General features: G+C 73.4%; 37 protein-coding genes and 3 pseudogenes (2 of these 40 cut by a window edge). 22 read left to right on the forward strand and 18 right to left on the reverse strand.

Features of this window, described 5'->3' with window-relative positions; translation table 11 throughout:
- The 8 genes in view from AB0D49_RS26325 to AB0D49_RS26360 are tightly spaced (at most 26 nt apart) and all read left to right on the forward strand, a layout consistent with a single transcriptional unit that may run on beyond the window.
- Positions 1–556, forward strand: the 3' portion of a protein-coding gene (locus AB0D49_RS26325) for a non-ribosomal peptide synthetase (RefSeq protein WP_362761683.1). The gene continues 1,262 nt to the left of window position 1, outside the view; only the last 556 of its 1,818 coding nucleotides appear in the window; its start codon lies off the left edge, out of view; its stop codon occupies positions 554–556.
- A 4-nt stretch (positions 557–560) separates the two neighbouring features.
- Positions 561–1,490: a chlorinating enzyme gene (locus AB0D49_RS26330; RefSeq protein ID WP_362761685.1), complete on the forward strand. Its 930-nt coding sequence runs from the start codon at positions 561–563 to the stop codon at positions 1,488–1,490.
- Between the two features lie 2 nt (positions 1,491–1,492).
- A complete protein-coding gene (locus AB0D49_RS26335; protein ID WP_362761687.1) occupies positions 1,493–2,683 on the forward strand; it encodes an alpha/beta hydrolase in 1,191 nt (396 codons plus the stop codon).
- On the forward strand, positions 2,680–4,083 hold the full coding sequence (locus AB0D49_RS26340) for an FkbM family methyltransferase (RefSeq protein ID WP_362761689.1): 1,404 nt from the start codon (positions 2,680–2,682) through the stop codon (positions 4,081–4,083). The genes AB0D49_RS26335 and AB0D49_RS26340 overlap by 4 nt, the downstream gene beginning before the upstream one ends.
- Positions 4,080–5,789 (forward strand): AMP-binding protein, encoded by a 1,710-nt coding sequence (locus AB0D49_RS26345; RefSeq protein ID WP_362761691.1) that lies wholly within the window; start codon positions 4,080–4,082, stop codon positions 5,787–5,789. The genes AB0D49_RS26340 and AB0D49_RS26345 overlap by 4 nt, the downstream gene beginning before the upstream one ends.
- On the forward strand, positions 5,782–12,330 hold the full coding sequence (locus AB0D49_RS26350; protein ID WP_362761693.1) for an AMP-binding protein: 6,549 nt from the start codon (positions 5,782–5,784) through the stop codon (positions 12,328–12,330). Before AB0D49_RS26345 ends, AB0D49_RS26350 begins: the two co-directional genes overlap by 8 nt.
- 9 nt (positions 12,331–12,339) lie before the next feature.
- Positions 12,340–19,551, forward strand: a complete 7,212-nt coding sequence (locus AB0D49_RS26355) for an amino acid adenylation domain-containing protein (RefSeq protein ID WP_362761695.1) — start codon at positions 12,340–12,342, stop codon at positions 19,549–19,551.
- 26 nt (positions 19,552–19,577) lie between these two features.
- The gene (locus AB0D49_RS26360) at positions 19,578–20,687 is read left to right on the forward strand and encodes an alpha/beta fold hydrolase (RefSeq protein ID WP_362761696.1); all 1,110 of its coding nucleotides are present in this window, start codon (positions 19,578–19,580) and stop codon (positions 20,685–20,687) included.
- On the opposite strand, the gene AB0D49_RS26365 is transcribed toward AB0D49_RS26360, so the two are convergent.
- Positions 20,671–21,057, reverse strand: coding sequence for a hypothetical protein (locus tag AB0D49_RS26365; RefSeq protein WP_362761698.1), 387 nt, complete (start codon positions 21,055–21,057; stop codon positions 20,671–20,673). The genes AB0D49_RS26360 and AB0D49_RS26365 overlap by 17 nt on opposite strands.
- 34 nt (positions 21,058–21,091) lie before the next feature.
- Here AB0D49_RS26365 and AB0D49_RS26370 point away from each other — a divergent pair.
- Positions 21,092–21,312: pseudogene (locus AB0D49_RS26370) on the forward strand (site-specific integrase); the annotation flags it as partial.
- A gap of 79 nt (positions 21,313–21,391) precedes the next feature.
- Positions 21,392–21,727, forward strand: a complete 336-nt coding sequence (locus AB0D49_RS26375; RefSeq protein WP_362761700.1) for a helix-turn-helix transcriptional regulator — start codon at positions 21,392–21,394, stop codon at positions 21,725–21,727.
- Positions 21,728–21,917: 190 nt separating this feature from the next.
- Here the strand turns inward: AB0D49_RS26375 and AB0D49_RS26380 are convergent, their stop codons facing one another.
- From AB0D49_RS26380 to AB0D49_RS26405, 6 genes are all read right to left on the reverse strand, one after another.
- A complete protein-coding gene (locus AB0D49_RS26380) occupies positions 21,918–23,168 on the reverse strand; it encodes a DUF2716 domain-containing protein (RefSeq protein WP_362761702.1) in 1,251 nt (416 codons plus the stop codon).
- A 241-nt stretch (positions 23,169–23,409) separates the two neighbouring features.
- Positions 23,410–24,675 carry an alpha/beta hydrolase gene (locus AB0D49_RS26385; RefSeq protein ID WP_362761703.1) on the reverse strand — a complete coding sequence of 422 codons (1,266 nt, stop codon included), beginning with the start codon at positions 24,673–24,675 and terminating at the stop codon, positions 23,410–23,412.
- A 115-nt stretch (positions 24,676–24,790) separates the two neighbouring features.
- Positions 24,791–25,447: a response regulator transcription factor gene (locus AB0D49_RS26390; protein ID WP_362761705.1), complete on the reverse strand. Its 657-nt coding sequence runs from the start codon at positions 25,445–25,447 to the stop codon at positions 24,791–24,793.
- Positions 25,432–27,492, reverse strand: a complete 2,061-nt coding sequence (locus AB0D49_RS26395; RefSeq protein ID WP_362761707.1) for a histidine kinase — start codon at positions 27,490–27,492, stop codon at positions 25,432–25,434. The genes AB0D49_RS26390 and AB0D49_RS26395 overlap by 16 nt, the downstream gene beginning before the upstream one ends.
- A 51-nt stretch (positions 27,493–27,543) precedes the next feature.
- On the reverse strand, positions 27,544–28,728 hold the full coding sequence (locus AB0D49_RS26400) for an acyl-CoA dehydrogenase family protein (RefSeq protein WP_362761709.1): 1,185 nt from the start codon (positions 28,726–28,728) through the stop codon (positions 27,544–27,546).
- A gap of 194 nt (positions 28,729–28,922) precedes the next feature.
- Positions 28,923–31,172 carry a glycosyl hydrolase family 18 protein gene (locus tag AB0D49_RS26405; RefSeq protein ID WP_362761806.1) on the reverse strand — a complete coding sequence of 750 codons (2,250 nt, stop codon included), beginning with the start codon at positions 31,170–31,172 and terminating at the stop codon, positions 28,923–28,925.
- Positions 31,173–32,010: 838 nt separating this feature from the next.
- On the opposite strand from AB0D49_RS26405, the gene AB0D49_RS26410 reads away from it, so the two are divergent.
- Positions 32,011–33,570, forward strand: a complete 1,560-nt coding sequence (locus AB0D49_RS26410) for a PP2C family protein-serine/threonine phosphatase (RefSeq protein ID WP_362761711.1) — start codon at positions 32,011–32,013, stop codon at positions 33,568–33,570.
- 129 nt (positions 33,571–33,699) lie between these two features.
- A complete protein-coding gene (locus AB0D49_RS26415) occupies positions 33,700–35,046 on the forward strand; it encodes an ADP-ribosylglycohydrolase family protein (RefSeq protein WP_362761713.1) in 1,347 nt (448 codons plus the stop codon).
- 33 nt (positions 35,047–35,079) lie between these two features.
- Here the strand turns inward: AB0D49_RS26415 and AB0D49_RS26420 are convergent, their stop codons facing one another.
- Positions 35,080–36,039 (reverse strand): helix-turn-helix transcriptional regulator, encoded by a 960-nt coding sequence (locus AB0D49_RS26420; RefSeq protein ID WP_362761715.1) that lies wholly within the window; start codon positions 36,037–36,039, stop codon positions 35,080–35,082.
- 190 nt (positions 36,040–36,229) lie between these two features.
- Here AB0D49_RS26420 and AB0D49_RS26425 point away from each other — a divergent pair, with 190 nt between their 5' ends.
- The gene (locus tag AB0D49_RS26425; protein ID WP_362761717.1) at positions 36,230–37,780 is read left to right on the forward strand and encodes a GMC family oxidoreductase N-terminal domain-containing protein; all 1,551 of its coding nucleotides are present in this window, start codon (positions 36,230–36,232) and stop codon (positions 37,778–37,780) included.
- Between the two features lie 52 nt (positions 37,781–37,832).
- Here AB0D49_RS26425 and AB0D49_RS26430 read toward each other — a convergent pair whose 3' ends face one another.
- Positions 37,833–38,240, reverse strand: coding sequence for a helix-turn-helix domain-containing protein (locus AB0D49_RS26430; protein WP_362761719.1), 408 nt, complete (start codon positions 38,238–38,240; stop codon positions 37,833–37,835).
- 188 nt (positions 38,241–38,428) lie between these two features.
- On the opposite strand from AB0D49_RS26430, the gene AB0D49_RS26435 reads away from it, so the two are divergent.
- The 6 genes and pseudogenes from AB0D49_RS26435 to AB0D49_RS26460 form a co-directional block, all read left to right on the forward strand.
- A complete protein-coding gene (locus tag AB0D49_RS26435) occupies positions 38,429–39,049 on the forward strand; it encodes a malonic semialdehyde reductase (protein WP_362761721.1) in 621 nt (206 codons plus the stop codon).
- Between the two features lie 20 nt (positions 39,050–39,069).
- Positions 39,070–39,438: a carboxymuconolactone decarboxylase family protein gene (locus AB0D49_RS26440; RefSeq protein WP_362761723.1), complete on the forward strand. Its 369-nt coding sequence runs from the start codon at positions 39,070–39,072 to the stop codon at positions 39,436–39,438.
- A 41-nt stretch (positions 39,439–39,479) separates the two neighbouring features.
- The gene (locus AB0D49_RS26445) at positions 39,480–39,998 is read left to right on the forward strand and encodes a VOC family protein (protein WP_362761725.1); all 519 of its coding nucleotides are present in this window, start codon (positions 39,480–39,482) and stop codon (positions 39,996–39,998) included.
- 3 nt (positions 39,999–40,001) lie between these two features.
- Positions 40,002–41,723 (forward strand): FAD-dependent monooxygenase, encoded by a 1,722-nt coding sequence (locus tag AB0D49_RS26450; protein ID WP_362761727.1) that lies wholly within the window; start codon positions 40,002–40,004, stop codon positions 41,721–41,723.
- A 34-nt stretch (positions 41,724–41,757) separates the two neighbouring features.
- A complete protein-coding gene (locus AB0D49_RS26455) occupies positions 41,758–42,663 on the forward strand; it encodes a fumarylacetoacetate hydrolase family protein (protein ID WP_362761729.1) in 906 nt (301 codons plus the stop codon).
- Positions 42,664–42,706: 43 nt separating this feature from the next.
- Positions 42,707–42,910 (forward strand): annotated as a pseudogene (locus tag AB0D49_RS26460) (decarboxylase); the annotation flags it as partial.
- Between the two features lie 248 nt (positions 42,911–43,158).
- Here the strand turns inward: AB0D49_RS26460 and AB0D49_RS26465 are convergent.
- Positions 43,159–45,354: an acyltransferase family protein gene (locus AB0D49_RS26465; RefSeq protein WP_362761731.1), complete on the reverse strand. Its 2,196-nt coding sequence runs from the start codon at positions 45,352–45,354 to the stop codon at positions 43,159–43,161.
- A 345-nt stretch (positions 45,355–45,699) separates the two neighbouring features.
- On the opposite strand from AB0D49_RS26465, the gene AB0D49_RS26470 reads away from it, so the two are divergent.
- The 3 genes from AB0D49_RS26470 to AB0D49_RS26480 all read left to right on the forward strand — a co-directional run bounded on the left by AB0D49_RS26470 (position 45,700) and on the right by AB0D49_RS26480 (position 49,961).
- On the forward strand, positions 45,700–46,326 hold the full coding sequence (locus AB0D49_RS26470; protein ID WP_362761733.1) for a toll/interleukin-1 receptor domain-containing protein: 627 nt from the start codon (positions 45,700–45,702) through the stop codon (positions 46,324–46,326).
- Between the two features lie 207 nt (positions 46,327–46,533).
- The gene (locus tag AB0D49_RS26475) at positions 46,534–48,009 is read left to right on the forward strand and encodes a TIR domain-containing protein (RefSeq protein WP_362761808.1); all 1,476 of its coding nucleotides are present in this window, start codon (positions 46,534–46,536) and stop codon (positions 48,007–48,009) included.
- Positions 48,006–49,961, forward strand: coding sequence for an SPFH domain-containing protein (locus AB0D49_RS26480; RefSeq protein WP_362761735.1), 1,956 nt, complete (start codon positions 48,006–48,008; stop codon positions 49,959–49,961). The genes AB0D49_RS26475 and AB0D49_RS26480 overlap by 4 nt, the downstream gene beginning before the upstream one ends.
- Here the strand turns inward: AB0D49_RS26480 and AB0D49_RS26485 are convergent.
- From AB0D49_RS26485 to AB0D49_RS26520, 8 genes and pseudogenes are all read right to left on the reverse strand, one after another.
- Entirely contained in the window at positions 49,958–51,106 is a 1,149-nt protein-coding gene (locus tag AB0D49_RS26485) for an ROK family transcriptional regulator (RefSeq protein ID WP_362761810.1), read from the reverse strand. The two genes, AB0D49_RS26480 and AB0D49_RS26485, sit on opposite strands and share 4 nt — an antisense overlap.
- 193 nt (positions 51,107–51,299) lie before the next feature.
- Positions 51,300–51,636 (reverse strand): annotated as a pseudogene (locus AB0D49_RS26490) (alpha-mannosidase); the annotation flags it as partial.
- Positions 51,636–51,806: a hypothetical protein gene (locus tag AB0D49_RS26495; protein ID WP_362761737.1), complete on the reverse strand. Its 171-nt coding sequence runs from the start codon at positions 51,804–51,806 to the stop codon at positions 51,636–51,638. The pseudogene AB0D49_RS26490 and the gene AB0D49_RS26495, both read right to left, overlap by 1 nt.
- Positions 51,799–53,790, reverse strand: a complete 1,992-nt coding sequence (locus AB0D49_RS26500; protein ID WP_362761739.1) for a DUF2264 domain-containing protein — start codon at positions 53,788–53,790, stop codon at positions 51,799–51,801. The genes AB0D49_RS26495 and AB0D49_RS26500 overlap by 8 nt, the downstream gene beginning before the upstream one ends.
- Positions 53,791–54,006: 216 nt before the next feature.
- Entirely contained in the window at positions 54,007–55,020 is a 1,014-nt protein-coding gene (locus AB0D49_RS26505) for a hydroxyacid dehydrogenase (RefSeq protein WP_362761741.1), read from the reverse strand.
- A gap of 52 nt (positions 55,021–55,072) precedes the next feature.
- Positions 55,073–56,149, reverse strand: coding sequence for a Gfo/Idh/MocA family oxidoreductase (locus AB0D49_RS26510; protein WP_362761743.1), 1,077 nt, complete (start codon positions 56,147–56,149; stop codon positions 55,073–55,075).
- Positions 56,150–56,497: 348 nt separating this feature from the next.
- Complete coding sequence (locus AB0D49_RS26515) at positions 56,498–57,235, reverse strand: YoaK family protein (protein ID WP_362761745.1); 738 nt, start codon at positions 57,233–57,235, stop codon at positions 56,498–56,500.
- On the reverse strand, positions 57,216–57,671 hold the 3' portion of the coding sequence (locus AB0D49_RS26520) for a DoxX family protein (protein ID WP_362761747.1). It continues 69 nt past the right edge of the window; 456 of the gene's 525 nt are visible here — the last part of the coding sequence; its start codon lies beyond the right edge, outside the window; the stop codon is at positions 57,216–57,218. The genes AB0D49_RS26515 and AB0D49_RS26520 overlap by 20 nt, the downstream gene beginning before the upstream one ends.

Raw genomic sequence — 57,671 nt, forward strand, 5'->3', positions numbered from 1 at the left:
CCGCATCGACCCGCGCGAGATCGAGGCCGCCGCCGACGCCCACCCGGACCTGTCCGGCTCCGTCGTACTCAAGGTGACACCCGCCGACGGCGAGGCCCACCTCGTCCTGTTCGCCCTGTCCCCGCACACGTCCACACCCGAGCGGCGCGCGGCGGCGCTGGCCCTGGTCCGCGCGTCACTGCCCGCCTACGCCTGCCCCGCGCAGTGCGTGCTGCTCACCGAGCACCCGAGGAACCACCACGGCAAGGCCGACCACGAGGCACTGCGCGCCGCCTACCTCGCCGAGGAGCGGGCGCCGCGGCCGGAGCCGGGGGACGACGACCCTGTGGCGCGGGTGCGGGCCATCTGGGAACAGGTGCTGGGACGCCCGGTGACCGCGTCGCGCACGGACTTCTTCGAGGACGGCGGCACCTCGCTCGACCTCATCCGGATCATGCAGGAGACCAGGAAACAGCTCTCCGTGGAGGTCGACCTCGGCGCGTTCGCCGACGGGCTGTCCTTCGACCTCTACGCCGACCACGTCGGCGAACGGTTCGCGACCAGGAACGGGAGTTGACGTCATGAGGGAGTTCAGCCTCACCCCCGGCGAGCTGGCCGACTTCCAGCGCAACGGCTACGCGGGGCCCTTCACGCTCTACGAACCCGACGAGATGGCCGCGCACTGGCGCCGCCAGCGGCTGAAGCTGCTCGACCGCAGCGACGCCGTCTACCAGGACGGCGAGGCGATCTCGGAGGGGACCAACATCTCCAACTACGACCGCCACCTCGACAACGAGTTCCTGGCCGAGCACATCGCCCGCCCGGAGATCGTGCACCGGGTGGCCAGCATCCTCGGGGACGACGTCATCTGCTGGCGCTCCGAGTTCTTCCCCAAGCACCCCGGCGACGAGGGCACCGACTGGCACCAGGCGGACACCTTCGCCAACGCGGGCGGCGAGCCGCAGATCGTCTGGGACGAGGACCGGGAGTACGGCGGCACCATCACTGTGTGGACCGCCTTCACCGAGGCGAGCACCGAGACCGCCTGCCTCCAGTTCATCCCGGGCACCCACCGGCAGATGTTCTACGACGAGACCCTCGGTATGCACTACGACCCGGAGGCCAACAAGAACAAGAGCAAGAACGGAGTGGCGCGCGGCTTCTTCGGCTACGACTACCGCCAGCTCCAGATCGACCCGGACTGGTCGCCCGACGAGAGCAAGGCCGTGTCGATGGAGATGCGGCCGGGGCAGTTCATCGTGTTCTGGTCGACGCTGATGCACGCCTCGCACGGTCACGCCGGGAAGACCCAGCAGATGCGTATGGGCTTCGCGGGCCGCTACGTCCCCGCGTCGGTGCACGTCTACCCGGGGCTCGACGAGATCCACGAGTACGGGGGGCGGATCTCGCTGGAGAACTTCGGGTGCGTGCTGGTGTCGGGCGAGGACCGGTACCGCCGCAACCGGCTGCTGACCCACACCACGACCGGCGTTCCCTTCGGCAAGAGCTGACCGTGCGCGGACCGGGGGAGTGGGCGGACACGGCCGTCGAGGTGTTCGGCCAGATCAAACCGCTGGCCGACCGGCTGGCGCAGGACCGCTTCGAGGTGGTGGTGGCGGAGCACGAGCAGCACGGCGGAGCGGCCCAGCGCCTGCTGGACCGTCTGTCCCGCGAGACCGGTCTGCGGCAGACCGTCGACGTCCGCGCCACGCCGGACCAGACCCCCACCTCCTTCGGGCTGGCGGTGGAGCGGCGGCTGCGCGGGCTGCTGCGCGGCACCGGCCCGCTCCAGGACTGGGCACGGGACACCGGTGAGGCGGCGATCGGACAGGCCGCCGCCAGGGCACGGGCCCGCGCGCCCCGGACGGTTGCGGTGCGCACCCGCGACGGCCTGACGCTGGACGCGTTCAGCGGCGGCGACCCGGCGCGGCCCGCCGTCGTCCTCGTCCCGCCGTGCGGTATGCCCGTGCAGCTGTCGCTGGGCTGGCTGCGGGCGCTCGGCGCCGACCACCATGTGGTGACCTGGCAGTCGCGCGGCCTGTTCGCGCCGGACGGCCCCGGCGCCGACATGGCGGACGGTGTCGCCGACCAGGCCGACGACCTGCTCGACGTGATGGACGCCTTCGGACTGTCCGGCTGCCATGTGATGGGCCTGTGCGGCGGCGCCGTGATCGCGCTCGACGCGGCGCACCGGTACCCCGAGCGGTTCGGATCGCTGAGCCTGTGGCACGGCGACTACGACTTCGGCGCCGGCTCGACCAAGACCGACCACCAGAGGGACGTCCAGGCCCTCATGGAGCTGGGCGCGGGCAGCCTCGCCACGGCCACCGCCTACCAGAAGCTGATGCACCGCCCGGCGGCCCTGGCGAAGATCCCCGAACAGGCCGCCCCGCTCGTCCTCTACCCCTACGCGACCCCGGCCCTGTTCCACCACTACTGCCGGCTCAACCACGCGATCATGACGTACGACATCTCCCGGCTGCTCGGGGACATCGCGCACCCGGCGCTGGTGGTGACCAGCCGGACCGACACCACCGCGCACCCGGCGGGCTCCCACCGGGTCGCCCGCGAACTGGCCCGCGCCCATCTGGTCGAGGAGCCCACCGGCGACCACCTGTCCGTCTTCGACACCTCGACCCGACTGACCCGGCTGGCCGTCGACTTCATGGCGGCCCAGCACTCGACCACACCGGGACACCGATGACCGACACAGCTGCCCTCGACGTCGAACACCTCGCCCACGGCGTCGGCGCCCTCGCCGAGGAGTGCGTCGTCGTCCGGCACACGGCGGGCGCCCCGCACATCGCCGCCGTCCTCGCCGTACCCGGCGCCGCCGCCCCCGCCGTACGCCGGGCGACCGCCCTGTACGCGGAGGCGGACGACAGCGGACTCGCCCTGTTCGAACCCGACGACCATCTGATGCTGTTCCACCGCAACCGGCGCGAGGCGGACTTCCTCTACCGCGAGGTGTTCCGGGACAACGAGTATCTGCGCAACGGCATCACCCTGCCCGAGCGCCCGACCGTGGTCGACGTCGGTGCCAACGTCGGCGGCGCCTCGGTGCTGTTCGGGCTGGTGCGGCCCTGCGCCCGGCTGTTCGCGCTCGAAGCCGTCCCGCACCTGTGCCGGGCCGTCGAGCTGAACGCCCGGCTGCACGGCATCGACCTGGTCGTCGTCCCCGGCGCGGTGGGCGAGAGACGGCACCGGACCCGGTTCACGTACTACCCGAAGAACACCGCGATGTCCGGGCTGCTCGCCGATCCGACGGACCGGGACGTCCTCAAGACCTATCTGGCCGGGGAGGGCGACGAAGCGGTCACCGAAGGACTCGACACGGTGGTCGGTGAACTGCTGGCCGGTGAGTCCCTGGAGTGCGAGGTACGGACGCTGGGGGAGGCCCTCCAGGGCCACGGGATCGACCGGATCGACCTGCTGAAGATCGATGTCGAGAAGGCGGAGTGGCAGGTGCTGCGCGGGATCGACGACGGCCTCTGGCGCCGGATCGATCAGGTGGTCATGGAGGTCCATGACATCGACGGCCGGGTCGCCGCCTGTGTCTCCCTGCTGGAGGCCAAGGGCTTCGGCGTACTGGTCGACCGCAACCCGGACCTGCTGGACACCGACATGTACGGCGTCTACGCCCGCCGCGGCCCCCTCGCTCCGGACTCCACCGCCCCGCCCTGGCGCACCCCGCTGTCCACCCGCCGGGCCCTGGCCTCGGCCCTGCGCGCCGCACTGGGCGGCGAGTTCACCGATCTGCCCGTGGACCGCTTCCGGTTCCTGGCGGCGCTGCCGCGCGACGACCGGGGCACGCTCGACACGGCGGCGCTCCTCGCCCGGATCCCGACCGACCCTCCCGCCGGGCCCGACCCCCGGCCCGGGATCGAGGAACAACTCGCCGCGATCTGGCGCCAGGTGCTGAAGGTGGAGCACATCACGGCCTCCGACGACTTCTTCGACCTGGGCGGCACGTCCCTGAAGTCGGTGCGGATGGTGCTGGAGGTGGACGAGGTGTTCGGCGAGAACGTGCTGCCGCCCGACCAGTTGTTCACCGGCAGCCGGTTCCACGAGGTCGCGGCCGTCATCCGCAGGAACCTGGGATGAAGCGGCAGCTCTTCAAGGCGCTGGAGGCGCTGGCGGACAACCACGACAACGAGGTCGTCCACCGCGACGGCGGCCGGGTCCGCCGCACCTGGGCGGAGCTGGCCCACGACATCGACCAGGCCGTCGGCAGACTGGCGGCCCTGCGGCCGGAGGGGCTGGAGGGGCCGGAGGGGGCAGAAGGGCGGGGCGAGGGCCGGGTCTTCCAGGTGGGGTTGATCGGGCCGACGTCGTACGCGTGGATGGTGCTCGATCTGGCCTGCGTCAAGGCGGGCTTCCGGTCGATCGCGGTGCCCGAGTTCCTGACCGGCCGGGAGATCGCCGACCTGTTCCGGGAGGCCGGGGCCGATGTGGTGCTCGCCGACCGCTCGCTGGCCGGGCGGCTCACCGAGGTCGACGCGCCCGTCCGGTACTTCCGCTCGCGGCACGCGACCCGAAGCGCGACCCTGGCCGCCTCCCCGGCTGACGACGACTTCGACCGCGTCGACGCGGTGGCGTGGACCTGCACGGCCGACCGGATGCTGGACCACTACTCGACCGGCTACTCCTCCGGCACCTCCGGCACCGCCAAACGCATCGACCTCACCTTCCCCGCCGAGGAACCCGCACGCCCCGGACGGCACCTGCTCCGCCTCGCCGTCCAGTACTACCGCTACCGCACCAGCTTCTGGAGCCGCAAGGACAACCGGCTCCTCGTCTTCATGCCGTTCTCCCACCTCCAGCAGCGGGCCTTCGTCCGGCTGGCCCTGATGCGGCGGATCGACATCGTGCTCTCCGACCCGCTGCGCTGCGTGGCCGACCTGGTCGTGGAGAAACCCAACATCATGGTCAGCGTCCCCATGATCTACGAGGCGCTCGCGGCCCGGATCGAGCAGAAGCTCCAGCAGCTCGACGCCCGCCGCCAAGCCGTCCTCGGGCTCTACCTCCGGCTGCGGATCAACCGCCTCGGCAACCGCAACCCGGTCAAACGCCTCTGCGGCCGGTACCTTTTCCCCACCGTGCGCAAGATCTACGGCGGCCGTGCCGACTACTTCGTCACCGGCAGCGCCCCGATCGACCCGCGCACCCTCACCACCTTCCACCGCGTCGGCGTACGGATCTACGAGGGCTACGGCCAGAGCGAACTGCCCCGCATCATCTCCATGTCCTCGGAGCGGGACTTCCGGATCGGCAGCGTCGGCAAGCCCCGTATCCCCGTGCGGATCGCGGCGGACGGCGAGATCATGGTCCGGATCGACCGGGCCGAACTGGCGGACCCCTCCGTCGTCACCTACGACCAGGACGGCTACATCCACACCGGGGACCTCGGCCATCTGGACGCGGACGGCTTCCTGTTCCTGCACGGCCGCAAGGACGACGTCATCGTCCTCGACAACGGCAAGAAGGTGTTCCCCGCCCGCGTGGAGACCGTCTTCCACGAACTGAAGACCCGGCACGCGATCTGCGTCACCTCCTTCGACGGCAAGCGCCTCACCGCCATCGCCCACTGGCCGGACGAACCCGGCGGACCCGGCGGACGCGAGGCGCTGCGCGGCTACCTCACCGAGGGCAACACACATCTGGCCGACCACGAGAAGGTGACGCTGTTCGTGTCCGCCCCCGAGCCCTTCACCGTGGAGAACGGACTGCTCACCGGCACCAGGAAGCTGCGCCGCCCACGGATCAGGGCGGCGTACGGCGAGGCGGAGGCGGAGCGTGTCGATGGCTGAGCACACCGGCCCGGTACGGGACGGCCACAACTTCGGCGCCGTCCTGCGCCGACGCGCCACCAGCGCGCCCGAGGCACCCGCGTACACCTTCCTGCGCGACGGCCCCGACACCGCGCACACCCTCACGTACCAGGAGCTGTACGACTCCGTGTCCGTCCTGGCGGCCCGTCTCGCCGAGCTGCCCCGGGGCGCCCGCGCGCTGCTGCTCTACCCTCACGGACCGGAGTTCGTCCGCGCGTTCTGGGCCTGTCTGCTCGCCGGGGTCGTGCCCGTGCCCTGCTACCCGCCCCGCAACGCCCGCTCCGCGGACCGGCTCCTCGCCACGGCCCTGGACGCCCAGGCCGCCGTGGTGCTCACCGACCGGACGATCCTGCGCCGCGCGGGCGACGCGCTCACCGCCCTCGCGCCCTGTCTCGCCACCGACGACCTCACCGGCACCGGCACCTTCACTCCCGTGGCCGTGCACCCCGCCGACCCCGCGTTCCTCCAGTACACGTCCGGCTCGACCGGCGCCCCCAAGGGAGTCGTCGTCTCCCACGACAACCTGTACCGCAACCAGGAACTCATCCGGGCGGCGTTCGGCCAGGACAGCGGCTCGACCATCGTGTCCTGGCTGCCCTTCTACCACGACATGGGACTCATCGGTAACGTCCTGCACTCCGTCTACGTCGGCGCGCACGCCGTGTTCCTCTCCCCCCTCGAACTGCTGCGCCGACCCCTGTCCTGGCTGGAGGCGATCAGTCACTACCGGGCGACGGGCAGCGGCGGCCCCAACTTCGGCTATCAGCACTGCGCGGACCGGATCACCGACGAGGAGCTCGCCGGGCTCGACCTGAGCCACTGGCGGGTCGCCTACTGCGGCGCCGAACTCGTCCGCGCGTCGACACTGGAGTCGTTCGCCGACCGGTTCGCCAAGGCCGGATTCCACGCCGAGGCGTTCCGCCCCTGCTACGGCATGGCCGAGGCCACCCTGTTCGTGGCCGCCGCCGACGGCTGCGTCAGCAACGCCCCGGTCGCCACCTCGGTCGGCTCCCGTGTCGCCCCCGTGGTGTCGTGCGGCGTCCCCGGCGGTTTCCGCTGTCTGATCGTCGGCGAGGACGGCACCGAGCGCCCCGAGGGCGAGGTGGGGGAGGTGTGGCTGAGCGGCCCGAGCATCGCGGGCGGCTACTGGAACAACCCCACGGCCTCGGAAGCCTTCCAGGCCGTGACCCGCTCCGGCGAAGGCCCCTTCTACCGCACCGGCGACCTCGGCTTCCGCCACGACGGCGCGCTGCACCTCACGGGCCGCCTCAAGGAACTGATCATCATCCGGGGCCGCAACCACTACCCCTACGACCTCGAATGGGCCGTCGCCGAGGGCGCGCCGGGCGTGGTCAGGGACGGGTGTGTGGTGTTCTCCGTCGAGCGGGAGGGCGGCGAGGAGCTGATCGTGCAGTGCGAGTACCAGCGCACCTGCGAGCTGCCCCACGACGATGTGATCCGGTCGGTGCGTACCGTGCTGCTGGAGGAGTTCGGGCTCGCCCCGGCCGAGATCGTCCTGGTCGCGGACCGCCGTCTGCCGCGCACCAGCAGCGGCAAGCTCCAGCGCCGGCAGTGCAAGGCGGCCTTCCTGGCGGGCGGTTCCGACGCCCTCGCGCACTGGACGGCGGCCGGGGACGGCGGCGCGTCCACGGCGGGGGAGATCCCGTTCCCGGCGGTCACGGACGCCGAACGGCTGATCGCCGGAGTGGTCGAACAGCTCAGGGGGCCGATCCGGATCGGGCGCGACGACACGTTCTTCGGCGTCGGCTTCGACTCCCTGGGCGTGGCCGAACTCGCCGCCGCGGTGTCCGCCGCGTCCGGCCGGGCGGTCGGCGCCGAGCTGCTCTTCGAGCACCGGACGATCCCCGAACTCGCCGCCCGGCTGGACGCCCTGCCACCGGTGGACCGGCCCGAGGAGCGGCCCGACGGCGGCCTGCTGCCGTTCAGCTCCCTCCAGGAAGCGATCTGGGTCGACCACCACTCCCGGGAGCCGGACAGCCGCTACAACATCCCGGTCCGCATCGCCTTCCCGCCCCGGATACCCGGCGCACGCGTCGAAGCGGCCGTCACCGCCGGACTCGCCCGCGCGGAACTGCTGCACTGCCAGGTGGTCCGGCGGGACGACCACGTGGGCCTGCTCCCCGCCCCCGAGGAGGAGCGGGAGCACCGGCCCGGCGTGCTGGACCTGTCGGCGCTGCCCGCCGAGCAGGCCGCCGCGGAGCTGGACGCCACCGCCGGAGCGCTCGTACGGGAACCCTTCGATCTCGACGAACGCCCCCTGTACCGGGCTGTACTGGCCCGGCTCCCCGACGGCTCCCACACCCTCGTCCTCGTCGCCCACCATCTGGTCTGCGACGGCTTCTCACTGCACCGGTTCGCGGAGCGGCTGCTCGCCCTGGCGGATGGTCAGGAGCCGGCGCGGGGGATGCCCGCCGACGTGAACCCCGGGGGCGCCGAGCCCTCCAGCGACGCGGAGTCCGTCAGCGCGCGGGAGTCCGCCGCCGTACGACCGGACGCTTCCGTGACCCCCGGTGGCGCCCAGCCCCCCACCGCCCCGCAATCCGCCGCCGTACAACCCGACACCTCCTACCGGACCTATGTGCGGCGCCAGCGTGCGGCGCTCGCTCGGGACGGCCGCGAGGCCGGGGCGTACTGGCGTGGGCAGTTGGCGGACGCCGTCCCGCTGCGGCTGCCCCGGGACCGGTGGACCGCTCACGGTGGCGCCCGGGGCGTGCTCGCCAGCGAGTGGCTGCACCTGTCCGAGGAACGCTCCCGGGCCCTCACCCGGCTGGCGCGGCGGCTGGGCACCACCCCGTTCGCGGTGGCGCTGGCCGCCTTCGCCACCGTCGTCGGGAAGGTCACCCGGCGCTCGGACGTCGTCCTCGGCGTCCCGCTCCTCGACCGTGACCTGCCCGCCATGCGGGACACCTTCGGGCCCTGCGTCAACCCCGTCACCCTGCGCTGCCGCCTCACCGACGGCCAGTCCGGCGCCGACCGGACGGCCGACGTGGGCCGCGCCCTGGCCGAGGCGCTGCGCCGCCGGGCGGTGCCGGTACGCGAGGTGGCCGCCGACCCGGGACCCGGCCGGGGAGACGCGCGCACCCCGCTCACCTCGGTGTACTTCAACGGGCTCACCTTCGCCCCGCACGACCGGATCGCCACCGGGTTCCTCGGCGATCAGGGCGTGGTCGCCCGCCTCGACCTCGACGTCTACGCGATCCTCGACGGGGACGGACGCGGCGCGCTGCGCTGGGACTACGACTCCGCGCTGTTCGACCCGGACACGGTCCGCCTGTGGACGACCGGGTTCGACACCTGTCTGCGACGGCTCACCGAACGGCCCGGCGAGCCCCTGGACGCCCGCCCCCTGCTCGTCCCGCCCCGCCCCGCCTCACGACCCGCCGACCCGCCGCCGCCCCTCGTCGCCACGGTCAAGGACACTATGGCGCGGTTCCCGGACCGGGTGGCCGTGGTGACCCCGCAGCACCGCACCACGTACCGGGAGCTGGGCGAGATGAGCCGCCGGGTCGGCGCGTATCTGCGGGACAACGCCGTGGAAGGCCCCGTCGGGCTGTACTTCCCCGCCGGGAGCACCGCGTCCGCCATCGCCGCGATGACCGGGACGCTGGACGCCGGGCGCCGCTACGTGATCCTGGAACCCCGGGACCCCGTGGCGCGGCTCCGGCGGATCGTCACCGACGCCGGGGTCCGGCTGGTGCTGGCCGACGGCGAGTTGCCCTGGGCCGCCGGCGAGGGGCCCGAGGCCGTCCGCCTCGACGCGCTCGGCCCGGCCCGGCCCGCCGACGGTACGCGGACCGGGTCACGGCCGGGCGGCTACCTGCTGTACACGTCCGGCACCTCGGGGACGCCGAAGGGCGTGATCCAGGACGCGGACAACGCCGGGTACTTCGTCGAGCGGTACCGGCGGCGGCTGTCGGTCACCGCACGGGACCGGCTCAGCCTCGTGTCGTCGCTCGGCTTCGACGCCGCGGTCCTCGACGTCTACACCGCGCTGGTCACCGGCGCCCAACTGCGGGTGCTGGCCCTGCACGACAACCCCGCCCACAGCGACCTGTGGCGATGGATGACCGACCAGGCCATCACCGTCCTGCACGCCACCCCCTCCCTGTACCGGCGGATCGTCGCCACCCGCGACGGCCGCGACCCCGGAGCCCTGCGCGCCGTCGTCCTTGGCGGCGAGCCCCTCCCGCCCGCCGACGCGGTCCGCCACGTCGCCCACCTGCCCGGCGTCGACCTCTACCACCTCTACGGCCAGGCGGAGAGCACCTTCAACGCCCTGCGCCGGATCGAACCCCACGACGCAGCCCGCGTCATGACCCTGGGCACGCCCTGCGACGGCACCGAACTGCGGCTGTCCGTCCCGCATGCCGACGGCCCGGAGGTGTACGAGGTCGGCGAGATCGTCGTCACGTCCCCGTATGTCGCCCAGGGCTATCTGGGGCTGCCGGAGCTGACCGCACGGCGGTTCCCGACCGGCGCCTACCGCACGGGCGACCTGGGCCGGTATCGGCCCGGCGGGGAGATCGAGCTGGTCGGCCGCGCCGACCGGCAGCTCAAGGTGAACGGCAACCGGATCGAACCGGCCGAGATCGAGACCGTCCTCGCGACCCACCCCGCCGTCACCCGCGCCCGCGTCCTCACCCACCGCGACGGCGACCACGAAACGTCCCTCGCGGTATACGCCGAAGTCACTGACGCACAGCGGCGCGCCCGGCTCGACCCCGCCGAACTGCGCGATCTGCTGGTGCGGAACCTGCCCGCCGCCATGGTCCCGGCCACCGTCCGGATCGTCGGCGCCTTCCCGCTCACCCCCCACAACAAGCTCGACACCGCCGAGCTGCGCGCACTCGGCGAACGGACCGCGCCCGGCCCTGCGCCCGCACGGCCGATGAACGACCGCGAACAGGCCGTCGCCGACTGCGTGGAGAGCGTCCTGGGCGTCGCCCCCGCCCGCCCCGACGCCTCCTTCTTCGCCCTGGGCGGCACCTCCCTCAGCGTCGTGGACCTGCTGCACCGGCTGGAACGCGCCACCGGTGTCACCCTCTCCTTCAGGGACGTCTTCGAGACCCCGACGATCGCCGCCATCGCCGCCCGGCTGCACTCCGCCTCCGCCGCGCCGCTCCCGGTGCTGTCCCGCGGCCCGGCGCGCGCCGAGTACCCCGCGACCTCCCACCAGACCCGGATCTGGGTCCAGGACCAGCGCACCACCTACAACGTGCTGGCGTCGGTCCATGTCGAAGGCCGCCTCGACCCCCTCCGGCTCGAACGCGCCATCACCGCCGTGGTCGCCCGCCACGAGATCCTGCGCACCCGCTTCGCCCTGCGCGACGACACCCTGACCCAGCACGTCCGACGCACCCCGGCGGGCGGCACGGTCCGGGTCGAGCACCTCGACCCGGCCGCCGACCACGAACCGGCGCTCACCGCCCTCGAACGGCGGGAACTGCACCGGCGCTTCGACCTCGCCGAAGGCCCCCTGTTCCAGGTCACCTATGTGACCGGCGCCCGCCCGCACGACGTGCTGATGCTCTCCATGCACCACATCGTCTGCGACGCCCTCTCCGTCGGCGTCTTCACCGAGGAGGTCCTGAGGGCCTACGCGCTGCGGCGCACATCGCTGCCCACACCGGCCGTCCAGCACGGCGACTACGCCCTGTGGCTGCGCGACCTGGACGACCGGGGACTGCTGGACGCCGGACGCGCCTACTGGCAGGAGAAGTTCCAGGACGGCGCCCCCGCGCTGCGGCTGCGCACGGACCGGCCGCGCGGACCCGTGAAGTCGTTCACCGGAGCCGTGTTCCACGGAGTCGTCGGCGAGACCGGGACCGCCCGCGCGCAGGACCTGTGCCGGGCCGAGGGCGTCACCCTGTTCACCCTGCTGCACTCCACGCTGCTGCTGACCCTGCACCACCGCACCGGGCAGACGGACCTCTGCCTCGGCACCCTCTCCACCGGCCGGGAGTTCTCCCGTCATCTCCACACCCAGCTCGGCTTCCTCGCTAACACCCTGGCCCTGCGCACGGCGTTCACGCCCGGCACGACCTTCCGTGAACTGCTGACGATCGCCCGGACGGAGTTCCTGGAGTCCCACGCGCACCAGCTCTACCCGCTGGAACGGCTCGCCGACACGGTCCCCCGCCCGGAGCCGGGGCGCGGCTTCCTCTTCGATGTCCTGCTGGTCCTCCAGGAGTGGGGCGACCTGGAGGAACGGGTCGGCCGGTCGACCGGCGTCGGGATCGCCCTGCGCGCCCGCCGCGCCTGTATCGCCAAGTTCGACCTCACCTTCAACTTCGCCGTCCGCGCCGGACGGATCGAGGCGATGGTCGAGTTCGATCCCGAGCTGTACGACGAGGAGTCGGTCGCCCTGCTCTGGCGGCGGTTCGCCGCACTGCTCACGGAGGTGGCGGACGCGCCCGGCCACCCGCTGCGGGCGTACAGCGGACAGGTCGAGGAGGAACGGACCGCCGTCACCGGCCACGAGTTCGACTTCGACTTCTAGGACGGGATGATGACGCAGAACGCGCTCGACCCCCGCATCGCCCTCGACTTCTGGGTACGCAGGCTCGGCGACCAGGACGTGCCCGACCTGCCGTCGGCACTGTCCCCGTCGGACCCCGCCGACGGGCGGCGGCACCAGACGCTGACCCTGACCGACACGGACCTGGGCTACCTCAGGAAGGCGAGCCGGGGCGACGCGCGAGCCGAGGCGATCCTGCACATCACCCTGTACCGGCTGCTGCTGTCATGGTCCTTCGGCCCGGAATCCAGCGCGGTCGCGGTGACCGGACCGGAGCCTACGGGGGGCGCGGCGGCCGGACCGGAGACGCCGGCCGGAGCGGTCGCCGGACCGGACTCCACGGCGGTCGCGGTCGCCGCACCGGAGACCACGTCGGTAGCCGTCCCTGGACCGGAGACCACGGCTGGCGCCCCCGCCGCACCGGAGACCACGGCTGGCGCCCCCGCCGCACTGGAGACCCCGGCCGGAGCGGTCCCCGCACTGGAGACCCCGGCCGGAGCGGTCCCCGCACCGGAATCCCCATCCACCGCCACCGTGTCCGGACCCCGCGCCGACACCCCCGTCCTCCACACCACCCCCCTCGACCCCGACGCCACCCTGCGGGCCGCCATCGACACCACCCGGGCCGAGTCCCTCGCGTGCGCCCCGTACCGCGACTACCCGTGGGACGACCTGCTCCGCTGGACCGGCGGCCCCGGGGCGGGCCCGGGGGGCGTCCGCTTCGGCCTGGTGTGCGGTGCCGTACCCGTCCCGCACCCCTGGCTGGCCACCGGCACGGCCCTTCTGCTCACGGTGCCGTCCGGCCCGTACGAGCGGGAGATCACCCTCTCCTACGGCCCGGGGTGCGACGAGCGGCTCGCCGCCCAGTTCCTGCGCCACTACGCCCGGCTCGTACGCGGCCTGCGGAACCACCTCGACCGGCCGCTGAACCGCGTTCCGGTCCTCACCCCCGCCGAGACATCCGAACTCACCGGCGCGCTGACCGGCCCGCCCCCGGAGCCCGGTCTGCCCGCGAGCCTGCTGGAGGACCTGCGCCGCCAGGTCGCCGCCACGCCTGACGCCATCGCGGTCGTGGACGCCGACGGCACCCTCACCTACCGCCTGCTCGACGAGCACGCCAACCAGCTCGCCCACTTCCTGCGCGACGAGCACGGCATCGGGCGCGGCGACTTCGTCGGGGTCGCCCTGCCCGACAGCCGGGACCTGCTGGTGGCGATCCTTGCCGTGCTCAAGGCGGGCGCGGCCTATGTGCCGATCGATCTGCGCTACCCCCCGGACCGCCAGTCCCTGCTGGTCAGGGAGAGCGGGGCCGCCGCGGTCGTCGTGCGCGAACCCGGCGACCTCGCCGGACCCGCGCCGAACGTCGTCGCACTGGCCCGGCACGCGGACCGTATCGCCCGGAGCCCGAAGACCGCGCCCGCCGTGGAGATCCGCGCCGACGACAGCGTCTACGTCATCTTCACCTCCGGCTCGACCGGGACACCGAAGGGCGTCGCCGTCGAGCACGGCGCCTTCCGTAACCTGCTGGCCTGGTACACGCGGGAGGTGTGCGGCGACGGGGCCGGGGACGCGGCCGGGCGGACCGCCTTCCTCCTTATCGCCCCCGTCAGCTTCGACCTGGCCCAGAAGAACCTGTTCGCGCCCCTGCTGCGCGGCGGACGCCTCCATCTGCTGGGCGCCGCGCTGGACGACTACTCCGCCATGGCCCGGTATATCGACACCCACGCCGTCGACGTCGTCAACTGCGCCCCCAGCGCCTTCTACCCGCTGCTGGAGTTCGGCGCCGACCGGGACTTCCACGCGCTGCGGTCGCTACGCCATGTCGTGCTGGGCGGCGAACCCATCGACACCGCGAAGCTCACCGCGTGGACCGCCTCGCCCCACTGCCGCGCGCAGATCATGAACTCCTACGGCCCCACCGAGTTCACCGATGTGGTCAGCCACCACCGGCTCGACGCCGCCGATCTGCGCCCGGACGGCGGCCCCGTCCCCATCGGCCGCCCCGTGGACGGCATCCACCTGATCGTCCTCAGCCCGCAGCAGCGCCTGTGCCCGCCCCATCTGGTCGGCGAGCTGTACCTCGGCGGCGCGGGACTGTCCAAGGGATACCTCAACGACCCGGATGAGCAGGCGCGCCGCTTCGTGCGCGCCGAACCGGCCGAGACCGGCTTCGACGGCGTCCTCTACCGCACCGGGGACCTCGTCCGCTGCGACGCCGAGCACCGGCTGGTGTACCTGGGGCGGGCCGACGACCAGATCAAGGTCAACGGTTTCCGGATCGCACCCGGCGAGGTGGAACGGGCGGTCCGCGCCGTGGACGGCGTACGGGACGCCGCCGTCTGCCTCAAACCGGTGCGCGGCGAGGACGTCCTCGTCGCCTACTACATCGCCGACGCCCCGCTCGACCGGGAGACCCTGCGGGAGCGGACCGCGCGGACCCTGCCCGCGTTCGCCGTACCGACCCACTTCGTGCCGCGCACCGCGTTCCCCCTCACCCCGAGCGGCAAGCTCGACAAACGCGCGCTCCCACCACCCGGCGACGACCTCACCGGCGGCTACGAGCCGCCCGCCACCCCGGCCGAGAAACGGCTCGCCCGGCTCTGGGCCGAACTGCTCGGCCGCGAACGGGTCGGCCGCCACGACGACTTCTTCGCCCTCGGCGGACACAGCCTCACCGCCGTCCGCCTCCTGTCGTACGTCTCCCGGGACTTCGGCGCCGCGCTCTCCCTGACCACCGTGTTCGAGCACTCCCGCCTCGACGACCTGGCAGCGGTCCTCGCCGCCGCCGGTCCCGGCCGGTACACCGGCATTCCCCGGCTGGCGCCCGCCGACGACCACGCCCCGTCCCACGCCCAGCGCAGGCTGTGGCTCACCGCCCAGTTCGCGGGTGCCTCCGCCGCGTACAACCTGCACGCCGTGTACGAGATCCGCGGTGAGATCGACGCCGAGCGGCTCGCGCACGCGTTCCTGCGGGTGATCGGCAAACACGAGAGTCTGCGTACGGTGTTCCGCACCGGGGCGGACGGCGACCTGCGCCAGGTGGTCCGCCCCGCGACGGAGACCGGATTCCGCCTCGACCGCCTCCTCTCGACGGACGACGACGCCCTCCTGGAGTTCACCGGACGCCCCTTCGACCTGGAGCGGGGCCCCCTCCTGCGGGCCGCCCTCGCCCGTACCGGCGACGGGACCCATGTCCTCGCCTTCGTCATCCACCACAGCGTCTGCGACGCCTGGTCCCTCGGCGTCTTCGCGAGCGACCTGCTCAAGTTCTACGACCCCGCGCCCACGGGTCCGCCGATCGCCCGGCTCGACCTCCAGTACAAGGACTACGCGGCCTGGCAGCACACCGCCATGGCGTCCGCCGCCCACGACGCGCACCGCCGCTTCTGGCGCGACACCCTGGCGGGGCTCGACACCGTCCCCCCGGTCGACCTCCCGGGCTGCCGTCCCCGCCCCGCCGTCCGGACCCACCACGGCGCCCTCGTCCGGCACACCTTCCCGGCGCCCTTCGCCGCCCGCCTCGACGCGCTGGCCGCCCGGCGCGGCTGCACCCTGTTCATGGTGCTGGTCGCGGCACTCGACGCCACCCTCTACCGGCAGACCGGCCAGCCCGACATCGTCCTCGGCACCCCCGTGGCGGGCCGCGACCACGTCGACCTGGAAGACCAGATCGGCTTCTACGTCAACACGCTCCCGCTGCGCACCGCACTCACCGCCGACGACACCTTCGCCACGCTCCTCGCCAAGGTGAAGGCCGGTGTCACCGGGGCCCTGGAACACCAGGCGCACCCCTTCGACGCCATCCTCGACGACCTCGCGCCGCGCCGCGACCCCAGCCGCAGCCCCCTCTTCGACCTCCTGGTCGTGCTCCAGAACGCCACCGGCCACCAGGCCCTCGACCCCGTCGATGGCCCGGACTTCCAGCTCCGGCGCAGGCCCGCCCCCCGCCGCTCCAGCAAGTTCGACGCGACCTTCGACTTCGCCGACCGCGGCCCGGACACCGGGCTCGCCCTCGAAGTCGAGTACAACACCGACCTGTACGACGAGGACAGTGTCCGCCGTTTCATCGGCGCCCTGGAGACCCTGCTGACCGACGCCTGCGACCACCCGGACCGCCCGCTGACCCGGCTGCGGTGCGTTCCGGCGGCCGAACGGCGTCGCGTCCTGGACGACTTCGGCCGGGGCCGCCCCGACCCCGACTGCGTGCCCTTCCTCACCCGCCTCGCCGACCGCTGCGCCGCCTCGGCCACCGCACCCGCCCTGCACCACGCCGACCGGACCGTCACCTACGCCCAACTCGACGCCCGCTCCGACCAGTTCGCCGGATTCCTCACCGCCGAGCTGGGCGTCCGCCCGGGGGACCGGGTCGGGATACTCCTCGACCGCGACGACTGGCTCGTCGCCTGTCTGATCGGCGTCCTGAAGACGGGCGCCGCGTATGTGCCGCTCGACCCCGCCTACCCCGCCCGCCGGATCGCGTTCATCCGCGACGACGCCGGATGCCGGACCGTCGTGGACGCCGCCCTCGTCCACCGCTTCCGTGAGCGCCTCGGCTCCTGGCCCGCCGCCCCCGCCGCCCGGCCGTCACCGGACGCCCTCGCCTATGTCATCTACACCTCGGGCTCCACCGGCGACCCGAAGGGCGTGCAGATCACCCATGACAATCTCGCCGCGTTCCTCCAGTGGTCGCTGCGGGAGTTCGCGGACACCGACATCGGTGTGGTCTTCGCCGCCACCTCCCTCTGCTTCGACCTTTCGGTCTTCGAACTCTTCTTCTCCCTGACGGCGGGCCTCCCCGTCCGGATCGTCGAGTCCCCGGCCCACATCGGGGACTGGCTGGGCGCGCACCGGCGGGTCCTGATCAACACCGTGCCCTCGGTGGTCGAGGAACTGGTCCGCGCGGGCCACGACCTGGCGCAGGTCACGGCGGTCAACGTGGCGGGGGAGCCCGCCCCGCCCGCGCTGCGCGACCTGCTGGACCTGCGCCGCACCGAGGTCAGAAACCTGTACGGCCCCTCCGAGGACACCACCTACAGCACGGTCTACCGCTTCGACGACTCCACCACGGCCGTCCCCATCGGCCGACCCGTCGACAACACCCGCGTCTACGTCCTCGACCCCGCCGGACAACCGGCCGGGATCGGTGTGACCGGGGAGATCCACCTCTCCGGCCGGGGACTGAGCCGCGGCTATGTCAACCGCCCCCGGCTCGACGCGGAGGCGTTCACCGAGCACTCCGAGTTCCCCGGCGAGCGGCTCTACCGGACCGGCGACCACGGCCGCTGGCAGCCCGACGGCAACCTGGTGTTCCTGGGCCGCCGGGACGCCCAGGTGAAGATCCGCGGGCGGCGGATCGAGCTGGGGGAGGTCGAGGCCGCCGTGCGCCGCCTCCCCGGCGTCCGGCAGGCCGCCGTCGTCGTCCACGGCGAAGGCGCCACGGCCGCGCTCGCCGCCTACTACGCCACGGACGGCGACCCCATCGAGCCCGCCGACATCCGGAACGCGCTCCGCACCACCCTCCCCGGCTACCTGGTCCCGGCCGCGATCTCCCGGCTGGACGCGTTCCCGCTCACCCCCAACGGCAAGGTGGACCGCCGGGCCCTGCCCGCTCCTGCCGAACCGGTCGCCGCGAGCGCCGTGGTGGCCCCCGCGAGCCCGCTCGAAGCCCGGGTGCTGGACATCTGGCGGTCCGTCGTGGACGCGCCCGGCGCGGGCGTCGACGACTCGTACTTCGAGCTGGGCGGCGACAGCCTGCGGGCCATGAGCCTCATCGCCCGGCTGAACCAGGAACTGGGCTCCGCCCTGAGGATCAGCGACCTCTACCACCACCCCACCGTGCGGACCCTCACGGCCCAGCTCGGCGCGACCGCCCCCGCACCGCCCACCGCCTCCCCGCCCCCCACCGGAACCCCGGGAACCGTCACCGCCTACCCCATCACCACCTCCCAGGCGGGCATCTACTACCTCCAGCGCCTCGACCCCCGCAGCACCGCCTACAACATCCCGCTCTCCTTCGCCGTCCATGGCCCGCTGGACGAGACCCGGCTCCGCAAGGCCATCGGTGAACTGGTCCGGCGCCACGACGCCTTCCGCACCCGGTTCACCATCCGCGACCGCCAGGTCGTCGGCCTGGTCGAGCCCACCGCCGAGGTCCCGATCGAGCGGCAGTGCCTCCGGCCGGGCGAGGAGAGCGACCTGCTGCGCGGGTTCGTCCGGCCCTTCGACCTCGCCGAGGCGCCGCTGATGCGGGTGAAGATCGCCAGCGGCTCGGACGAGGAGCACCACCTCGCCCTCGACATCCACCACCTCGTCTTCGACGGCGCTTCCGTCGCCCTGCTCCTGGCCGAACTGGTCCGGCTGTACACCGGCGACACCGTCCCCGAGGTGCCCGGACCCGGCTACGCCGCCCACGCCCAGCTCACCGCACGCGCGGGCGACGAGGAGGAACGGGCCCGGCAGCGCGCCTACTGGCTCGACCGGCTCGGCGGCGACCGCCCGCCCCTCGCCCTGCCCTTCGACTTCCCGAGGGGCACGGTCCAGCGGTTCAGCGGCGACTATGTGGAGCTGTCGATCGACGCGGAGCGCCGAGGGCTGCTGGAGTCACTGGCCAGGTCGGCGGGGACGACCGTGTTCTCGGCCCTCTTCTCCCTCTTCGCGGGCGTGCTCGCGCACATCGGCGGCCAGGACGACATCACCCTCGGCATCCCCGTCGAGTGCCGGCGCGACCCCCGCGTCCGGTCCACCATCGGGATGTTCGTCAACACCCTCGCGGTCCGGGTCGCCGTCGACCGCGCACGCCCGGTGCGGGACCTGCTGTCCGCCCACGCGGGCGAGCTGTTCACGGCCCTGGACCACCAGGAGTACCCCTTCGAGACACTCGTCCGCGACCTCCGGGCCCAGCGGGACGACCAGCCCCCGCTGTTCGACGCCATGTTCGCCTACTACCCGCGGCTCCCCGTCGAGGACCTGTTCCCCGGCACGGACCTCACCGTCGCCCACTACCACGTTGACCGCCCCCGGATCAGCAAGTTCCCCCTGACGTTCCTGGTCGACGAGACCGAGGACGGGCTGCGGGTGAGCCTCAACTACGACAGCTCCCTGTTCCGCGCGGAGACGGCCCAGGCGATGGCGGAGGTGGTCGACGCCGCCTTCGACCTGCCGGCGGCCCCGGAACGCCCCCTGTCGACGCTCCCACCCCTGTGACCGGCCGACCCCGAAGGGCAGCACCGATGCGGACCGAGGACGAAGTGCGGCACACCGTCCGGGAACTCTGGTCACAGGTCCTGGAGAACGACGAACTGGCCGGAGACACGGACTTCTTCGCGGCGGGCGGCAGCTCCCTCAAGTCCCTCATCCTGCTGACAGAGCTGAACGACGCCTTCGCCACCGAGTTCGAACCGGCGGAACTCGCCGACTGCCGCACCCTGGACGCCCAGTCGACAGCGATCTGGAACCGCCTCACCCGGGCCGGAACGACACCCGGCCGCCGACGCACCGCCGTGCTCCCCCTGACCAAGCCGACCACCGACCCCGGCACCCCCACGATCATCGCCGTCCACGACATCAGCGGCGACCTCTACGGCTACACCAGCCTGGCCCGGGAACTCTCCGGCCGGGCCCACCTGTACGGCATCAAGCTGACGCACGAGGAGTTCGAAGCACCCCGGTCCCTGTCCGTCCCCGACCTGGCCGAGGAGTATGTGACCGCCCTCGCCACGGAGCTGGACGGACCCCGCCCGGCCGTGCTCCTCGGCTGGAGCCTCGGCGGCCCCATCGCCTTCGAGATGGCGAAACTCCTCGACACACAGGGCCGCCCGCCCCACCGCCTGATCCTCCTGGACGCCCCCTACGGCATCGACCTCCCGAACCCGGACACCGCCCGGGACTTCACCCCGGAACACGAACGGGCCCTCCTCGACGGCTTCCCCTGGCTGGGCGACCTCCCGGACGGCGGCTCGTCGGACGACCTGTGGCGCACGGTCCGCACACTCCTGGACGCCCCCGCGAAGGACCGCCTGACGACGGAACTCCAGCACCGCTTCCCCCTCCTCGCCCGATCCGTCCCCCACCTCGCCAGCCTCAACGAGAGCGAGTTCATCGGCTACCTCAACCGATTCCGCTCACTCCTCCACGCGGCCCGCGCCCTCGCCCCCGAGGGAACCACCACCGCCCCCATCGACTTCCTGGCCGCGACGGAATCCCCCACCTACGACCCCCGCTGGTCGTCCCACACGACGGCGTCCTTCCGCCACGTCCCCCTGAACGGCGACCACTTCACCCTCCTCGACCGCACCCACGCCCCGGCGACCGCGCGCGCTGTCCTCAGCGGATCACGGTGATGTCCGGCATCGGATGCCGCCACTCACCCAGCTCCGCCACGAGTACCTCACGGGCCAGCGACCGGGCCCGACACCACCCGGGATCGACGGCCAGCGCGTCCCGGCTCCAGCGATCGGCGTGCTCCGCGCCGCTCATCGCGCCGAGCAGGCGGTCGATCTCCCGCAGTACCGGCGGTGTGACGGCATCGAGCGCTCCTTCGTCCACCAGGGCGTCGACGAAGTCGAAGGCGTGGGCGAAGTCGAGGGCGATGTCGTCCGCCAGCACGGCGTACCGGTCCAGCCAGCGCACCTGGTCCGGGGCGTCGGCCGCCAGGACGGTCAGGGCCTCACACAGCAGACGGCGGCGGAAGGCCGTACCGGGGATCGACATCGCGCGATTGTGCCACGAGGGGAGAAGGCGGCCCCACTTCGCCGGGCCTGGCAAGCGGGCGGGTTCTACGGTGCGCCAGAGGATGACGCGGATCGATCACTACTACGCGTTTCTGGAACAACGCTATGGCGGGGAGGTGTTCCGGCGCTTCGGTGCGGTGGTCGAGTCCCCGTCGATCCGTTCAACCGGCCGGCGCACCGCGGCGACCACACCCAGCGGATCCCGCCGTCGGCCCAGGCGGTGCGTGAGTTCTTCGCGGAGATCCCGAGCCGGCCAGCATGCGGGCGGCTGACCGTGCGGTCCAGCGTCTGCGGGTGGACAAGGGGAGTCTTTGGTGAAGTGGAAGCTGCGCTGGGCGGCAGCGGAACGTGACATCTGGCGGCCGTCGGATCTGCTGGTGGCCTTCCGGCAGGTCGGGTTCAGCCCGTCGCTGAGCAAGGTCGCGGCGATGTGGAGCGGGAAGCCGGTCACGGTGCGCCTGGACGACCTGGATCGTATGTGTGCCGCGTTGGGCTGCCAGGTCTCCGACCTCCTGGAGGCCGAGCCGCACGAGGTGCGGCTGCCGACCGACGTCGAGCAGACGCCGAAGGCGGTCGGCGCGGAGAGCTCCGGTGCGGTGCGTCCGGTGCCTCGCGCCGGGCGTTCGCCGCGTTCGCTGCCGCCGAACTGAGGATGGGGGCACGGCCGAAGCGTCCGAAGCGACCGGGACGCGTGGGGAACCGCTCTGGCTGTCTGGGGTGGGGCTGGCTGGTGCAGCCGCCGTACTGTTCGCCGTGCCACCAGACCAGGTCGAAGCCGGTTCGTCGCGAACGCGCCTGTCGACGCTGTCACCGGTTGGTGACGGGGCGTCATCCGATTGCTCAACCGAAGCTCCAGACGCCGTCGCCGAGCAGTTGGTCCAAGTCATGGGCGACCTGCTCGATGAGGTCGTCTCCGAAGACGACGAGGGCTTGTTCGGCGTAGTGGGCGAACGTGCCGAGGCGGGCGTCCGCGGTGACGAGGAACTGGAACTCATCGTCGGCGATGGCGCTGCCCGGCCAGGGCGGCTGCCCCGGGCCGCCGACGCGGTGCGGATCGAACTCCCAGCCGTTGAGATATGGACGGCACTTGTAGACCCATTCACCGGGCCGGACGCAGGCACGCAGGCCGCGCTCGATGACGCCTTCGGCGGCTGAGATCGCCGGAGCGCCGCGGTCAAGCATGCCGTAGAACCAACGGCGCGAGTCGAGCGGCGCGGTATACCGTCCGCTCCCGCTGGCGTAGTCGAAGCCGATGCGTGCCTCGCCGCGACGCGCTATCCGTCTGGACTCGGCGTCGTGGAGAGAATGCCTCGCGGGCGGGGTCGCAGCGGGCTCGCCTGGCGGGGCCCAGTGGTGGGACCGGACCATCGTGGCGTCCCGAAACCCAACGGCCAAAAGGGCGCTGCGCAGCTGCCCGTCGGCCTCGGCGACCAGGAACCGCGTCGCCGGCGGCTGGAAGCGCCGCAACGGCAGCTTGGCGAGCAGTTCGGCACGTGAAGCGGTCAGGCCCCCGACAGCAGCGAACCCGGTGCCCCGAATGGTCTCCAGCCAGCATGCCGCGGCAACCCTTCCGCGGTGAGTCAGCACGCGAACATCGACGTCCCAGTTCGGGATCGAGCCCATCGCGTGCCAGACCGACAGGGGGACCCGGTGCGGCCCGGAGCCGGCGGAGAGGTCGAGCGCCTGCTGTGCCTGCGCCTCGCCCCACCGGACCGATTCAATTCCCCACTCCGGCTGCGGCTGGGGGAAGTCGAGCTCGGCGACTTCGCCGACCAGGACACTGCGCTCCCATCCTGCGGTGAAACCCGCCGCTTCCAGGGAGGCCGTCAGCCGTGACGCTTCTGTGTCGTGGGCGAACACGCGCCACTCCACAGGTTCCACACGCGCAGCCGCGCACTGCTGCACTTGCGAAGCAAGCTGCGCGGTTGAGATCGAGGCGTCCAGGGCGGGGTGATCGACGATGCAGTGGGTGCCGTAGTGCGTGAGGGTCAGCGGTCCGATCCGCTCGACCACGGTGCCGAATCGCGGCTGCGCCGAATCGGGGCTACGCAGGCTGCGATCGTACGCTGCCAGCAGTTCCCCCACGTTCATGACCACCGCGGTATTCAAGCACTGCGGTTCCCGCGACGCCATTGAAAATGTCAGGGACGCCGAGCGCGGTGCGGCTCTCGTCCGGCCGGTTGGCCGGCAGCGACCCCGGCCAGGGCGGAAGCGCCTCGGTCGAAACTCTTCGCACCGGCATTCCAAACGTCTCGGACGAATCACTTGGCGCCCGACCGTGCCTCGCGATCCCCGAGATACGGGGGGCCGTCTGCCGCTCGCTCAGGTGTGGTCAGTTCGGGGATTTCGGAAGGGGGTCGTCCAAGAGGAAGGCTCTCAGGAGGGAGGTGTAGACGCCGGGCTGGTTGCGGGCGATGGCGTGGCCCGCGTCCCTCACCCTCACCAGCTCGGAGTTGGGGAGGATGGTGTCGTACTCGGCGGCGACGGCCGGTTTGATGTAGTCGCACTCGCCGCGCAGGATCAGGGAAGGGACGCGGGTGGTGCGCAGGGACGGGCGGGGGTCGGGGATCGCCTCGAAGTCCTTGCGGAGCATCTGGTTGCTGTAGAAGCCCTGGGGGTTGTTGTGCGCCTTGGCGGGCGGGGCGCCCGGACAGGAGGTGCCGTCCTTGCCCTGGAGGGCGACCTCGTGCATCCAGTGGTCGACCTCGCCGTCGCCGACCAGGGCGTGCGCGGCGGCCGGGTTGATCTCCAGCAGGACGCTCGCCGCGATCAGCCGGGGTTCACTGTTCAGCTCGTCGAGCCGGGCCTGCTGGGCGGGGGAGGCCCGGTTCCAGGGTTCCCCGGCGCTGGAGCCCGGGTAGGCGCGGCCCCACAGCGCTCCCGGTGCGGTGAACACCGCCTTGGCCACATGCTCGCCGTGGGCCGCCAGATACTGCGCGGCGAGCGACGCGCCCCACGACTGACCGACCAGGATGATCCGGTCGGCGCCGAGCGTACGGCGGATCGCGTCCAGGTCGGCGACCTGGCGGGCGACGGTGTAGCCGGTGATGTCCCGCAGCCGGGTGGACCGGCCCGCGCCGAGCTGGTCGTAGGCGTAGACGTCGAAGCCGTCCGCCGCGAGTTCCCGGCCACCGGTGGGGATGCCCTCGCCGGGGGTGCCCGGACCGCCGTGCAGGAAGATCACCGGTGTCGGCCGGGGCTCGCCGGTCGCGGGGGCGTGGACGTAGGCGAGGCGTGAGCCGGTCGGCAGGTTCCAGAACCGGACGCCGGGCGGGGTCGCCGCCTTCTCGGTGGTGGGGAGCGGGCGGAAGAAGGTGACACCGGCGAGGACGGCCACGGCGGCGGTCAGGGCGACTGTCATGTATGCGGCGCCTCGTCGGCCCGCGCGGCGGTCGAGGCCGAGTACCGCGAACGCCGCGCGGCCCAGCGACCCGGCGGTTAGGGCACCGCAGAGCAGGGCGACGGTGGCCAGCACCGGCACGTGGGCGGTGAGGAACGCGGCGGCGAGGAATCCGGCGGTGGCGACGGCCGGGGCCAGCGGGAGCGCCAGGACCAGCAGGGCACCGCCCGCGACCCGGCGGAGAAGCGTGTGTGACATGTCTTCGAGGCTAGGAAGACGGCCCGCCCGATCCGTCAGGCTCCGGGATGGTCCGGCGGCCCGCGCCGACCGCCGCACGGCGGGGTGCTGTCCCCGCCCCACGGCGGGGGCGCGCTCAGTGGGCGCCGGGACGGATCAGCCCCGTCTCGTACGCGACGATCGTCGCCTGCACCCGGTCGCGGACGCCCAACTTGCCGAGGAGCACGGACACATGGTCCTTCACGGTGGCGGCGCTGACCCCCAGCACCACCGCGATCTCCGCGTTGGACAGCCCCCGCGCGACCTGCCGCAGGACGTCGGTCTCGCGCGGCGTGAGCCGCTCCAGGCGGGCCGTGTCGAGCGGGCCCGGCGCGTCCGTGAACCGGTCGATCAGCGTGCGGGTCACCGCCGGATCGAGCAGCGCCGCTCCGCCGTGGACCACCCGTACCGCGTCGATCACCCGCTCCGGTTCGGCGTCCTTGAGCAGGAAACCGGCGGCTCCGGCGCGCAGCGCGGCGAACAGGTACTCGTCGAGTCCGAAGGTGGTCAGCACCAGCACCCGCGTCGCCGGGTTCCGCGCGGTGATCCGCTCCGTCGCCGCGAGACCGCCGATGCCCGGCATCCGGATGTCCATCAGCGCGACATCCGGCCGCGCGTCGAGCGCGAGATCGACGGCGCTGTCGCCGTCCGCCGCCTGGCCGACGACGCACAGGTCGGGCTCCGCGTCGAGGATCGCCGCGATACCGGCCCGTACGACCGCCTGGTCGTCCGCGACGGTCACTCGGATCGCCATGGGGAGACCTCCGGCAGCCATACCCGTACCTCGGTGCGGCCGGGCGTGGAGAGCGTACCTCCCGCGGTGTCCACGAGGGCCCGCAGCCGCCGCTCCGCCTCCGGGTCCCCGGGCAGCGGACCGCAGACCTCCACCCCGTCGTGGCGGGTGCGCACGGTGAGGGTGACACCTACGGCCATCAGCGCGGCGGCGACCCGGTGCGCGAACACCTCCACGACGGCGGGCAGCGGACGGGACGGGCCGAGGTACTGGACGGTGGCGCCGTGGGCGGCGGCCAGCGCGGCGATCCCGGCCGTGGTGGGCGGCGGAGCTTCCTCCTCCCCGGTTCCGTCCCCTCCGGTCCCGTCCTCGGCGTTCCCGGCGAGCAGTTCCCGCAGTGCGGCGAGACCGGCGCGGGCCTCGTCCCGTACGGTCGGCAGGTTGCCCGCGTCGGCGGCGGCGACCAGCGCCCGGGTGTGCCCGAGGGCCGTGCCCCGCAGCCCCGCCGCGAACCGCAGCCGCTGCGCACGCACCGCGCTGTCCGCGTGCCCGTCGAGCAGCGCCCGCCGCCGGGCGTCGACGGCCCGCCGCCGCGCCCGGCGCCGCCCGGTCCGGCGTCCCCACGACCACACGGCGAGCGCCGGGAGCGCCAGCACACCCGTCAGCAGCGCCCACGCCGCCACGCGGCTGCCGGTGATCCCGGGGCCGCTGGCCAGCGCGAGACCTCCCGTGGCGGCGACGGCGAGCGGCGCGTACAGGCTCCGCCGCCACGGCAGTCGGACCCCGGAGCTGTACACGAGGGTCAGCTCCACCCACCCGTACACCAGGAAGATGTCGCTCACCGGTGGCCGGGTCCAGCCCAGCCGGTCGCAGGCCCACCACAGGAGCAGGGCCAGCAGCACCGCCGCGAGGGCGCGTCCCGGTGCCCGCGAGCGCCAGCCCAGGGGCAGGGCGTGCAGCCCGGACAGCACGACCGTCAGTACCGCGGGCAGCAACCCGCCGAAGGACTCCGGTCGGTCGGCCGACAGCAGGCCCGCACCGAGCGACAGCGCGATGGCGAGGACCACCAGCGCGTAGTCGGAGGCGATCGTCCCGCGCCAGGACGGCCTGCGGGGGCGCGGGGCCGCCGTCCCGGCGGGCAGCAGGGCCCGGACGGTCCAGCCGGTGCCGATGCCGGTGCCGGTCTGCCCGTCCCCTCCCACCGGTCCGGCGGTGAACGTGCCGCCCGCCGCCGCGACCGTGGCCGCCAGCCCGGCGAGACCCCGACCGGTCCCGAGGTCCGGGGCGACCGCCCGGCCCCCGCCGTCCGTGACGGTGACGAGAAGCGCGGGAGCGTTGCGGGACGGGGGGTCGCCCCCGTCGGTGTCCGCCGGGTCGATCCGGACCCGTACCGCCGAGCCCCCCGCGTACCGGGCCGCGTTGGTCAGCGCCTCCCGGACCACCCGGTACGCCGCCTCCGTGCTGCGCGCCGGTGCCGTGCGTACCGTGCGCCGGTAGTCCACGGTGTGCGCGGCGGCCAGCGCGTCCACATCGGCGAGGGTGACGAGGGCGGGGTGGGCGTCCGGGCCGGTGAGGCGCTCCAGTTCACGGATCGCCTCGCGGCCCGCCTCCCCGGCGTGCCGCAGCGCGGCGGCGGTCCGCTCCTCGTCGGCGAGCCGCAGCGCGGCGCCCGCGGCCACCACGACCCCGGTCAGCCGGTGCGCGGCCACGTCGTGCAGCTCCGCCGCCAGCCGGTCGCGTTCGGCCAGCGCCGCGAACCGGGGGACCGCCGGGAGCCCGGCCTCGTAGGCGACCAGCGCGGACCGGCGGGCCGACCCGCGCCGGCGGGACCGTCCGGTCGCCCAGGCGAGGGCCACCGCGCCGCCCGCCGTGAGGGCGACGCCCACCGTGTAGTGCGTCGGCGCGCCCCGGGCGACGGCGGTCGCGGCGGCGGCCAGGGTGGCGGCGACCGCCGCCGCCAAGGAGAGCCCGGCGGTCCGCCGCACGGCCAGCAGATGGAGCCCGGCCAGCACGGACCCGGCGGCGAGCACCGCGAGGACTAGGAGATGCCCGGCGAAGAGCCCCATGGCGGCAGCGTAGCCACACCCGTCACATCGGCCACGCCCGCCCTGGGTGCGTCAGATGAACGGCGTGTTCGGTTCGAGCCCCGACAGCACCCTGCCGTACAGCTCCAGATGGGCGGTGGGGTTGAGGTAGGAGTGCAGGTTCAGGGCGCCCAGATCCCGCACGATCCGCTGCATCGGGACGTCCCGGTGCAGGGACGAGCCGCCCGAGGCGGAGCCGAGCAGATCCGCCGCCTCCTTGCACAACCGCGCCACATAGCCGCACTGCGCCCTGACCCGGGCCCGTTCCACCGTCGTGAACGGCTTGCCGTCGGCGGCCGTGGACTCGATCGAGTCCGCCATGTCGACGGTGAGCAGTTCGGCCGCGGAGACCTTCAGGGCGGCCTCGGCGAACTGGAGATGGGTCGCCGGGGCTTCGTGCTGGTGCGTGTAGTCGGTGTAGGTGATGCCCCGGCGGTGGATGGTCCGCTCGAACTCCGTCAGGGCCGCCCGTGCCGGACCCAGGGCGCTCGCCGCCGCCCAGACGCAGAACGTCAGGACCAGCGGCGCTTGGTAGAAGGGGTCGGCGCTGTTGCGGAGCGAGGGGATCGTGCCCGCGAGCATGGGTCCCACGGGCAGGACCCGATGGGCGGGCACATGGACGTCCCGGGCGACGACGCTGTTGCTGCCGCTGGCGGCGAGACCGGTGACATGCCAGTCGTCCAGCACCTCCAGTTCGCTCCGGGGGATCGCCAGCCACAGCGTCTCGGGCGGGCCGTCGCCGGTGTCGTGCTGCGCGGTCAGCAGATGCCAGTCGGCGTCCTGGCAGCCGGTCGCGAAGGGCGACTTCCCGTTCACCACATAGCCGTCGTCCACCGCCACGGCCGTCGAGCCGGGGATGAGGGTGCCGCTGACGCGTACGCCGGGGTCGGCGAAGATCTCGTCCTGGGCCTCGTCGGGGAACAGGGAGGCGATGAACGCGCCTCCGACATGGATGGACGCCACCCATCCGGTCGACGCGCACCCGGTGGAGACCTCGGCGATCGCTTCGGCCTGGGTCCGCAGCGAGGACTGGTGACCCCCGTGGTGGCGGGGGATGTTCATCCGGTGGATCCCGGTGTCGCCGAGCGCCGCCATGACCTCGGGGGTGACTCTGCGCCGCTGCTCGGCCCGTCCGGCGTGTTCGCGGATGAGCGGCTGGAGCGCGCGTAGGCGGTCCAGGAGGTCGGTGTCCGAACGGGGGGCTGACGAACCGGGCAAGGGGAGACCTCCGGTGTCGGGGCGGGGACGACTCCTCACCGTCGCGTCCGGCGCGAGCGGAGTCAATGCCGCACATCAGGACAGCGGAGTTGAGCCAACCGCAGGTCGCAGGCGTCCGGTCGTCCGTCGGCGCGGCGACCCGCCCGGTGGGTCCGGACGGGTCGCCGTGTGTGTCTCCGGGGCCTGTGACCCGGTTACCGCAACCCGGTGTACAGGGAGTTCATCAGCGTGCCGGTCGGGGTGTCACCGGACATCTCCCAGACCATCCCGCCGAGCAGGCCCTTCGATTTGATGTACTCCGTCTTCTTCCCGATGGACCAGGTGTCGTCGAAGGACCACCAGGTGCCGTTGTTGCCGGTGTGGCCGTAGGTGGCGATGGACTGGGCGTCGTGGACGACGGTCATGCCGGGGTAGCTGGTGATGAGGTTCTGGTACCCGCGGGTGCCCGCCTCCTCCGGGAACTGACCGGGCGCGGCGCCGTTCGCGCTCTGCCACTCACCACTGACCCCGCCCGCGGCGACCTCCTTCCAGCCCCGGCCGTAGAACGGGAACCCGATGGTGAGCTTGCGGGGACTGACACCGGCGTCGGTGTACGCCTTCACCGCGGTGTCGACACTGAAGTCGGCGGGGTAGGGCGACTGGGCGTCGGTGTACAGGTTGGCCTGGTGGCCGGTGCGCAGCGGCTCCCAGGAGTTGTCGCTCCCCGCGCCGTGGAAGTCGTAGCCCTGGACGTTGGCGAAGTCGAGGTCGTTGAAGATCTTCGAGGTGTCCCAGCCCGCGTCGATCTTCTTGGGGTCGGCCGGGGTGAACGCGGTGAGCAGCTTGTGGTCGCCGCCGAGCGCGTCGAGCTGCTTGCGGAACTCGGCGATCAGGGCGGTGTTGTTGGCCTTGTCGGCGGTGCTCCAGTGGTTGCCGGGGTGGCCGTCGGGGGAGCCGGGCCACTCCCAGTCGAGGTCGATGCCGTCGAAGATCCCGGCGGCGGCGCCCGGTCCTCCGGCGCCGTTGTAGGCGGGCAGATCGCCCTTGATGTACATGTCGATACAGGACTTCACGAACTTCTTGCGGGACGCGTCGGTCGCGGCGACGTCGGAGAAGTACTTGGAGAACGTCCAGCCGCCCAGCGAGATGACGATCTTCAGATGCGGATACTTGGCCTTGAGCTTCTTGAGCTGGTTGAAGTTGCCGCGCAGCTTGCCCCAGCCGTCGTCGGCGACCCCGTCCACGGACTGGGCGGCGGGGAAGGCCCGGCCGTAGTCGGCCTCGGCGTCCCCCGCTCCGTCGCCCTCGTTGGGGTCCTGCGGGTTCCCGGAGACGCCCTTGACCACGCCGTTGAGGCAGGTGAGGTTCACCGGGTCGATATTGCCGAAGGCGTAGTTGATCACGTCGAGTTTGGCGGCGGCGCCCGAGGTGTCCAGGTTCTTCACGAAGTACTGGCGGCCGTAGATGCCCCACTGGACGAAGTAGCCCACCGTCGCGTAGCGGCCGTTGCCGACGGCCTCCTGGGTGGTGACGGTGAGGGTGTTGCTGGCCGCGGACGGGTTGTCGGCGCGGTCCCGGGCCTTGACGGTGAAGCTGTAGCTGGTCGCGGGGGAGAGGCCGGTCACCGTGGTGGTGAGGGTGTCCGCCGGGACCGTGGCCACCAGGGTCGTGCCCCGGTACACGTCGTAGGCGGCGACACCGCTGTTGTCGGTGGAGGCGTTCCAGGCCAGGGCGACGGTGCTGGAGGTGACGGCGGTGGAGCGCAGGTTGCCGGGGGCGGTCGGCGGGACGGGGTCGGTGGCCGGGTCGACGGTGGTGGCGGCCACGGGCGCGCTCGGGGCGCCGAGGTTGCCCCGGGTGTCCTTGGCGCGGACGGTGAAGCTGTAGGCGGTCGCCGGGGTCAGTCCGCTGACGGTGGCGGAGGTGGTGGCGGTGGCCGCGACGACGGTGTCCCCGCGCAGCACCTCGTATCCGGCGACGGGGAAGTCGCCGCGGGTGGCGGCGTTCCACTTCAGGCCGACGGTCCGCGCGGTGGTGCCGGTCACGGCGACCCCGGTCGGTGCGGCGGGCGGCGCGGCGGGGCTGCCGTCGCACTTGTCGCCGTTGATCAGACAGCCGGTCGGCGCGGCGATGGGGCCGGTGGCGACGAACCAGTAGCTGTAGGGCTCGGTGCCGCCGCCTGCCGGGACGGTGGCGTTGTAGTGGGCGTTGGTGACCGTGACATGGGAGCCGTTCACGGTCGCGGTGCCGTTGTAGTGCTGGCTGATGGTGACCCCGGGCGGCAGATCGAACTCCAGGGTCCAGCCGGTGACCGGCGCGGCGGTGTTGTTCCGGACCGGGAACGTGCCCCGCCACCAGGGGCCGTTGTCGGCGCTGGTGAAGGAGGCGGTGAGGGCCCCGGCCGCCTGGGACGGGGTGGCGACGCCGAGCAGCCCGCCGAGCGCGAGGGCGAGCGCCGTGAGCACGGCGAGGAACCGGCTGCGCGGCGAGGGTGGTGCCAGGGGTCTTGCTGACCTGGGTCTGGTGAACACGGCTCTCCTTGGTGTGGGGAGGCGGGAACGGGTCCCGTGTCCGTGCGCCGCCCGGGGGCGGGACGTGCGGGGATCTGCGCACCTGTGCGGGGCGCCCCTGCGACGGGGCGCAGGGGCGCAGGGGCGCAGGGGTGGGCGACGGGGCGTGTGAGCGGGCATGTGTGCGGGTGCGGGTGCGGGTGCGGTGCGGTGTGTTGCGGAGTGGTGCGGGGTGGTGTGTTGCGGGGTGGTGCGGAGTGGTGCGGGGTGATGCGGTGTGGTGCCGCCCGGTGTTGTCCGGTGCTCTCCGGTGGTGTCCAGAGAAACCAGTTGTCCTATGCACGTCAATGCGGTGCGTTCGGGATTGGACTGGACCAATAGCGTGCGCTTTTCGCCACGCTTGCCTCGCGCCGCTGGCGGGCGACCCGGTAAAGGGCTAGACCAATCGCCGGGATTTTAGAGTCCCTTGACATTGCCCGCCGCGCCCCGCCGCGCCCCGCCGTGTCCCCCCGCGCCTCGCCACGCCCGCCGCCGCGCAGCCTGTCGGCACGCCCTCCGTCATGCCCTCCGCCGCCGCGCTCTCCGCCACGCGCTGCGTCATGCGCCCGCCAGGTCCGCCGCCGCGCACCTCACCGTCGCGCCCTCCGTCACGCGCTGCGTCAGGCCCTCCGCCACGCCCTCCGCGTCACGCCCTCCGTCACGCCCTCCGCCACGCTCGCCGCCCGCCGAAGCCGCCGCGTGCCGACGGCGTGGTGCCACGGGCCGGGACCGGCGCGGTCGTAGCGTCGCCCGTGTGTTGTCGCCGCGCCGTCTGACCGGGTCCACCTCGCTGATCGTCGCCGTGGTCGCCGCGGCGGCGCTGCTGGCGGTCGGTGTCGCCGTGGTCGGGATGCTGCTCGACGCCCACCACGAGCGGTCCGCGCGGCGGATCGAGACCCGCTGGCGCCCGGCCTTGAGTGAACTCGGCGCCCTGCGCGAGGCGTCCGGCGACCTGCGGGCCGCGGCCCTCGCCGGAGCGGGCGGCGCGACCCTGCACGACACCGCCCGCACCGCGCTGACCGGACGGCTGGACGCGCTGGCGCTGCTGGCCGCCGACACGGACGCCGAGGTCCACGCCCGGACGACGGACCTCCACCGCAGTGTGACCCACTGGCTGGAAAGCGCCCTGACGGACCGGGTACGCCGCTACGCCCAGCCCGCCACCGACGACGGCACCGAGCCCGCCGAGGGCACCTACGCGGCCGTCGACGCCCGCGCGGCGGCGCTCACCACCCTGCTGGAGCGGCGCAGGGGCCAGGACGTCCAGGCCACGGCATGGGGCATGGCCGGGGTACGGCACTACATCCTGGGCCTGTCCGCCGCGCTGCTGGTCGCGGCCGTGGCGGCGGCGGCCGTGCTCCAGCGCCGCTATCTCGCCCCCGCCGGGGCGCTCGCCCGGGACCTGCGCAGCGCGGCCGTCGGCGACCTCTCCGCCGCGACGGCGCCGAGCCGGGGCCGGGGCTGGATCGCCCAACTGGCCCGCGAGATGGAGGAGGTGCGCGCGAAGCTGGCCCTGTCGCAGCGCCAGTCCCGCCGCGACCGGGAAGCCCTCGTCCAGATCGGCCCGGCCGTCACCGGGCTGCGCGAGATCCTCGCGGCGCTGGAGGAGCCGGGCCCCGGCGTCGAGGTGGCCGGGGACGTACGCGCGGCCGAGGGCCTCATCGCGGGCGACTACCTCGGCACGGTACCGCTGCCCGACGGCACCACCGCCGTCTTCCTCGGGGACGTCTGCGGCCACGGTGTCGCCGCCGGACTGCTGGCCGTCCGCCTCAAGAGCGTGGTGGCGGTGGGACTGCGGCTGGGCGTCGATCTGGAGAGCGCGCTGCACGCCGCCCACCACGCCCTGGCAGGTGAGGAGGAGCGCTTCACCACGTTGGTCGTCGCGGTCCTGGACGCCGGACGCTCCACCGTCACCTGGGTCAACGCCGGTCACGAGGAGCCCTTCCTGCGGCGGGCGGGCGGCACGGTCGAACGCCTGGCGCCCACCGGCCCCCTCGTCCATCCGCTGCTTGCGGCCCCGCGCGGCACCTGGCGGACCCGCACCACCCGGCTCGGCCCCGGCGATCTGCTGGTGCTGTCCACCGACGGACTCACCGAGGGCCGCGGCCCCGACGGCTCGGACTTCGGCGGCGACCGCGCCACCCGTGCCCTGGGCGCCCTCACCGACCCCGAGCCCCGGGCCGCCGTCGCCGCCCTCTACTCGGCCGCCGAACGCTTCGCCCTCGACTGGACGAGGGACGACGTCAGCGTCCTGGCCGCCGCCTTCGCCCGCCGGAGTCCGGGGGCCGACGGCGACACGGACCGGTCCCGTTGACCGAGGGGACGGCTCGCCGACCCGGCCACACTGGTGCGAGCGGTTGCTTGGCCCGGGGGCACGGCGATCGGCCGTGCCGACCCCGGGAACGGTCCACCGCCGCCTCCGCCAACGGAACGAAGGAACACCATGGAGTACCTCTCGCAGGGTGAACTGCTCGCCGGTATCACCCAGGAGCCCTGGGGCCTCGCCCGCAACGAGCTGATCCAGGCCGCGGAGCAGGGCAAGGACGTCACGGCGTTCCGTGACCGCCTGGCCCGGCTCTCCCCGCACGACGACAAGGACCTGCTCGCCCTCTACGAGGAGATCCTGGCCGCCCCCGTCCCGGCCGACTGGCCCTGGTTCGAGGCGTCGGACCTGACGGGCGTCCTCGCCGCGCTGCCGTCCGACCCCCGCCCGGCCCGCATCCCCGACCGGCTCGTGGACCGGGTGCACGGCGCCTGGTTCGGCCGGATCATCGGCAACATGGTCGGCAAGCCGGTGGAGCTGGGCCCCACCCGGGCCACCATCCGCGCCTACCTCCGGTCCGCCGGAGCGTATCCGCTGACCGACTACGTCCCCTACGAGGACGGCGCCGACCTCGGCGGACTCGGACTGCTCGGCCCGGAGTTCTGGTTCCCCGGCGCCACCCGTGGCCGGGTCCACGGCTCGGTCCGGGACGACGACGTCGACTACACCATCCTGGGCCTGCACCTGCTCGAAACGTACGGCACGGACTACACCACCTGGGACGTCGCCCATGAGTGGCTCAGCCGGTTCCCGGTGTACCAGGTGTTCACGGCGGAGCGCGCCACGTACCAGAACCTGGTCCGGGAGATCCCCCTCGACCGGGCGGGCGAGCACCACAACCCCTACCGCGAGTGGATCGGCGCGCTCATCCGGGCCGACATCTTCGGTTACGCCGCCGCGGGCGACCCGCGCCGGGCGGCCGTCCTCGCCCACCGGGACGCGATCCTCAGCCACCGCGCCAACGGGGTGTACGGCGAGATGTGGGCGGCGGCCCTGATCGCCTCCGCGTTCACCGCGGCCACCGCCGAGGAGTCGCTGCTGACCTCGCTGGAGCACCTGCCCGCCCGCTCCCGCCTCGCCGCCGAACTCCATACCGTCCTGGCCGACCACCGGGCCGGTCTGAGCTGGGAGCAGGCCATGGACCGGCTCGACGCGCGCTGGCCCGACATGAGTTTCGTACACACCATCAACAACGCCGGTGCGCTGGCCGCCGCGATCCTCTGGGGCGGCGGCGACTTCACCACCACGGTGGGGCTCGCCGTCCAGGCCGGTCTTGACACCGACTCGATCGGCGCGACCGCGGGCTCCTGGGCGGGCGCCCACCAGGGCTTCGCGGCGCTTCCGGCCCGCTTCGTCGACCCGCTGGAAGACCTCTGCCGCAGCGGTGTGTTCGGCTTCGGGGAGTCCGCCATCAGCGGATACGCCGACCGTACGCTCGCCCTGATCACATCCGCTGCCGCCGGCTGAGCCCGCCGTGTCCGGGCGCCGGGGCGCGCGGAGTCAGGGCGCCGCGCGCTCCGCGTCCCCGGCCGGAGTCCGCCCCGGCTCCGCCGTCCAGCTCGCCAGCAGCGCGAGGGCGTCGGCGGACGCGGAGCCCTCGGCGGCGGTGTAGACGACGAGCTTGAGGTCCTGGCCGCCGTGGAGGTCGAGCGCCTCGTAGTCCAGGTCGATCCGGCCCACGTCCTCGTGGCGCAGCCGCATATGGCCGCTGAGACAGGCCGAGACCTGGTGCGCGGACCAGATGGCGCGGAAGTCGGCGCTCTTGACGGCCAGTTCCCCGATCAGCTCGTTGAGCGCCGGGTCCTCGGGGTGGCCGCCGGTGTCGGCGCGCAGCACGGCCGCGTAGTCGAGCGCGTGCCGCTCCCAGTCGACGTGCACCCGCCGTGCCCGGGGGTCGAGATAGAACCACTTGGCGAGATTGCGGTCCCGCACCGGTACCCGGGCCGGGTCGACGAACAGGGCGCGGGCCAGCGGGTTCGCGGCCAGCACGGTCAGTCCCCGGCCGAGCACATGGGCGGGCGAGCCGAACTGCGCCAGCATCCGGTGGATCACCGGCCGTACCCGCTGCCGCTCGGGCCGCTCGGCGCTCCGGGCGGCGCATCTGGTCCGCCGGGTGACCAGGGAGAAGAAGTACTCCCGCTCGGCCGGGCTCATTCGCAGGGTGTCCGCGACGGCGTTCAGCACCGCCTCCGACACCTGGCGGGTGCGGCCCTGTTCCAGCCGCGCGTAGTAGTCCACGCTCACCCCGGCGAGCTGGGCCACCTCCTCGCGGCGCAGTCCCGGCACCCGCCGGGCGGAGCTGGCCCCCGCGTACCGGGGCGGGGCGAGGCCGACGTCCTCCGGCCGCAGCCGGGCCCGGCTCGCCCGCAGGAAGTCGCGCAGCTCCGCGCCGGAGTCCATCGGCGAGTCCGTCGGCGAGTCCGTCGGCACGTGCCTCGGGGAGTGCATCGGGGTGTCCATCCCCCCATGGTCGCCGATACGGCGGCGGGGCGGGGCGGCGAAGGGGGCACTGGCAGACCTAGGCAGAGCGGTGCGTGCCGGGGACGCCCACGACGAAGTAGTTCACAGTTCAATCAAGTAGAGGCCGGGACGGCGGCGACACCAGACCCGACCGCCACCCCCGAAACCCGTGACAGAGAGTGTGAGAGACATGAGCGGCAACCCGAACCCCCGGCGCCCCTTCGCCACCGGGACACCCTTCGATGTGTTCGATGTGATCGTCGTCGGCGGCGGCTCCGCCGGGGCCGTGCTCGCCCACCGGCTCAGCGCCGACCCGGCCCGCCGGGTCCTGCTCCTCGAAGCCGGCCGGGCCTACGCCCCCACCGCCTACCCGGACGTCCTCACCGACCCGGCGCGGGTCGCGGGCGACGCCGATCACGACTGGGGCTACACCGCCCGCACCGGACTGGTCGACCAGGACCAGCCAGCCCCCCGCGGCAAGGCACTCGGCGGCAGCTCCGCCGTCAACGCGGCCGTCGCCCTGCGCGCCCCGGCCGCCGACTTCGCCCGCTGGAGCACCCGGCACCAACTGACCGGCTGGACCCACCCCGAGGTACTGGAGTCGTACCGGCGGCTGGAGAACACCCCCACCGGCGCCGACGCCCACCACGGCCGCACCGGGCCCTTCCCGATCCGGCAGCGCGGCTACGCGGAGCTGACCCCCTCGCTCAAGGCGTTCATCGACGCGGCCGAAGGACTCGGACACCCCCGCAACGACGACTTCAACGGAGCCGGGCAGCGGGGCGTCGGCGGCTACCCGGTCAACGTGGTCGACGGCGTCCGGGTCAACACCGCCCTCGCCTATCTCACCGACGCCGTGCGCGCCCGGCCCCATCTGGTGATCGCCGGGGACACCGAGGTCGACCAGGTGCTCTTCGACAGCACCACCGCCACCGGAGTGGTCACCGTCGACGGCACCGTCCACCGGGCCGCCGAGGTCGTCCTGTCCGCCGGGTCCTACGGCAGCGCCGCGATCCTGCTGCGCTCCGGCGTCGGCCCCGCCGCCGATCTGCGGGAACTGGACATCCCCGTGGTGGCGGACCTCCCGGTCGGCCGCCGCTTCCAGGACCAGCCCTTCTACTACAACGTCTACGCCCTCACCGAGCAGGCCAGGTCGATGACCCCGGTCTCCGGGGCGCTGCTGTGGACCGGCTCCAGCGAGGCGCGCGACGGCGAACTGGACATCCATGTCTCGGCGACCCATCTCTTCGACCCGGCCGACAGCCCCACCGGCGGGGCGATCGTGCTGGCCGTCTCCGTCGTCCGCCCGGACTCGGTCGGCACGTTCCGGCTGCGCAGCCGCGACCCCAAGGACGCCCCCCTGATCGACTACCGCTTCCTCGCCGAGGGCCGCGACGAACGCCGGATGGTGGAGGCGGTCCGCCGCACCAGGGAACTCGCCCGGCGCTCCCCCTTCGCCGAACTGATCCACTCCGAACTCGCCCCCGGTCCGGACGTCCAGGACGACACCGCGCTCACCGCCGCCGTCAAGCAGCGGCTCACGGCCTATCTGCACCCCACCTCCACCGCGCCGATGGGCGGTGACGGCGACCCCTGGGCGGTCGTGGACGCGCTGGGCGCGGTGCGCGGGGTGAGCGGGCTGCGGGTGGTGGACGCCTCGATCTTCCCGGACGTCCCCGGCACGGCCACCAACGTCACCACGATCATGGCGGCCGAGCACATCGCCCGGAAGGCGTACTGACGCGGAAGCCTTACGGGGGGCGGACGGGGCGGTTGGTGGTGGGCGGGCGGTGTCAGCCGCCGCCGCTCCCTCCGCCCGGCCGTGCCTCGTCGTAGCTGCGCCGGTGGGTGCGGATGTAGTCCTCGTGCTCCAGCGCCCAGCCGATCAGCTGGGCCATCTGGAGGTGCAGCGACAGACCGACCGGGGACAGCGCGTACTCCACCTGGGGCGGGGTGCTGGGAAAGACCGTGCGGACGACGAGACCGTCCCGCTCCAGCCGGCGCAGGCTCAGGGTGAGCATCCGCTGCGAGGTGTCCGGCAACTGCCGGCCGAGTTCCGCGTACCGCAGCGGACCGCTGCTCAGGATGCCGAGAATAAGCACCCCCCATTTGTCCTCGACCCGCGCCAGGACATCACGCATCCACGTATTGATCTGGTCCGGAGTGCCGAGCGTACGCACATCGATGTTCGCTGCCGACATTGAAGTGCCGTCTTCTGGCATTTCCCTGCACCCTTCACACTGGTACGTACGACGCCCGGCCGGAAAACCCATCGGATCGACACCGGAAATCGGCCGGAGTCGGCTGATCCGGGCGTATGCCGGTCCCACCGTGCGACCGGCCGCCGGATTTCGCACATCGATGATCACATGTTACCCACGGAGGACCCGTGTCCAGCCAGGCATCCGCCGATCCCAGCACCGCCGTCACCCTCGACCCGAAGGGACAGGATCTGCTGTTCCGGGAGGCGCGCACCCCCAACGCCTTCACCGACGAGCCGGTGTCCGACGCCCAGCTGGAAGCGCTGTACGAACTGCTGCGCCACGCCCCGACCTCCATGAACCAGCAGCCCCTGCGGCTGGTCGTGGTCCGCTCGGACACGGCCCGGGAACGGCTGCTGACCCATATGGACGGACGGAACCGGGAGAAGACGGCGGCGGCCCCCGCCGCGGTGATCCTGGCGGCCGACCTGCACTTCGACACCCTGATGCCGGAGCTGTTCCCGCACGCCCCCGACGCCGGGAAGATCTTCGCCGACCCGGCGGTGCGCCGGGAGTCCGCGCGGTTCAACGCGACCCTGCAGAGCGGGTACTTCGTACTGGCCGCGCGGGCGGTGGGCCTGTCGGTCGGACCGATGCTGGGCTTCGACGCGGCCGGTGTGGACCAGGACTTCTTCCCCGACGGCCGCCATGAGTCGGTGCTGGTCGCCAACCTCGGGCAGCCGGGCCCCGACGCCTGGTTCCCCCGGCTGCCCCGGCTCGACTACGACCGCGTCACCACCATCCTCTAGACACCGCCGGAGGGCGCACGATGATCGAGGACGAACTCCACACACGCGGTCTGGACCTACGGCGGAAGATGTTCGGCCCGGAAGGCGCCGAGGACCAGGTCCGGTCCGCCACCGAATTCACGGAGAAACTCCAGGACATCGTCACCCGCCACTGCTACGGGGACATCTGGGCCCGCGACGGTCTTTCCCTGCGGGACCGCAGTCTCATCACCCTGGCATTTCTGGTGGCCCTCGGCCGGTCCCATGAACTCGAATTCCATCTCGACGGCGCACGTGCGAACGGGGTGACCCCGGAGGAAATCCGCGAACTCCTGATCCAGGCCACCCTCTACTGCGGACTTCCGGCGGCCGTCGACGGATTCCGGGTCGCCGGCCGCACCCTTTCCTGACCCCGCGCGCACTCGCCCACCTCGATGCAAAGGAGCATGTCGTGGCGAATCCCAGCAAGCTGTCCCATGTCGTTCTGCAGACCAACCGCCTGGAGAAGATGCGGGACTGGTACTGCGAGGTCCTCGGCGCCCACCCGGTGTACGACAACGGCAAGCTCGCCTTCCTTGCCTATGACGACGAGCACCACCGCGTGGGGCTGCTCTCCCTCGACCACTACGGGGAGCGCGACCGGCCCGTCGTCGGCCTCCAGCACTTCTCCTTCACCTACGACACGCTCGGCGACCTCCTGGAAAACTATGTGCGGCTGAAGGCGGCCGACGTCCTGCCCGTGTGGTCGGTCAACCACGGCCCCACGATCTCCCTCTACTACGCCGACCCCGACGGCAACCACATCGAACTCCAGATCGATGTCTTCGCCACCAACGAGGAGACCGACGCCTTCATCAAAGGCCCCGTCTACCAGGCGAATCCGCGAGGTGAGGACGTCGACCCGGAGGATCTGCTCACCCGGCTGCGGGCCGGGGAGTCCTTCGCGTCGCTGACCACCCGGAAGAGCTGAGTGATGAGCGGGACAGCGGTGGACCTCGACCTACCGGTCCTCGTCATCGGGGCGGGCCCGGCGGGCATGGCGACCGCGCTCGTCCTCGGCCGGCTGGGCACCCCCTGTCTGCTGGCCGAACGCCGGGCGGCGGTGGGCGTCCTGCCGCGCGCCACCGGCGTACGCATCCGCACCATGGAGCTGTTCCGGGCCTGGGGCATCGACCAGGAGGTCGCCCGGGGCGGCTTCCCGGTCCGCGACGGCGGTGAGTTCACCTGGGTGCACTCGATCGCGGGCGAGCGGTTCGGCGGGGTGAGCATGGCCGAACTGGAGGACGGCCCCGTGCGGCGCGCCGCCACCCCCATGGAGGTGCTGTTCTGCCCGCAGGACCGGGTCGAACCGGTTCTGCTGCGGCACCTGCGGACCAGCCCGCACGTCGATGTCCGGCTCGCCACCGAGGTGACCTCGCTGGAACCGGAGGCCGAAGGCGCGGTCGCGGTGCTGGAGAACCGGCTCACCGGCGCCGTGACCCGCGTCCGCGCCCGGTACGTGGTGGCCGCCGACGGCGCGGGCAGCCCCACCCGGACCGCGCTCGGGGTCGGACTCGCCGGGCCCGACGCGCGGGCGGACTTCGTCAACATCGACTTCCGGGCCGATCTGCGGCCCTACGTCGGCGACCACCCCGCCGTCCTCCACTGGGTCCTCAACAGCCGGGCGAGCGGCACCCTGGCCGCCCGGGACGGCCGGTACCAGTGGTACTTCGGGGTGCTGGCGGGCGGCGCCACCCCCGTCGATCCATCGGACCCCGACAGCTGTGTCCAGGTCATCCGGGACGCGATCGGCGTGCCGGACCTGGATGTGGAGATCGAAGGCGCCCGGCCCTGGCGGATGGACGCCAAGGTGGCCGAGGTCTGGCGCACGGGCGATGTGTTCCTCGTCGGGGACGCGGCCCACCGCTTCCCGCCCACCGGCGGCTTCGGACTGAACTCCAGCATCCAGGACGGACACAACCTGGCGTGGAAGCTGCACGCCGTGCACAGCGGCTGGGCGGGACCCGCGCTCCTGGACACCTACGAGGCGGAGCGGCGGCCCGTCGCCGAGTTCAACGCGGCCCAGTCCTGGCGGAACATGGACCTGATGGCGGCCACCGGGTTCACGCCCGACGTGCATGGCTTCGCGGCCCGTCTGGAGGCCGAGGGCGAGTCCACCGGCCCCCGCCCGCTGCGCGAGCAGATCCGCACGGGCATCGGTATGCAGGCAGCGCAGTTCGACGCGCTCGGCCAGGAGATCGGCTTCGCCTACGCCTCGTCCGCGATCGTCCCGGACGGCACCGCCACCGCCCTGGCACCGGACCCGCGGTTCGAGCCGTCCGGCTCACCGGGCCGCCGGGTGCCGCACCATGTGCTGCGGCGCGACGGGACGGAACTGTCCACGCTGGATCTCGTCGAGGGCCGGCTCACCCTGTTCGCCGGTCAGGACGGCGCCGCCTGGGTCACCGCCGCCCGCACGGCCGCCAGGGAACGGGGCCTGCCCCTGCACGCCTTCCGGGTCGCCCCGGCCGACGACGCCGACCTGTACGACATCGCGGGCGACTGGGCGAAGAACGCGGGAGTCGCCGACCGCGGCGCCTGTCTCGTCCGGCCCGACGGCCATGTCGCCTGGCGCACCACCGCCGCGCCCGGTGACCCGGCCCACGAGGACATCGGCGATGTCCTCGACACCCTCCTCGGCCGGCCGGCACCGTGACCCGCCGCCCCACACCTTCACGAGGTGACGCGCTGTGAGACTGGTCAGCTATGGCGACAGCGGGGCCGAACAGCCCGGAGTGCTGCGCGACGACGGACGGATCAGCCCGCTGGGCCCGCTGCTCACCGGCGGCTCGCCGCACGCGCGGGCCGACATGAACGACGTACTGGCGGACCTGGCCGGGCTCCGCGACCGGATCGGGGCCCTGCTCGCCGCCCCGGACCCCGCCGCCGTGCCCCTGGCGGACGTCCGGCTCGGCCCGCCGGTCACCCGGCCCGGCACGATCGTGGCCGTCGGCGCCAACTACCGGGCGCACGTCAAGGAGATCGACGGCCTCGCGGGCGAACCGCCCGCCGAACCCGTCCTGTTCATCAAGCCCGGCACCGCGCTCGGCGGACCGCACGATCCCGTGCCCCGCCCCCGGGAGTCCGCGCAGCTCGACTACGAGTGCGAGATCGCCGCCGTCATCGGCCGGGGCGGGCGCCGCATCAAACCCTCCGAGGCGCTCGGCCATGTCGCCGGATACATGATCGCCAACGATGTCTCGGCCCGCGATGTGATGCTCCGCGACGTGGCCCGGAGCCCCGCGTTCCTCCAGATCGTCCGAGGCAAGGGCTACGACGGCTTCTGCCCCACCGGTCCCTGGCTGCTGACCACCGACGAGGTGCCCGACCCCCAGGCGCTGCGCCTGCGGACCTGGGTGAACGGCGTCCCGAGGCAGGACGGCAGCGGCGCCGACATGGTGTTCTCCGTCGCGGACATCGTGGCGTCCGTCAGCGACTGTCTGACCCTGCGCCCCGGCGACGTGATCCTCACCGGCACCCCCGCGGGCGTCGGCGCGAGCCAGGACCCGCCCGCCTATCTCCGCCCCGGCGACAGCGTCCGCCTGGAGATCACGGGCCTCGGCGTGATGGAGACACCGATCAGGGAGGAGGGGTGAGGGGGATGCAGGTCGCCGGTGACGTCTGCGGGAGAGCCGGTCACTCGACGACGCGGCGGTGAAGAAGGCGGGGATCGCCGGGTCGCGCCGGACCGTCGTCGCCACCGACGGCAGCAAGCTCGGCCGGACCGCGCACGTCTGGGTCGGGCCCTCCAGTGTGGTGCACACCCTGGTCACCGACGGCTCGGCGGCGGCCGATGAGGTGACCGCACTCGAAGCCGCGGGGACGACCGTCCACACGGTCTGATCCCACCAGCCCCCGGCGGAGGGCGGGCCCCTGGCTCTCGCGGGCCCTCGGACGACACGCACCCGGCGTTCGACGGCCCCGGACGGCGGACCCACTGGCCCTCGCTGGACCCTGGGAGCAGCGGCCCCCGCCTCCGACGGACCCGGGTGGCGGACCCGGGTCGCGTCAGCCGGACCCCGGACGGCGGGACGCCGGCCGCCGCCGGACCCCCGGCGGCGCGGAGCGACCCCGGTGTTGCCCGGGACGGGTCAGTTCCCCGGGCGCTCGGTCAGGTTCGGGCCGAACAGGCGGAGCAGTTCGTCCTCGACCACCGGGGTGAGTGCCTTGATGTAGCCGTCCGCGAGGTGTCCGTAGTCTCGGTAGACCAGGGTGTTGCCGACCACCACCGGGCAGGTGCCGGACGGGGCGCAGACCCATTCGTAGGGGTCGATGACGGTGACGTCCTCCGCGGCGGCGGCCTCGCGGATCGCCTCGGTCACCTCGGGCTTGGGGTCGGCCTCCGAGCGGTCCCGGGCGCAGGACGCCAGGTCGTCGGGGCTGGCGGCGACACAGTCCACGGTGTTGTTCTTCGGCCAGGGGTTGTCCAGCAGGGTGAGCACCTGGGTGCCGTCCCGCTGGAGCATCCGGTACGTCTCGGCCTGGCCCTTGCCCCAGGCGTCGCCGAGGTCGCCCCCGCCGTACAGCTTCGCCGAGTTGGAGCTGGAGGTGATGACGAGTTCCGGCTTCAGCTTCTGGATCTTCTCGATCGTCACATCACGCCAGTCGTCGCAGGTGGAGTACGGGCCGCCCTGCCACTCGATGGTGAGCTGGGAGACCTTGCAGGCGTTCTTGGTGAACGAGTAGAGCCGCCAGTCGTGCTCCTTGGCGATGGCGTCGAGCGCCGGGAACCACTGGGCGACGTGCGAGTCGCCGAAGAGCACCACCGTGCGCTCGGCGGTCTTGTCGCCGTACAGACAGGGTTCGGTCTGGACCGTGCCGGACATGGTGAGGGCGCAGCCGTCGGTGTACACGATGGACCGCTTGTACGCGGTGTCGCGCAGGCTCGGTTCGAGGTTGGCGGGCAGCTTCTCCACCGGCTGCTCCAGCAGTTCGGTGAGCGCGGCGCGGGGGTCGGAGGCGGCGGCGAGGGTCGCCGCGGTGTTCTGCCGCGCGCCGCCCTCCTCCAGCGCGGGCGGGAACTGGAGGGTGAACACGGCGGTCACGGCGGCGACCGCGGACAGTCCGAGACCGAGCGCCAGCCCGCGGGCGGCGTGCGCCTTGAACGCGCGGTGGAACCGCATCGGGTCCTCGACCAGGTGCAGCGTCCCCCAGGCGAGCACGATGCCGGCCAGCGCGGCGATCAGCCGCAGCGGCCCGTCGTGCGCCCCGAACCCGGCGGCGGCCGGGACGATGACGATCAGCGGCCAGTGCCACAGGTACCAGGCGTAGGAGATCCCGCCGATCCAGACGGCGGGCCGCAGCGACAGGACCGCGCCCGCGCCGTAGCGCCCGGCGGCGGCACCGCCCGCGAGGACGGCGGCGGCACCGAAGACCGGGATCACCGCGTGATAGCCGGGGAAGGGCGTGCTCTCGTCGAAGGAGACCGCCGCATAGCCGATGGCGGCCAGACCGGCCCAGCTGAGGACGGCGGCGACCGGGCGCGGGATGTCGTCGAGGCGGTGCGCGGCGAGGGCCAGCAGGGCACCCACCGCCAGCTCCCAGATCCGGCCCTGCGACCCGAAGTAGGCCCAGGACGGGGACGTCTCGGTCAGGTGCAGGCTCAGCGCGAACGATCCGGCGGCCAGCGCGAGCAGCGGCACCGCGAGCAGCGCCCGGCGCCGGAACAGCTTCAGGGCGACGATCAGCACGATCGGCCAGATCAGATAGAACTGCTCCTCCACCGCCAGCGACCAGAAGTGCTGGAACGGGGAGGGCGGCACATCGGTGTTGAAGTAGTCGGTCCCGGCGTCGGCGAGCCGGAAGTTGACGACGTACCAGGCGGAGGCGATGGCGTCCTTGGCGTAGTCCGCGAAGCGCAGCGGCCCGAGGAACAGCCAGGAGCCCGCGAGCGTGGCCAGCACGACCAGCGTGGAGGCGGGCAGCAGACGCAGCGCCCGGCGGGCGTAGAACCGGCCCAGCGAGATCCGGCCGTCGCGGCTCCACTCCCGCAGCATCAGCGAGGTGATCAGGAAGCCGGAGATCACGAAGAAGACGTCCACGCCGACGTAGCCGCCCGCCATGGAGGACACGCCCGAGTGGCCGAGCACCACCAGCGTGACCGCCACGGCCCGCAGCCCCTGGATGTCGAGCCGCAGCCCCGCGCCGGGCGCCTGCGCGGCGGTCGTCCGGGCGTGCTTGCCGGGACCCCCGTCCCGGGGCTCGGTCTGGGGCGGGACGGCGGCGGACGCGGGCCGCGCGGGAGGCGTGAGGCGGCGGACGGGCACCGTGCGGATCTCCTTGATCATGAGGCGTTCATGAGGCGTTCATGAGCTGTGTGACCGGACGGCGCCGAGACCGCCCCTGGAGCCGGACGGGCGAACCGGCCTCCGGCCCTCCGCGACGCATGGCTTCGCCATGACTTCGCAACAACGACAGAGTGGACCATGATTGAACGGCGACTGACAAACCCGTGCCCCGCGAAAGCCGCATAGCTGACATCGGGGAACACCGGACCCCGCCCCCGTACCCGCACCGGATCCCGTACCCGCCCCGGCGCCGGACCCCGTCCCCGCCCCCGCACCGGACTCCGCACCCGCACCAGATCCCGCGTCCCGGTGGCACGGCGACCGGCCGGCCCTAGACTCCCCTCCATGCCCGGCGCCAGGGACCGGGACACGGACACGGGGGGCCCGGTGGACGGGATCGTCGGCGATGTGATCACGGCCGTGGGACTCGCCGCCACGGTGGCGTCCACCTACTTCGGCTACCTCGGCGTACGCCACCTGATCCGGCGCCGCGAGGCCCGCGCCCCCGCCCCCACGCCGGACCCCGCCCCCACCCCCGTACCCGCCGCCCCGCCCGCCGACCCGGCCCCTTACGACGTCTTCGTCTCCTACGGGAGCGCCGAGAGCGACGCCGCCGAGCGGCTCGCGGGGCGGCTGCGGGAGTCCGGCGCCTCGGTGTTCCTGGTGCGGTGGGTCGCCCCCGGACTGGTCCCGCTGCTGGAGGCCGAACGCGCCCTTTCGGGCGCCACGCTGGGCGTCCTCCTGTTCGGCCGCGGCACGATGGACGACCCCCGGATCACCGACGAGTACGCCGTGCTCCTCACCCGCGCGCACGAGGGCGGGCTGCGTTTCGTCCCGGCACCGGTGGACGACGTCACGCTCCCCGCGTTCGCCGCCATCCGCCGCCCGGTCGATCTGCGGGAGCCCGGTTCCGCCCACTACGACACCGAGGTCGCCCGACTGGTCCGGATCGTCCGCGGACCCGCCGCCTGACGGCTCCGCGGTCCCCTCGGGCCCACGCGTGCGACCAGCGCGGGTGCCCCCGCCGCCCCCGCGCCCGCCCCGCGCCGCGCCGTCGTGCGAAAGCGGTGCGGAACAGAACGCTCCGCCCTTACCTTGGTTGGTCCCCGGCGGACGGCTCGGCCCTGCCGTGCGAGCACCGGCCCCGGCGACCGGCCAAGGAGGTCCCAGCGGTTGAACGTGTTCCTGTCCTACGCGGCCGACGACGCCGACTGGGCCCGGCTGCTGGCCGAACAGCTCGCCGGGCACGGACTGTCCCCGTTCCACGACCAGTGGAGCATCGAGCCCGGCGATGTCGTCCTCCACCAGCAGGAACGGGCCCTGCGCGCCGCCGCCCACGGCATCGCCGTGATCAGCCCCGCGTCCATGCGGGACGCCCGCGCCATGGACGAGTACGCCGTCCTCGCCACCGAGGCCGCCGCACGCGGGCTGCGCTTCATCCCCGTCCTGCTCGGCCATGTGCCCCACCCCCCGTTCGCCGCCCACCGGACCTGGCGCGACTTCAGCGACGCCACCGGCCATGAGTTCACCGCCATGGCCGCCGAACTCGCCGACGTCATCGCCGGCCGCCCCCGCCCCGCGGACGCCCCGCCCTCCCCGGACAACCTGCGCGCCACCCACCTCAGCCCGCCCCGCCCCGTCACGCCCCCGAGACAGCCCGCCTTCGTCGTCTGCCACGCCCCCGAGGACGCCGGGTACGGCCGCCGCCTCGCCGCCCATCTGCGCGCCGCCGGACTGCCGGTGTGGTCCACGGACGATCTACGGCCCGGCGACGGCCACTTCTGGACCATCCGGCAGCAACTGCGCTACGCCGTGGCCGTCGTCGTCGTGATGACCCCGCACTCCCAGGACTCCGACGACGTGACCCGCATGATCCTGGAGGGGCAGGTGCATGGCCGCCCCTTCGTCCCGGTGCTGCTCCGGGGCGAGGTCAACTTCCATCTCGCCGCCACCTGGCACCTCGACGCCCGGGACGGCTCCCTGCCCGACCCGGCCCGCCTCGACCTGCTGCGCCAACTGCACGACGACGTACGGCACGACCGCCCCGTCCGGCTCCCCGACCCGGCGCCGCACACCCGGCCCGGCCCGGCCCGCGTCCCCGTGGTCGCGCTCACCCGCCCCGCCGCGCTGGAGCAACTGCGCGTCCACCTCGCGGGCCAGGAGTACGCCCACGCCGATCTGCTGACCACGCGGATCGTCCTGGAGTCGGCCGGGCGGCTCGCCGAGGGCTGGCTGCGCGAACGCCAGGCCGCCGAGGTCCCCCTCGACCTGCTGGCCGGGGTCGACGCACTGTGGGCCGCCGCCACCGACGGGCTCCAGGGCTTCGGCAGCCAGGTCACCCGCGTCCCCGGCGGGGCCCGGCGCGGCCCGCGCTTCCCCGACCTGGCGGCGGCCCTGGGCTGGCGCGACACACCGGAGCAGCCCAGCCCCCGCCTCTACCGCGACTTCGTACGACGCTCGGTCCCGGACACCGTCCCGGGCATTCCCGGGGTCCCGGACGTTCCGGACATCCTGGAGTCCCCCGCCCGGCATCCCGGCTTCTTCCCCACCCTGCGGGACCCCGGGCACGAGAACACCCACGACTGGTACGACCGCTGGAGCTCCACCGTGCTGGCCGTGCACTCCCGGCTGCGGGTGTGGAGACCCACCGCATGACGCTCCACCCGATCGTCCTCGTTCTCCTAGTGGAGGGCCGCCCCATGGCGCTGTTCCTGATCGTCCTCGTGCTGTTACTGGCCGCCGCCGGATGGGTCGGCTGGAAGGGGCGCGCGCTGGTGCCCGCCGACCATGTCGGCATCGTCACCCGCCGGTTCGGCCCCTCGCACCCCGATCCCCGGTTCCGGGAGATCAACCCCGGCTCGGCGAAGGGCGTCCACGCCGCCACCCTGCTCCCCGGCGAGATGCACTGGCGCACGCCCCTGCTGTACAGCGTGGAGTACGTGCCCCGGGTCCATGTCCCGGCCGACATGGTCGGCCTGGTCAGGGCCACCGAAGGGCGGGATGTCGCCGGTGGCCGGACCGTGGGCCGGCATGTCGAGTGCGACAACTTCCGGGACGGCGTGGCCTTCCTGCTCGGCGGCGGCGAGGTCGGCATCCAGGTGACGACCCTGGCCGGAGGCCACTCCTACTACCTCAACACCCGGCTGTTCGAGGTCAGTCTGCACCCCCGCACCCATGTGCCGACCGGCACCATCGGTCTGGTGCAGGCCCAGGCCGGGGCGATCCGGCAGCCGGACCAGCGCTTCGGCCGCCATGTGGAGTGCAACAGCTTCCAGGACGGCGAGGCGTTCCTCGCCGGAGGCGGCGAACAGGGCAAACAGCTCGCCATCCTGGGCGGCGGCACCACGTACGCCATCAACCCGGCGCTGTTCGAGGTCATCACCGTCCACAACGTCAACCGCTCCCACGAGGGACTGACCGCCGCCCATCTGCGGGACATCTCCATCAGCGAGGGCTACACCGGGGTCGTCGTCACCCTGGACGGCGCCGAACCGCAGCAGGACGCCGAGTCCGGCGCGGTGGCCCCCCGGGTGACGGGCCACAGCAGCTTCCGCCGCCCCTGGAACTTCCTGGCGGGCGGCGGCCAGCGCGGCATCCAGGAGGAGACCCTCGGACAGGGCACCACGTTCTCCCTCAACCCCTGGTTCGTGAGGGTCACCCTCATCCCGACCCGGGTCCTGATCCTCACCTGGCAGAACAAACAGGGCTCGGCGACCGACAACTACGACGCCGACCTCGGGCAGATCGTCGTCAACGTCCAGGGCTTCGACCTGGCGGTCACCCTCTCGCAGAACCTCCAGATCCCGCCCCGGATCGCCCCCAAGCTGGTCAGCCAGTTCGGCAACGACGGCAACTCCGACCTCGGCGGCCTGGTCAACGACCGGGCCCCCATGCGCCGGTTCGTCCGCGACCTGCTCGGTCTGACCGTCGCCGGATACTTCGCCGAGATCGCCATGACCACCTCGGTCCTCGACTTCCTCGCCAGCTACCAGGACATCCGCAAGGAACTCACCGACCGGGTCACCCACGCCCTGGAGAAGTGGGAGATGGGCATGTTGGGCACCACCCTCGGCCGCTTCACCCCCACCGACCCGGTCCTCCTGGAACGCCTCAAGGAGAAGTTCTACGAGGAGATGCGCGGGGAAAGCCTCGGCGTCAGCCTGGAGAACGCCCGGCTGGAGGACCTGATCGACAAGTACCGGGCCCGCCAGGAGTCCCGCCGGGTCGCCCTCGACCTCAAGGCGGAGGTGGCCCTGCTGGGCCCGGACAATGTGTCGATGATCCGGATCGTGCGCGAGTTCGCCAAGTTCGACGTGCCCGAGTACATCGGCGGTGGCGACATCTCGGCGCTCGTCCAGGCCCTGCCCATGGCCACCATGCAGGACATGCTGTCCCGGCTGCGCGAACTGCGCTCCGGCGGCCAGCCCCTGCCCGCCGCCAAGGACCGCACGCAACTGTCCGAACACGCCCTGGAGGCCCTCGACGTGGGCACCGATCCGCTCTACGACGACGGGGACGAGGCGGACGATGCAGACGAGGCGGACGACGGCGACGACGGGGACGACGGGGGACGCCGCGCGCGGGGGCGGACGCGGCGCCCGCGCTAGGTGAGCAGCAGCGACCTCGGCTGGACGGACAGCACCTGGTCCAGGACCAGGGAGGCCGCGCCGATCGCGGCGACGTTCTCGCCGAGCGTGGTGGAGGCGACCACCGTCGGATGGGTGGCCCTGACGAAGGGGGAGCGGGCCACCAGTTCGGCGATCGGCGGGAACATGCGCGCGCCGAGCACCTGCCACGCCGGTCCGCCGAACACGATCGTGTCGACGTCGAGCAGGGCCGCCGCCGCGCTGACCCCCCGGCCCACCCGCAGCGCGAGCCGCTCGATGATGCCGTCCGCCCGCGCGTCCCCCGCCGTGGCCAGTGCCGCCAGCCGCCGCAGCCCCCGCTGGGCGTCCGCCGGGTCCCGCACGACCGGGTCACCGCCGAGGACGCCCAGCGTGACGGCCTCGTCGACCAGGGTGCGGATCGAGCAGGCCGCGCCGAGCCCGCCCACCTCACCGGCGTTGCCGGACACCCCGCGCAGCACGGTGTCCTCGACCACGATCCCCATCCCGGAACCCGTGCCGAGATAGAAGAAGAGCAGATCACGGCTGTCGCGGGCGGCGCCCGCCCAGCGCTCGGCGACCACGGCCGCGATGACGTCCTTGTCGAGCAGCGCCGGGAAACCGGTCGCCTCGCTGAGCCGGTCGCGCAGCGGATAGCGCCCCCAGCCGCGCAGTTCCGGCGGGTCCACCACCCACCCGGCCGCCGCGTCGATCGGCCCCGGCGCGGCGATCCCCAGACCGAGGACCCGCTCCCCGTCGACGCCCGCCTCCGCCACCAGCGCGGCCACCGACGCCGCCATCCCGGCGACCGTGCCGTCGGTGTCCGCGCCGTCCGGGGTGCGGCTGCTGCGCCGGGCCACCACCGTGCCCAGCAGATCGACCAGGACACAGGTGATGACGGCCGGGTCCAGATGGACGCCCACGGCGTAGCGGGCCGCCGGGACGATCTCCAGCAGCGTGCGCGGCTTGCCCGTGCCGGTGTTGTGCTTGCCGGACTCCCGGGCCACGCCCTGGTCCAGCAGCCGCCGGGTGATGTTGGAGACGGTCTGCGCGGACAGCCCGGTCGCCCCGGCCAGCTCCACCCGGCTCAGACCCGTGGGATGGCGCCGTATCGCGTCGAGCACGACCGACTCGTTGAAGTCGCCCATGCGCGGCAGATTGGTACCGCGCCGGACGGGTCCGGTGCGGGGCGGTTCGCTGGTCAACGGGGCCTCCGGCTGGCAGGGACGGGAATCGTATCCACGGCGCGGGTACCGGGAACACGCACGCGACGCACGCGACGTACGACGGCAGGCCGCTCCGTGCGCGGGACGGCGCGACACACACCGGCGGCCGCTCGCGCTCGGCGCGGGCCGCCGCGAAGAACGCGTCCGGCGTCCGCACGACCACCTTCGGCGCCCCTTCCAGGTCCCGCAGCCGCCGGGCCCTCTCCAGCATGGAGCGGGTCGGCATCGGCGGCGGTCAGCGCCGTGTTGTAGGTGTCGACGGGCGGGAAGTGGGTGAAGATCCGCGTGCCGTCGATGCCCTCCCAGCCGAAGGTGTGGTGCGGCAGCCGGTTGGTCTCGTTCCAGGACAGCTTCTGGGTGAGGAACCACTCGGCGCCCGCCAGCCGCGCCAACTGCGGATCCGCGGCCGTGTAGCCGAAGGAGTCGGGCAGCCACACCCCGCGCTGCTCGATCAGGTCGCGCCGACGGCGAACGGCCCGTACTCGGCGGCCAGTGCCCGCGCGACCGGCACCGGCTCGCCGTCCACACACAGGGGCCGCGGATCGCGGTACAGGGCGGGAAGGATCACCCGGTCCAGCAGCGCGCGCACCCGGTCCTCGACGATCCGGCGGTCGTCATGCACGGGGCACGTCCTTCCCGGGCGCGTACGACGGATCGGGCGCGGGCAGCCGTACGGTGTCCCGCGCCCCGTCCGGCCAGGTCACCTCGGCGCACAGGTCGGAGCCGTCGGCGCGGGCGGCGACCTCGGGCAGGGCGACGGGGCCCGCGTCGGTGAGCTGGACGAGCGCGACATACAGCGTCCCGTGGACCACGGGCCCGTCACTGAGGACCACGGGGGTCGCCGACCGGGCCCCCAGGGCGTTGCTGTCGACCCCGGGCACGACGGCGGCGTGCGGGAGTCCGTGTACGCCGGTCACCGAGGACACGAGCCCGGTCCCGCCGTCGACTTGGGCGGTGGCCGCGTCCACCCGGCCCGCCCCCTCCGGGTCCCCGGTGTCCGTGGCCAGCGCCCAGCCGCCGATCCGCAGCACGTGTCCCGGCCCGTCCGGGGTGTCCGGTGCCGGGTCGACCCGGACCGCGCGGACCTCGACCGCGCCCCGCAGCGCCGACCCGACGGTGATCCAGGGGCCCGGCGTGTACCGGGTGTCGGGGCCGCCGAAGGGGTCCCAGGTGGCGTCGGCGGGCCAGTGGGCGCGGCTGCGGGACACCGCCGTGGTGTCGCCGAAGGACAGCCGGGTCGCCGGGCGCCGGTGCGAGGCGCGGCCGTCGGCGTCCAGCAGCACCACCGCGTTGTCCAGCGGGTCCGCCCCCGCGCAGGCGCCCCTCCCGGCGGTGGGGTCGCCCGGTGTCTCGGGCGCGGTGTGCGTCGAGTACGCGAACCGCGCGTAGCAGGGGTCGTCGGTGTGCGGCCGGGCCGGGTCGGTGTGGTCGCCGCCGTGCTGGACGACCCGGACGATCCCGTCGGCCGAGGTGCCGGAGACCAGCCAGCCCGGAGCCGCCAGCGCCCGCCCGTAGTCGGCCCGTTCGACCGGCAGCGGGAGTTCCGGCTCGGTCCACACCGGGTGGCCGGGCGGCAGGACGAGCCCGATGAAGCCCTTGCTCGCCCAGTACGGGGACGCCGGTCCCGAGTACACCTGGAGCACGCCCCGGTAGGGCCGGTGCCAGCCGAGGGTCAGCAGCCCGCGCCCGTCGGGCGCCCCGTGGCGGGCGAAGTGGTCCAGCGTCCGGGAGGCCAGCGCCCGGGTCTCGCCGGGGGCGAGCGGCGTGGCGTCGAACAGCGCGCCGGTCCACAGGGCAGCGAGGGCCGCGTGCCGGTAGGTCAGCGAGCGGCCCTGGACGAGCGGGGAGCCGTTCGCGCCGGTCAGCAGCCGCTGGTCGGCGAGGAACCGCCGGAGCCGGGCACGGTAGCGGTCGAGGAGCCCGGCGGGGGCCGTGTCGCCGAGAATGCGGCAGAACCACAGCGGGTACAGGTGCATCGCCCAGCCGTTGTAGTGGTCGAAGTTGCGCCGCTGGCCGCCGGTCAGCCCGTCTGAGTACCAGCCGTCGCCCGCGTACCAGTCGTCGGTGAGGGCGATCGTGCGGTCCAGGTCGCGCTGGTCCCACCGGCCGCCCGCCGTACGGGCGAACGCCTCGGTGACGCCCTGGAACCAGATCCAGTTGTTGCCGGGCATCGCGTCGCCCACCATCGGGGCCAGCCAGTCGAGGACGCGCTGCCGGACCCGGCCGTCGAGCCGGTCCCAGATCCAGGGCCGGGTCTCGTGCAGGGCCAGCGCCACGGACGCGGCCTCCACCTTGGCCTGACCGCACTCGGCGAACGACGGCCAGCGCCCGGGGTGGGCCGGGTCGGTGCCCGCCGCGAGCCCGGCCGCGTACCACTCGGCCAGCCCGTGCGGATCGGCGCCGCCCGCGCCCGCCAGCCGGAACGCGGCCAGCAGGAACGTCCGGGCGAAGCCCTCCAGACCGTCGCTGCGGACACCGCTGGAGGACGGCGTCCCGGGCAGCTGGATCAGGGAGTTCCCCTCGGTGGCGAAGGGACGTACGGCGAGCAGCATCCGGTCGGCGGTCCGCTCCCAGTGGGCGCGGTCCTCGGCGGGGGTACGGGGCATGGGGGCTCTCTCACTCGTCGTGCCGGGACGGCGTGTGGGGTGGGGGTCGGTGGGGGCGTGGGCCGGTGGTGGCGCGGGCGCCGGGTGTCAGGGGCCTGGGGGCGAGGGTCCTGCACGGTCAGGGTTCTGGGCGTGAGGCCCCGGGCATCAAGGCCCTCACGGTCCCGGCCCTCACGGTCGCGGGCGTCAGGCTCCCGGGCGCCAGCGCCCTGGGCGTCAGGCAAGGCGCTCCAACTGGTCGCGGGTGACCTCCCCGAGCAGTGGTTCGCCCGCGATCCAGCGGGCGGTCTCCTCCACCGCGTAGGCACCCAGGCGCCGTACCTCGCTGCCCTGCGCCCCGGCGATGTGCGGGGTGACCAGCACCTGGGGCAGGGAGTACAGCGGATGACCGGGCGGCAGCGGCTCGGGATCGGTCACGTCGAGATACGCCTCCAGACGGCCCGACGCGCACTCCCGGGTGAGGGCGTCGGTGTCGACCAGGGCGCCGCGCGCGGTGTTGACCAGCGCCCCGCCGTCGGGGATCGACGCCAGCAGCGCGGCGTCCAGCAGTCCCGTGGTCTCGGGCAGCAGCGGGGCGTGCAGGGTGACGACCGCCGAGCGGCGGCACAGCTCGGCCAGCTCCACCCGCTCGGCCCCCCACCGCCGCGCGTCCTCCGCACCGAGATACGGATCGCTGACCAGCACCCGGTACCCGGCGTCGGCCCGGCGCAGCCCCTCCAGCACCCCGCGCCCGATCCGGGACGCCCCGACGACCCCCACGGTCAGCCCGTCCGCGCCGCGCCGCCGGGTCATGTCCGGCCAGTCGGCCCCGCGCCCGGCGGCGGACGACAGCGCCCGGCGGGCGGCCAGCGTGATCAGGGCGAGGGTGTAGGCGACGACCGGAGCCGCGTTGGCGTCGGCGGCCGAGGAGACGGTGATACCGCGCTCCCACACCGCGTCACCGACCAGCGCCTTCACACTGCCCGCCGCGTGCAGCACGGCCCGCAGTCGGGGCGCCCGCGCCAGCACCCCGGCGGTCAGCGGCGGACAGCCCCAGCCGGTGAACAGGATCTCCGCCCCGGCCAGGGCGTCCGGATAGTCGGTGCCCGACCAGGGCGCGACCGTGACGACCTCGGTGAGCCGCGCGAGCCGGGCGAACAGGTCGGGCGGCAGGACGAGATCCACGACGTCCGGGTCCATGACACAGACGGTCCTGGGGCGTGCGGGCTGGTCGGCTGCTCCTGCGGTCATGTGGGTCCTTCGCCGGTGCGGGGGAGCGGGGCTAAGCGGTACGGGGGCGGGGTCACCGCACCGGAGCGGGCCGTTCGCAGGTACTGGTCACCGGCAGCGCGCGCCCCTCCTCCGCCGCGTCCAGCAGCGTGAGCATCACGTCCAGGACGTGCGCGGCGAGTTCGGCGGAGGCCCGGTGCGGGCGCCCGGCCGCCAGCGCCGCCGCCAGATCGGCGAGCCCGGTGCCGCGCCCCGCGCCCCGGTGCCCGGCGGACACCGGCAGCGGCTGCCAGCCGTCGCCCCGGTGGATCTCGACGGGACCGTCGAACCCGTTGGGGTCCGGCACGGACAGCGAGGCGCCGGTGCCGTGCACCTCGATCCGGGGCAGCCGTGCCGCCCGTATGTCGAAGCTCATGACCAGGGTGGTCAGGGCGCCGCCGGTGTGCTCCAGGACGCCGGTGACATGGGTGTCCACCGCCACCGGGAAGGTGTGCCCGGCGCGCGGTCCGCCGCCGATGGTCCGCTCGGCGCGCGGCCGGGAGGAGGCACCGGTCACCTTGACCACCGGGCCGAGCAACTGCACCAGCGCGGAGAGGTAGTAGGGGCCCATGTCGAGCAGCGGGCCACCGCCCGGCCGGTAGTAGAACTCCGGGTCCGGATGCCATGCCTCGTGTCCGGCGGTCGTCATGAACGCGGTGGCCGCCACGGGAGTGCCGATCAGCCCGTCGTCGACGGCCTTGCGGGCGGTCTGCGTCCCGGTGCCGAGTACGGTGTCGGGCGCGCAGGCGACCCGCAGCCCGGCAGCGCGGGCCGCCGCGAGCACCGCGCCCGCCTCCTCGCGGTCCGCCGCCAGGGGCTTCTCCCCGTACACATGCTTCCCGGCGGCCAGCGCCGCCAGCGCCACGTCCGCGTGCGCGGCCGGGACGGTCAGATTGAGCACGGCGTCCACGTCGTCGCGCGCGACCAGTGCGGCGACGGTCGGCGCGACGGCCACCGCGTCACCGGCCCGCGCGGCGCACGCCCGCGCCCGGTCGGGGTCGAGATCGGTGACGGCGGTGATCCGCACGGAGTCCAGCCTCTCCAGCGTGCTGAGATAGGCGCCGCTGATCTTGCCCGCGCCCACGATGCCGACCCTCAACGACTCGCCCACAGCAGTCCCCTCCCGGTCGGAGCGCTCACCTCGGGCACGTCGGTCCGGACGCCTGCGGGGTGGCGGTGCCTTCGGACGGTATGAATCGGCGTCACGGTTTGTCAATACGTTGGATTAAGTGGGGTGTCGGAGGGGCGGGGGGTCGTCGGGCCGGGCTTCCGGGGCGCGTTCACCCTGGTGGCGGACGGTGTGTCAGGGGGGCGTGTCGGGCCGCGCGGCGCGCGGTCCGGGGCGGGGCGGACCGGGCTCGACGACCCGGCGGCCCGCCCGCGCCGCGCGTGGACTCGGGCGGGCGACCCGGACTCGTCGGCCAGCCGACCGCCCGCCCGTCGGTGGTGCCGTGTCAGGTCAGGACGGTGGCCGGGTCCAGTCCGCGCCGGACGCCGCCAGCCGGTGCGCGGCGACCGACGTCACGGCGACGAGCGCCAGCACGAGCGCCAGCAGCAGGACGAACCGGTCGTACGCGATCAGCACGGCGCCGATCAGCGCGCCGAGGAACATGACCAGGACGGACAGCACCCGGCGTCCGGGCCGGGGCGCCTTGCCGCCCGCCGGGGTCGAGTCCGCGGCCAGGCCCGTCAGGGTCAGGGTCAGCACGGTCGTGGTGAGGTCGGGGACACCGAGGCGCCGGGCGACCGCGTTCTGCGTGCCCATCGCCACCCCGAGGAACACGATCAGGGTGTAGCGGACCGCCGTCGTCACCTCGCCGCCGGTGACCGCGGCGGCGGCCACCGCGACCGCGACCAGCACCGCCTGCGCGGCCGTCGCAGCCGCCAGCATCCGCCCCCGGTCGGCGGCGAACCGGGACGCCAGCCGCCCCCCGGCCAGCGCCCCCGTGAGGAACGCCGCCAGGGACACCACCGCAGCGGGCGCGGACAGCCCGTCGGCGCCGGTCAGCGCGAAGCCCAGGAAGACCACGTTGCCGGTCATGTTCGCCACGAACACCTTGCCCAGGGCGAGGTAACTCACCGCGTCCACCAGCCCGGTGACCAGGGTCAGGACCAGCATCAGCGGCGGCAGCGGCCCGTGCGGATCGTCCCGCGCCGGGACCACGGTCCGGTAGACGTCAGTCAGCAGCGCGCGCACGGCGGACCCCTTCCGTCACGTACGGCGGGCGGTGCAGCGCGGCCCGGGTGAGCAGCCCGCTCAGCGGTCCGACCGTGATCGCCGCGACCGACAGCCACACCGGCCACGGCGTCAGCCCCAGCACCCGGTCCAGGGACCAGCCGCCCGGCCCGGTCAGCGCCAGCGCCGCCGACACGGCGACCAGGACGAGCGGATACTCGTAGCCGTCGTGCTGCACCCACAGGCCCTGGGGCCACTTGACCGTGCCCGCGACCGTCATCACCCCCGCCGCGGCCGTCGCCGCCAGCGGGGTCAGCAGACCCGCCGCCAAGAACAGCCCGGCCCCGATCTGGCTGCCACCGGCCGCCACGGCGGTCAGCCGCCCGCCCCGGAACCCGTCCCGGCGGAACTCCTCCGTCCCGCCCGCCAGTCCGTCGCCGCCCAGCAGATGACTCAC

This window comes from Streptomyces sp. NPDC048290, from assembly GCF_040652095.1.
Lineage (GTDB): Bacteria > Actinomycetota > Actinomycetes > Streptomycetales > Streptomycetaceae > Streptomyces.

Excerpts from the sequence above, each read along its gene's own strand:
- AB0D49_RS26450 (WP_362761727.1), top strand. The coding sequence starts at position 40,002 with ATGAGCGGGACAGCGGTGGACCTCGACCTACCGGTCCTCGTCATCGGG.
- AB0D49_RS26500 (WP_362761739.1), bottom strand. The coding sequence starts at position 53,790 with ATGCCCCGTACCCCCGCCGAGGACCGCGCCCACTGGGAGCGGACCGCC.
- AB0D49_RS26430 (WP_362761719.1), bottom strand. The coding sequence starts at position 38,240 with ATGTCGGCAGCGAACATCGATGTGCGTACGCTCGGCACTCCGGACCAG.
- AB0D49_RS26395 (WP_362761707.1), bottom strand. The coding sequence starts at position 27,492 with ATGGGGCTCTTCGCCGGGCATCTCCTAGTCCTCGCGGTGCTCGCCGCC.
- AB0D49_RS26345 (WP_362761691.1), top strand. The coding sequence starts at position 4,080 with ATGAAGCGGCAGCTCTTCAAGGCGCTGGAGGCGCTGGCGGACAACCAC.
- AB0D49_RS26485 (WP_362761810.1), bottom strand. The coding sequence starts at position 51,106 with ATGGGCGACTTCAACGAGTCGGTCGTGCTCGACGCGATACGGCGCCAT.
- AB0D49_RS26440 (WP_362761723.1), top strand. The coding sequence starts at position 39,070 with ATGATCGAGGACGAACTCCACACACGCGGTCTGGACCTACGGCGGAAG.
- AB0D49_RS26340 (WP_362761689.1), top strand. The coding sequence starts at position 2,680 with ATGACCGACACAGCTGCCCTCGACGTCGAACACCTCGCCCACGGCGTC.
- AB0D49_RS26380 (WP_362761702.1), bottom strand. The coding sequence starts at position 23,168 with ATGAACGTGGGGGAACTGCTGGCAGCGTACGATCGCAGCCTGCGTAGC.
- AB0D49_RS26480 (WP_362761735.1), top strand. The coding sequence starts at position 48,006 with ATGACGCTCCACCCGATCGTCCTCGTTCTCCTAGTGGAGGGCCGCCCC.
- AB0D49_RS26465 (WP_362761731.1), bottom strand. The coding sequence starts at position 45,354 with ATGATCAAGGAGATCCGCACGGTGCCCGTCCGCCGCCTCACGCCTCCC.
- AB0D49_RS26360 (WP_362761696.1), top strand. The coding sequence starts at position 19,578 with ATGCGGACCGAGGACGAAGTGCGGCACACCGTCCGGGAACTCTGGTCA.
- AB0D49_RS26390 (WP_362761705.1), bottom strand. The coding sequence starts at position 25,447 with ATGGCGATCCGAGTGACCGTCGCGGACGACCAGGCGGTCGTACGGGCC.
- AB0D49_RS26365 (WP_362761698.1), bottom strand. The coding sequence starts at position 21,057 with ATGTCGATCCCCGGTACGGCCTTCCGCCGCCGTCTGCTGTGTGAGGCC.
- AB0D49_RS26330 (WP_362761685.1), top strand. The coding sequence starts at position 561 with ATGAGGGAGTTCAGCCTCACCCCCGGCGAGCTGGCCGACTTCCAGCGC.
- AB0D49_RS26415 (WP_362761713.1), top strand. The coding sequence starts at position 33,700 with ATGGAGTACCTCTCGCAGGGTGAACTGCTCGCCGGTATCACCCAGGAG.
- AB0D49_RS26355 (WP_362761695.1), top strand. The coding sequence starts at position 12,340 with ATGACGCAGAACGCGCTCGACCCCCGCATCGCCCTCGACTTCTGGGTA.
- AB0D49_RS26470 (WP_362761733.1), top strand. The coding sequence starts at position 45,700 with ATGCCCGGCGCCAGGGACCGGGACACGGACACGGGGGGCCCGGTGGAC.
- AB0D49_RS26420 (WP_362761715.1), bottom strand. The coding sequence starts at position 36,039 with ATGGACACCCCGATGCACTCCCCGAGGCACGTGCCGACGGACTCGCCG.
- AB0D49_RS26425 (WP_362761717.1), top strand. The coding sequence starts at position 36,230 with ATGAGCGGCAACCCGAACCCCCGGCGCCCCTTCGCCACCGGGACACCC.
- AB0D49_RS26385 (WP_362761703.1), bottom strand. The coding sequence starts at position 24,675 with ATGTCACACACGCTTCTCCGCCGGGTCGCGGGCGGTGCCCTGCTGGTC.
- AB0D49_RS26505 (WP_362761741.1), bottom strand. The coding sequence starts at position 55,020 with ATGACCGCAGGAGCAGCCGACCAGCCCGCACGCCCCAGGACCGTCTGT.
- AB0D49_RS26350 (WP_362761693.1), top strand. The coding sequence starts at position 5,782 with ATGGCTGAGCACACCGGCCCGGTACGGGACGGCCACAACTTCGGCGCC.